This is a genomic window from Curtobacterium sp. ZW137, assembly GCF_003762905.1.
Classification (GTDB): Bacteria; Actinomycetota; Actinomycetes; order Actinomycetales; family Microbacteriaceae; genus Curtobacterium.
Genome location: NZ_RJKS01000001.1, coordinates 569487 through 624914, shown reverse-complemented (window position 1 = coordinate 624914; position 55428 = coordinate 569487). Strand labels below are relative to the sequence as shown.

Genomic DNA, 55428 nt, shown 5'->3' with positions numbered 1-55428 from the left:
ACCGTCCACGACCAGCGTCGCGATGCGGTCGTCGACCTCGCGCTGGATCAGGCGCCGGAGCGGGCGGGCGCCGTACTCCGGCTCGTACCCGTGCTCGGCGAGCCAGTCGACGGCCTCGTCGGACACCAACAGGACCATGTCCTGTGCGATGAGCCGCAACGAGGTCTCCGCCAGCAGCAGCGACACGATGGACCGGAGCTGCGACGGGTCGAGCTTGCGGAACAGCACGATGTCGTCGATCCGGTTGATGAACTCCGGCCGCATCGACTCGCGGAGCTTGCCCATCACCCGCTGGCGCAGGTCCTCGTCCGAGTACCCGCCGTCCGCGGACGCCGAGAACCCGAGGGCGCCGGAGCGCGACGCGAGGAACTCGGACCCGATGTTCGACGTCATGATCACGACCGTGTTCCGGAAGTCGACCGTCCGGCCCTGGCCGTCGGTGAGCCGCCCGTCGTCGAGCACCTGCAGCAGCAGGTTGAACACGTCCGGGTGCGCCTTCTCGACCTCGTCGAGCAGGATCACCGAGTACGGGTTCCGACGGACGCGCTCGGTGAGCTGCCCGGCCTCGTCGTAGCCGACGTACCCGGGAGGGGCACCGACCAGCCGCGACACGGTGTGCCGCTCGCCGAACTCGCTCATGTCGAAGCGGAGCATCGCCGACTCGTCACCGAACAGCGAGGATGCGAGCGCCTTCGCCAGCTCGGTCTTGCCGACACCGGTCGGTCCGAGGAACAGGAAGCTCCCCACCGGTCGGTCCGGGTCGCCCATGCCGGTCCGGCTGCGCCGGACAGCGGTCGCGATGGCGCGCACCGCGTCGTCCTGGCCGATCACACGCTCGTGCAGCTCGTCCTCAAGGACGGCGAGCCGCGTCCGGTCGCCCTGCGTGAGCCGGGTGGCCGGGATCCCGGTGGCCCGGGACACCACGGCTGCGATGTCGGCCTCCGTGATCGACGTGCCCAGCTGCTCCGGACGGGAGGCACGGGTCGCGTCCGCCGACGAGGCGGCGGTGATGCGAGCCTCCAGTTCGACCATCTGGTCGCGCAGACGGGACGCGTCCTCGTACAGCTCCTCGGCCACCGCGCGGTCCTTCTGGACCGTCAGGTCCGCGACCTCGGCACGCAGCGCGTCGACGTCCACGTCGCCCGAGCGGGCGAGTCGGCGGCGTGCGCCGGCCTGGTCGATGAGGTCGATCGCCTTGTCCGGCAGGTGCCGGTCGGTGACGTAGCGGTGGGAGAGCTCCACGGCGGCACGGAGGGCGTCGTCGGTGTAGGTCACACCGTGGTGGTCGGCGTAGCGCGGCGCGAGGCCGGTGAGGATCGCGACGGCGTCCTCGACGCTCGGCTCCCCCACCGTGACCGGCTGGAAGCGGCGCTCGAGTGCGGCGTCCTTCTCGATGCGGCGGTACTCCTTGAGGGTCGTCGCACCGACCATGTGCAGGTCGCCGCGCGCCAGGCGCGGCTTGAGGATGTTGCCGGCGTCCATCGATCCGCCCTCGCCGCCGCCACCCGCACCGACGACGGTGTGGAGCTCGTCGACGAAGACGATGAGCTCGTCCGCGTGCGCGGCGATCTCGTCCATCGCCTTGGTGAGGCGCTCCTCGAAGTCACCGCGGTAGCGGGTGCCCGAGAGCATGCCGGCGAGGTCGAGTGCGACCACGCGCTTGCCCTGGAGCAGGCTCGGGACGTCGCCGTCGGCGATGCGCTGGGCGAGGCCCTCGACGATCGCGGTCTTGCCGACGCCGGGCTCGCCGATCAGCACGGGGTTGTTCTTGGTGCGACGGAGCAGGATCTCGACGGTCTGCTCGATCTCGTCGGCGCGGCCGATCACCGGGTCGATGCGTCCGTCACGGGCGCGCTCGGTGAGGTCGGTGCCGAACTGGTCGAGCGTCGGGGTGTCGCTCTGCTGTTCGTCGGCTTCGGTGGTGCCGGGCATCGGGCGCCCCTCTCGTGCCGCGTCGGCGGCCTGCTGTGCGTAGGACTGCATGACCGCGGGGGTGACGCCGGCGCCCGCGAGGAGCTGACCGGTGACGGTCTCCTGGTCCATGACGAGCGCGAAGAAGACGTGCTCGGGGTCCGTGTACGTGCTGCCGAAGCCGCGCGCGGCCTGGGTGGCCTCGACGAGGATCCGCTGCGCGGACGGGGTCAGGGCCGGGCGGCCCTCGATGCGCTCGTCGGACGGGGCGGGCAGACGCTGCTCGACCTCGTCGGCGAGGCGCTCGGGGTCGACTCCGCCGGAGCGGATCACGGCGTCGAACGGCTGGGTGCGGATCAGGACGTGCAGGATGTGCAGTGCGTCGATCTCGCGCTGCCCCTGCTCCACCGCGTACTCGGCGGTGTGCTGGAGCATCTCGTGGGTGCGTCGGCTGAGGAGCCGGGTGATGTCGACCGGCCGTCCCAGCGGTACGGATCGCTGGGCGCCGGTGTTCTGGGCTGCGAGGAGGCGGGCGAGGAACTCGTCGAACGAGTCACTGCCGCCGGTCGGGCCGAACGTCTCTGGCAACGGGACCTCCTGGGAACTTGAGTGCCTTCGACTCAATGCAACGCAGGGGGCGCCGGGTCATTCCCGGTCGTCGGAGAAAGTTGCGGCGACCCGACTCAGGTCCGGGCGATCGCCGCGGTGGTCGCGTCGGTGACCGCCTGGAGGTCGCTCGGGGCGATCTCGATGTCGAACCCACGACGACCACCCGACACGAAGATCGTCGGGTACGTCTCCGCCGAGACGTCGAGGACCGTGCGGATCCGGGACCGCTGCCCGACCGGGCTGATGCCACCGACGACGTAGCCGGTGCGCTTCTCCGCCAGGGCCGGGTCGGCCAGGGTGGCCTTCTTCCCGCCGACGGCCGCGGCGATCGCCTTGAGGTCCAGGCGGTTCGCCACCGGGACGATCGCGACCGCGAGGGTGCCGTCCACCGACACCACGAGGGTCTTGAAGACCTGCTCCTCGCGGAGTCCCAGCGCGGCTGCGGCCTCTTCCCCGAAGTTGGTCGCCGTCTCGTGGTGTTCGTAGACGTGCGGGGTGAAGGGGACCCCGGCGCGCTCCAACGCGAGCGTGGCGGGGGTGCTCGGGGAACCTGCGCTCATGTCGTGATCATCCCCTGACCAGGGCGTTCCTCCCGAGCGGCACGCGGGGCTACGCTGAACGGACCATGGCCGTCATCGAGGTGTTCCTGCGCGCCGTCGCCGCGCTGCTCCTCGTCGACCCCGCCTCCGGCGCGCTGCCGATGCTCGCACTGGCGGGCCTCGGGGTCGCCGCGGTCGCCGCCGCCGTCCTCGTCGCACAGGTGCTCGCGCTCGTGCTGGGCGTCGCACCCGGTCGCGTCGGGATCCCCGGGCGCCGACCGCTCGACCTGGTGACGCGCATCGCGTGGAGCCACCCCGACGCCGAGGGGCACGCCCGTCCGCGGGCACCGGGAGTCGTCCCCGCGACCTGACACCGATCGGTGCCGGGTCGCTCGCCGACCCCCGTCACCCTCATCGATCGGAACGTCATGGACCTCTCGACCCTGCCCGTCGTCGGACCCCTGCTGCACCTCGGGGCCGACCTGCTCGCCACGCTCTCCGGGGCGCTCTCCCCCGTCGCAGGACCGCTCGGGGCCGCACTCGCCGTCGTGCTCCTCACCATCGCCGTCCGGGCCGTGCTCGTCCCGCTGTCCGTGCTGCAGGTCCGCGCCGAACGGGACCGCCGTCGACTCGCGCCACAGGTCGCCGCGCTGCGGAAGCGCCACGGGAAGGACGCCGAGCGACTGCAGCGCGCGATGCGCGAGCTCTACACCGCCGAGCAGGTGTCACCGCTCGCCGGGTGTCTGCCCGTGCTCGCGCAGGCGCCGGTCGTGTCGATGCTCTACGCCCTGTTCACCCACGCGAGCATCGCCGGCGCGACGAACACGCTGCTCGAGGCGACGTTCGCCGGCATCCCGCTCGGTCACTCCTTCGTCGCCGTCGTGACCTCGCCGCTGTGGGTGCACGCCTGGGTCGTGGTGCTGCTCCTCGCGGTGCTGGTGGTGCTCGTCGAGCTGACCCGGCGGGCGAACCTGCGGTGGAACCCCGCTGCCGTGCCCGGAGCAGACGGTGCGCCGGACGTGCCCGGGGCTGCGGCGACGGCGGCGATCGGGCGGTTCGCGCCGTTCGTCACGGTCGTGTTCGCGGCGATCGCACCGCTCGCGGCCGCGCTCTACGTCGTCACGAGCGCGGCGTGGACGTTGGCCGAGCGCGCGGTCCTGCGGCGGGCGCTGGCGTAGCGCCGGTCAGCCCTCGTGCTCGGGGCCCTCGTCGACCGGGTCGTACTCGGTGCCGCGGCCCTGCTCCTCTTCCGGGAGGGGGTTGTGCCGCTCGGTGCCGCTGCCGCCCGGGTTCGTCGCGACGTAGTCGGCCTCGCCGGAGGTCGCGTCGTGGCTGACCGGTTCGAGGACCTCGGGGTCGGGTTCGCGTGCATCGCTCATGGAGCCGTCGTACTCCCCTGGACTGGGTGCGTGCGACCGGCCGATCCGGTGCGCGCACCGGGGCGCCGAGTGCCACCATTGAACGCGAGAGAGAGCAGCGACCGGGAACCGGGAGTGCGCATGGCCGAGGACGACCGCGACACCGACCTGGAACGAGCGCGCCTGGAACGCGTCGCGTGGGGCTCGGGATCGAGCGAGGCAGAGGCCGCTCGCGCCCGGATCGCTCTCGCGGACCTGGACTCCGGACGGCGCTGGCCTGCACGCGCGGCGGCGGTGGACCCTCGCCCGTCGCGCTCGGGTCCCGCAGAGCCCCGCTCCGCACGCACGGCCTCGGATGCGCCGAGCGCGGACGCGAGCCGACCGGCGGAGGTGCGCGCCGCAGTGGAGGCCGACCCCACGCCGGAGCGGCAGCCGACGTCGGAAGGTGATCCGGGCCTCCCGTCCGAGGGCGGTGAACGGGAGCCGCTCCACGAGCCGGCGACCGGTCGGTGGTCGCGGGTCTGGCCACGGGTGCTGCGCGTGGTGCGGAGCGCGCGGGCGCGGCCGTGGCTCGCCGGGGGTGCCGCGGCGGCCGTCGTCGTCGCGTTCGGGACGGGTCTGGCGATCGGGACGGTGCACCCGGTGGCCCCGTCGTCACCGTCGGTCACGCCGACCGCCGGTACCATCACGCTCCAGCAGCTGCTCGACGCCCCGCAGACGTACGCGGATCAGCTGCCCGGGTCGCTCGAGGCACCGGTGAGCCTGCACACCACGCGGCTCGTGTTCACGAACCGGTCGCTGAGCGGGGACGACGCGGCGACGCCGTGGAACGTGTGGGCCGGGGTCGGGACGGACCGCTCGACGATCTGCCTGGTGGCGACGGCGGACCGGCTGCAGGCCACGAGCGCGTGCTACCCGCGGGAGGACGCGCTGCACGGTGCCGTGTCGCTCTCGGCGTCGTCGCTCAGCGGGACATTGACGGTGAACCTCTCGGGCGGCGGGGTCCGTGGGACGGTGACGAACTCGTTCTGAGCGTGCCGGGTGCGCGGTGGCGCGGTCTGAGCTTGCGGGTGCCGGGTGCCGGGTGCCCGGTGGCGCGTTCGGCGCGGTCGGTCCGTTCCACGGCGTCCGCACGGTCCGCGCTCAGCGAATTCGTTGGAGCGCTCCTGTGACAATCGCGGAGTCGCGTGCAACACTGGATTGATCGCACTCGCCGTGGAGTGACCACGTACCACCCACCCGCACACCCACAGCGAGCGCGCACAGCCCGACCGACCCGGTCGTGGTGTCGCCGACGTGACGTCCCCGTCGCGCGCTCCACCACGTCCTGAGGAGGTCAGCCCCGTGTCCACGAACACCGCGTCCATCACCACGACCACGTCGTCCGTCTCGACCACCGTCCTGACCTCGAAGTCGATCGTCGGCATCGCCGTCCTCGGCCTCGCCACGTTCTTCGCGATCACCACCGAGCTCATGCCCGTCGGGCTGCTCGGGACGATGAGCTCCGACCTCGGCGTCACCGAGTCGACCATGGGCATCGTCATCACCGTCTACGCCGCGGCCGTCGCGCTGCTCGCACTGCCCCTCACCTCGCTCACCGCGCGGCTCCCACGGAAGGCCGTGCTCGTCGCGACCCTCGTCGGGTACGCCGTCTCGAACCTGATGGTCGCGCTCGCGCCGTCGTTCGCCGTGGTCTGCGCCGGGCGGGTCGTCGGCGGTGTCGCCCACGCGCTCTTCTTCTCGGTCGCCTCCGCGTACGCCACCCGGATCGTGCCGCCGCGGCTCGCCGGGCGCGCCATCGCGTTCGTGTACTCCGGCAGCTCGCTCGGGTTCGTCGTCGGGGTGCCGCTCGCGACCGGGGTCGGGCAGTCCATCGGGTGGCGTCCCGCCGTCGGCGCCGTCGCGCTCTGCGCCGCAGCACTCGCCGTCGTCGCGTTCGTGTTCCTGCCGTCCGTCCGCGGGACGTCGTCCCCGCACATCGGCTCCCCGAAGGCCTGGGCGCGGACCGGGCTCCTCGCCGTGGTCGTCGCCGACCTGCTCCTGTTCGCCGGGCACTACATCGTGTACACGTACATCGGGCCGTACGTGATCGACGCCGGACTCGCGTCCGGGATGGTCAGCGGCGCGCTCCTCGTGCTCGGCGGCACCGGCGTGATCGGCCTGTGGCTCGCCGGCATGTTCGTCGACAAGGCGCCGCGGCAGACGCTCATCGCGGCCGTCGCCACGATGGCCGCTGCCTTCGCAGCACTGCCGTTCGTCCACGGGTCCCTCATCGGCACGATGGTGGTCGCCGGCGTCTGGATGGCAGCGAACGGCACGACGGGCACGCTCTTCATGGCTGCCGCGATCCGCACCGGGGGCGTCTCCCCCGACATCGCGGGCGCGCTGGTCAACGGTGCGTCGAACATCGGCATCGCGGGCGGTGCGGCGATCGGCGGGCAGGTGCTCGGGCTGTCCGGGATGCAGACGCTCCCCCTGGCCGGGGCCCTCGTGCTGCTCGGGTCGCTCGGCGTGGTCGTCGCGGCACGCCGGGGCTTCCCGGTGCACTCGGCGCACCAGTCGCACCTGTCGACGTCCTCGATCGAGGCGATCACGTCCTCGCTCGCCGTCGTCACCACGTCCATGCCGGTGATCACCCGGGCGATCCAGACGATGACGGGGTCCGTCGCCACGGTGACGGGCGCGCAGCGGACGCGGCGCGTGCGCTGACGCGGGCGCGCGGGCGCGGGCTCGGGCGCGGGGCAGGGCGGCGCGGGAGGCGCGGCGGGCTCGGGGACTGATGCGGAACGACATGGTCGCTGTCGTACGACAGCGGCCATGTCGTTCGTTGCGCACGCGGGTCGTTGCGCACGCGGGGCAGCGACGAGTGCGCTGTCGTACGACAGCGCACTCGTCGTTCCGCGTGCGCAACGACCCGCGCGGCGCCACGACCACCGCGGCCACCACGACCGCCACCGCCACCGCCACCATGACCACCACGACCACTACCGCCGCCGCGACGGCAGCGCGCCACGGAATCGACACGGCACCACGGGATCCCGTGGTGCCGTGTCGAACACCTCGTGCGGTGCGTGGGGCGGGACGCAGCGCAGCGCCCGCGTCAGTCCTGCAAGTGCTCCGTGCGGCGGCGGTTGCGCGCGGCCCGGAAGGTGAGCAGCCCGGCACCGAGGAGCACCAGCACGCCGGCCGCGATGGCCGCCGGGCCGATGTCGGCGCCCGTGTACGCCAGGGCACCGGTGGACCCGGAGCCACCGCCCGACGAGGACACCGGCACCGTGGTCGGTGACGACGTCGGCGTGGGCGTCGGCGTCGGGGTGGACGTCGGCGGCGGGGTCACCGCGGCGGCCGGGACCACGAGGGCGAGCGGCACGCCCGAACCGGTGGCGGGCGTCGTGATCGTCACGGGATCACCGGCGCGCGAGCCCGTGCCCGCGACGATCGTGTACTCCGTCTCCGCGGCGAGGCCGGTGAGCGTGAACCTCCCGTCGGCGCCCGTCGTGGTGGTGACGGGAGCGCCGGCCTCCGGGTCCGTCGGGGTGGCCGTGACGGGGATGCCCGCAGCGGGATCGCCGTTCGAGTCCGTCACGGTGCCCGGCTGGGACACGGTGACGGGGACGGGGGCGACCGGGGACGTGAACGGGAAGTCGACGGTCGCGGACCCCGAGGTCGCGTCGGCGGGACGCGAGACGAGTCCGGTGGCCCCGTCAGCGGGGGTGACGGTCCGGACCGTGTAGCCGCCGGGGACAGTTGTGAACGAGTACGAGCCGTCGGCCGCGGTGATGGTGCTCCCGACGACGGTTGTGCCGTCGAGCAGCTCGACGACAGTCCCCGCCGCCACCGGAGCCCCGTCGAGCGTGACGGTGCCGGAGATCGTCGCGACCGCGGCGGCCGGCGCGACGATCGGGTCGGGTTCGACCGGCGCTGCACCCGCTTCGCCGGTGGTGATCACGACGGGGTCGGCTCCACCGACGGAGACGCCGAGTTCGGTCTCGGCGGGCAGCCCGGAGGCGGTGTAGACCCCGTCGCTGTTCGTCGTGGTCTCGACGAGGGTCGACCCGTCGGACGGGTCGATGATGACGATCGGGACGTCGGCCACGGGGTGGCGGTTGTCCTCGTCGACGACGGTGCCGATCACCGACGTCGTGCCAGTCGGCGCGGTGAACGCGAAGCTCGCGGTCCCGTCCGTGCCGTCGAGCGTCACCGGGCCGGGCGCCGTCGCAAGAGTCGCCCCCTCCGGTGGCGTGACCACCACGGTGTACCCGGCGATCTGCGGGAGCGACGGGAACGAGTACGTGCCGTCGGCCGCGGTGGTCGTCGTGTACACGGTCCCGCGCGGCGCCGTGACGGTGACCGTCGCGCCGGGGATCGGGGTGCCGTCGAGCGTGGCGGTGCCGGTGAGCGCCGCCGTCCGGGAGGCGAACCAGGTCTGGTAGACGGGGAACCCGCTGCGCGCCTGGTACGTGACGGTCAGTGAGTCGAGCGGGACCGTCGGCGTGAACCAGGCGGTGGCGCCGGAGGTGTCGTTCGCCTGGACGTTGCCGACGAGCAGCCCGGCCGTCGAGGACACGTTGTACGACGGGACGTCCGACCCGGCGGGCACGTTGCCCGGGTCGGCGGGGCAGGACCATCCGCCGACCGAGACGGTGGAGCACGAGTTGTAGGAGCCCTGGTAGCCGAGCTGGGCTCCGGTCGCCACCCCGCCGCCCTGCACCGTGGCGGTGATCGTCGCCTGGTCGGCGTCGATGTCCCCGAGGACGAACGACCAGCTGCCGGCGGGCGTCGGCGTCGCGAACGTGTAGGTCGTCGTCGACGCCGCGGCCGCGGTGGGCGAGTCGCTGTTCGGGCGCTGGTTGATGTAGGTGTTCCCGCGGCTCGAGCCGTAGCGGCCACCGGGGCCGGTCGACGAGCCCTGCCACGTCGACGCACCGCTGATCACGGTCGTCTGGCGGGAGTTCGACGTGAACGTGGTGTCCGGGAACCCGGGCATCGTCATCGTCCCCGTGTACGCCTTGTTGGTGCCGCTGACGGTGAAGTCACCCCAGTGCCCCGTCGTTGCCGCGGATGCGCTGGTCGCTCCCCCCAGTGCGAGCCCTGCTCCGAGGACGATCCCGGTCAACCCGGCCACGAACACTCGACGACGACGCCACTGACGCATGCGTGCTCCCCTGCTCGCGCGTCGGTGTGCCCCGGCGCTCGCTCAGGCTAACCAGCATCCGCGGGATCGGGCCAGATCGAGACGTCGTCGTGACGAAGCAGGGCCAGCGCGTCGAGCGCCGGCACCTGCCCCGCGACCAGCATCGACCGTGCGGCGTCCACCGGCGCCCACCGGGCGTCGTCGACCTCCGGGACCTCGACGAACCGCCCGGATCCGCGTGGCAGCTCGAGCCGCACGGTGTTCGAGTGGACCGCGGACACCGAGAACTCCGGCGCAGCGCCCGCGAACACCGTGACCCGCTTGCCGGACGACTGCCGGAACTCCCCGAGGAGCTCGTAGGGCACGTCGGGTGGGGCGACGCCGATCTCCTCGGCGAACTCCCGCACGGCGGCGTCCAGTGGGGCCTCGTCCTCCGAGAACTCCCCCTTCGGGATGGACCATGCCCGCGGCCGTCGCTTCCAGAAGGGTCCGCCCATGTGCGCGACGAACACCTCGAGCCCGGACGCGCCGGTCCGGTACAGCAGCAGTCCCGCACTCCGCACCACGCCGGCAGACTACGCTCGCCGCCATGCACGCGATCCGGCTCAGCGACGAGCGCACGGTCCACGTCGACGACAGCGGCCAACCCGAAACCGGCCAACCCGAAACCAGCCCAGTCGAAACCGGCCCAGCCGCGCCCACACTCGTGTGGCACCACGAGACCCCGCACACCGGCAGGCACCTCGCTCCGGTCCTCGCCCACGCCACCGCCCGCGGCATCCGCCTGGTCGCCCTCACCCGCCCCGGCTTCGGCGGCGCCGACCCCCTCCCCGGCCGCACGGTCGCCGACGGCGCCCGCGACCTCGAGCAGGTCCTCGACGCGCTCGGCATCGACCGCGTCGCCACCATCGGCGGCTCCGGCGGCGGCCCGCACGCCCTCGCTGCGGCGGCCCTGCTGCCGGACCGCGTCTCCGCGGTCGCCACCTTCGCCTCCCCCGCCCCGTTCGTCGACACGCCGGCCTGGTGGGCGGGCATGGCCGACGACGGCGGCCTCCGTTCGGCACGATCCGGTCGGGAGGCGCGACTCACCTGGGCGGAGACGGCCGGCTTCGACCCGGCGCAGTTCACCGACGCGGACTGGGCCGCCCTCGACGGCGAGTGGGCGGCGCTGGGTCAGGACGCGCAGGCCGCGGGGCCGACGGGGAGCGAGGGCGCCGCGGACGACGACCTGGCGTTCGTGACGGACTGGGGCTTCGCGCTGTCGGACGTCCGGGTCCCGGTGCTCGTGGAGCAGGGTGTCGAGGACCGGGTGATACCACTCGCGCACGGCCGGATGCTCGCGTCCGGGCTGCCCGACGCGACCTTCCACGAGCGGGCGGACGCCGGGCACATCGCCGTCCTCGCAGGTGTTCCGCAGGCGATGGACTGGTTGCTCGGCACCCTGCGGGAGTAGCTTCGCGCCAGGAGCGCCACCTGACGCCCCGGCGGATCTCGACGAGGAGGTCGATCGGGATGGACGAGCACTGGAGAACGGTCACGTTGGCGGCGGACGCGGCGCGTCCCCACGAAGAGGCCATCGCCTGGGTCGCGGCCCGCGCCGGGACCGGGATCGAGCACGTCCGCGTGGTCGGGGTCGACCCGGCGCTCGAGGGGCGTGTCGGGTCGGACGGCAAACGCGTGGCGGAGCACGTCGCGGACGAGACCCGCGACGCCCTGCCCGGGGTCGACGTCGCGATCGTGCGGCACGCGGGTCCCCTGGATGCCGCACTGGTGCGGGAGTCGGACGCGGGCGACCTGCTCGTCGTCGGGACCTTCCGGAGCCGCCGCGGTTCGACGGCCGGCAACGGTCCTGCGCGGGTCGCCGAACGGTCAGCGGTGCCGACCGTGGTGGTGCCGGACGGTCCGCACCCGATCGACGGTGACGTGGTCCTCGCGGTGGAGGAACCGCTCGACGAGCGCGCGGTGGCCATCGCCGTCGACGAGGCCCGACGGCGGCACCGCCGGTTGACGGTCCTCCGGGCGTGGGAGATGCCGGTGCTGACCCGGACCGGGCTCACCGACTTCGCCGAGGACCCGCTCCGCTGGCGCCGGCAGAACGAGGCGCTCCTGCAGCGTGCGACCGCCGTGCTGGCGGCCCGCTACCCGGACGTCCGGGTCCGGCCGCTCCTGGTCGAGGGGCACCCCGGACGGGCCATCGCGGCGCACACCCGGCAGGCGTCCCTCGTGGTGCTCGGGCAGGGACACGTGCACGTGCTCTCCGGTTCGGTGCTGCACGACGTCCTCCGCGCAACGGTGTCACCGGTCTGCGTCGTCCCGCCGAGCGCGCACGAGGCGGCCGCGAGCAGTGCAGCAGCGGACAGTGCAACAGCCGGCGGTGCAGCAGCGACCGGTACGGCGGCGACCGACGCCACGCCGGACGACGAGGAGGTCCCCGCCTGACCCGGCCTCAGCCCGCCAGGCTCCGCACCGCGGACTCGACACGGCGGGTCAGGTAGGCGACGCCGCGGGTGTTCGGGTGCAGCGCCCCGGGTTCGAGGTCGATGCGGCGCAGGCCGTTCGCGGAGTCGAGCGTCACGCCCGAGACGTACGGGCGCTTCGTCGCGCACGCCGACCGGGCCTGCGTCGACGCGAACACGTCGACGTACCGGACGCCGGCGGCTGCGGCGGCGGACTTCGCGACGTCGTTCAGCTCCTGCTGCACGCCGTGCAGGTACCGCACGTCGGTGTTCGTGAACGGGTACGAGTTCGCCGGGAACGCGCCGGTGAGCGTGCCGATGTCGAGCGCGGACCGGAAGCACCCCTTCGCCGGGGTGTGCGCGGCGTCCGGGAAGATGGCCGGGTACCCGAGGAACACGATCCGGGCGTTCGGCGCGGCCTGCCGGATCGCGGCGAGGGTGCCCGCGATGCCGAGGGCGACGCGCGATTGGATCTTCGCACCGAGCTGGTCCTCGCCGTCCTGCACGAGCGTGCTCCGGCAGGACGGGGCGTCGCGCCCGGAGAACACCGGCCCCTTCGCGGAGAGCGCGAGGCAGGACGCCGCGGTGCCGAAGATGTCCGCGTCGTTGCCGCCGATCGTCAGCGTGACGAGCCGGGTGGTGTCGGAGAGCGCCTCGATCTGCGGCGGGACGCCCTTGAACTGGTGCCCGGTGGTGATGTCGGAGCTCGTCGCTCCGCCGCACGTGACGTCGTGCAGCGCGAGCCCGAACCGGGCCGCGATCCGGTGCGGGTAGTCCTGGGCCGACTGCCCGCACGCGGTGACCGGCAGGCCGGTCGGGTCGTCGAGTCCGTACCCCGCCGAGTACGAGTCGCCGAGGGCCACGTACTCGCTGCCCGCGGGGATCCCGTCGAGCTGCTCCACCGGTTCGCTCGTTGCCCGGTACGGCTGCGGGACCGGCCAGAGCGGCGCCGCCTCCGCCGCGGTCGGTTGCAGGGACCCGGCGGCGAGCACGCCGAGGACCGCCAGTGCGGCGAGCAGCGTCGAACGGACGGAGCGGAGCAGGGCGGTACCTCGGGAGTGCGGAGCGGTCGGACGGGAAGGGATCAGGCTAGTGCCGTCCCCCTCAACGTCGGCCGAGTCGACGCTCTCCCCCGCTGCCGGTCTGGTACTGGAGGCCGTAGTGGGCGTACAGGTCCGGCTCGGCGGCGGCGTCGAGCTCACCGTCGGTGGGGATCGACGGCGCGTCCTTGACGACCTTCTTGCCGAAGGTCACCCGCAGGTTCTTCGGGGTCACGGTGGCGCCGACGAGCGGGACGAAGACGAGCTTCTGGAACCCGACGAGCCCCGTCGTGAGCGCGCCGAACGCCGGCTCCGACGTCGCGGTGTCGTAGTAGATGCTCTCGAGGGTCCCGACCTTGTCGTCGCTCTCGTCGACGACCGGCAGGCCGATCCAGTCCCGGATGTTGGCCGCTTCGAACACGGTGCTCCCTCCACGGCGCCGGTCGTTCCGGCCCGTCCTCCCGACGCTACTGGTCGACGCTCGCCGCTGCCCGAGCGCCCGCGGCGTCCGGACTGGCACCCGCGCCGGAACCGGCCGGCACCACGCCGAGCCCGTCGACGGCCGCGAGCACGTCCACCGGGTGCACGGCGAGGATCGCGGGGTCCGGCTCCTCGGAGAAGACGTCGCCACGACGGACCGACGCGTCGGTGAGCACCACGTGCGGACCGGACGCCGGCGGTCCCCACGCCTCGGGCGGCGCCGGGCCGAACAGGACGACCGACGGGATCCCGTACGCGGAGGCGAGGTGGGCCGCACCGGTGTCCACCGTGACGACGACCCGGGCGGCGGCGACCACCGCGGCGAACGGCTGCAGGTCGAGGACCCCAGCCAGGACCGCCTCCGGCGGCAGCCCGGCCGCGTCGGCGACCGCGGCCGCCCGCGCCACGTCAGCCGCGCCTCCCGTCAGGACCACGTCGTGCCCGCGCTCACGGAGCCCGCGCACCACCTCGGCGAAGCGGTCCACCGGCCAGTGCCGCGCGCCGTGGAAGGCACCCACGTGCACGACCGCCGCGCCGTCGACCACCGGCGGCTCCGCCGGACGGTCGATCGCGACGTCGTCCGCGTCGGCCGGGATGTCGTACGCGCGGAGCAGCCGCACCCAGCGCTCGCGCTCGTTGACGGGGCCGTCCTCCCAGGACGGACCACCCTCGCCGTGGTGGATCGTCCGTCGTGCGCCGAGCGCCGCGACGAGGTCCTCGGACTCCGGACCGGCGCCGTGCAGGTTGACCGCGACGTCGGTGACCCCGGCCGGGACGCCGATCGGGTGGTCGAAGCCCTGCTGCGCGAGGTGTACGTCCACTGCCGGGACCAACGCGACGACCGGCGCGAGCCAGGCCGTCGTGGCGAGGCTGATCCGGTGGTCGGGGAAGGCACGGCGGAGCGCGCGGAGTGCGGGGACGGCGACGAGCAGGTCGCCGAGCTTGATGGCGCGGAGCACCACGAGCTCGGGGCGGCCGTCGGAGGGCGGGAGGGCATCGAGGGCGGTCACGCGGCCGACGGTAGCCGCCGCCGACCGGACGCGTCCGGCCCGTCGCGCTCCGGGGCCTTCGCGCTCCGGGGCCTTCCTGCTCCGCCGCCCGGCCGGTCCCGGGTAGAACCTGGGCCATGGCTCTCTCGGTGGACCGCGTCGTCGGCGGTCTCCTCTTCGACCGTGACGACACGCTGATCATCGACGTGCCGTACAACGCGGACCCGCACCGGGTGGTGCCGGTCCCCGGCGCCCGTCGCGCCGTCGAGCGTGCCCGGGCGGCGGGGCTGCCGGTCGGCGTCGTGACGAACCAGTCCGTGATCGCCCGCGGCGGAGCCACCCGCGCCGAGGTGGACGCGACGAACGCCCGCGTGGACGAGCTCGTCGGGCCGTTCGACGTCTGGTGCGTCTGCCCGCACGGCCCCGAGGACGACTGCCCCTGCCGGAAGCCCCGCCCGGGACTCGTGCTCGAGGCGTCCGAGCGGCTCGGCGTCCCGGTGGCGGAGCTCGTCGTGATCGGGGACATCGGCGCGGACGTCGGCGCCGCCGCCGCCGCTGGTGCCCAGGCGATCCTGGTGCCCACCCCGCGGACCCGCCGCGAGGAGATCGACGCTGCCGAGACGGTCGCCGACACGATCGAGGAGGCCGTGGCGCTGGCACTGCAGCGGGTCGCGACGACCAGGCCATGAGCGACGACCACGGCAGGAGCGGCGACCCCGTGCGCGGCGACCAGCCCCGGGTCCTCGTCGCCCGGCTCGACTCCTTCGGCGACGTCCTGGTCACCGGCCCCGCCGTCCGCGCCGTTGCCGCCGGAGCGTCCCACGTGACCATGCTCTGCGGCCCCCAGGGCGCGCCGGCCGCCGCACTGCTCCCCGGCATCGACCGCGTCCGGGTCTGGGCAGCGCCGTGGGTGACGGAGACCGCCCGCCCGCTCGACGACGCCGTCCTCGCCGAGTTCCGCGCGGTCGTCGCCGAGGAGCGCATCGACGAGGCCGTCGTCCTCACCTCCTTCCACCAGTCGCCGCTGCCGCTCGCGATGCTGCTCCGCCTCGCGGGGGTCCCCCGGGTCTCCGGCGCGTCCGTCGACCACCCCGGCTCGCTGCTCGACGTCCGGCTGCGTCCGGGTGAGGACCTCCCCGAGGACATCCCCGAACCGGAGCGCGCGCTGCGGATCGCGGAGGCGGCCGGGTTCCGGCTGCCGCCGGACGACGACGGGAGGCTCGGTGTGCGACACGACGCCGTCGCACCGGACGAGGTGGTCGCGCTGGGCCGGTACGTGGTCGTCCACCCCGGCGCGAGCGTCCCGGCGCGGTCCTGGCCGCCGGAGCACCACCGCGCGCTCGTCGCCGCGTACGCGGAACTCGGCATCCCGGTGGTCGTCACCGGGTCCCCCGGGGAGCGCGCGCTGACCGCCGAGGTCGCCGCCGGCGGTGCCGGTTCCGCGACGCCGGTGCTCGACCTCGGTGGGCGGACGTCCCCGGCGGAGCTCGCCGCGGTGCTGGCCGGTGCCGAGGTCGTCGTCGTGGGCAACACCGGTCCGGCACACCTCGCCGCGGCGGTCGGGGCCCGGATCGTCAGCCTCTTCTCCCCCGTGGTGCCGGCGGCGAAGTGGGCGCCGGACGCGGAGCACGTCGAACTGCTCGGTGACCAGGGCGCGGCGTGCCGGCTCAGCCGTGCCCGGGAGTGCCCCGTGCCGGGGCACCCGTGCCTGTCGTCGGTGACCCCGACTGACGTCCTCGCGGCGCACGAACGCCTGCTCGAACGCGCTCCGCGGATGAACGGGAGCAGTCTGCGAAGCGGCCCAGAGAGCGCTGCGTAGCGTCCGGCACTGCTCCTCCCCCTCCTCCTCGTCACACCGAAAGGGACTGCATGCGCATCCTCGTCTGGCACGTGCACGGCGGCTGGATGGACGCCTTCGTCCGAGGCCGGCACGAGTACCTCGTCCCGACCACCCCGGCGCGCGACGCATGGGGGCTCGGGACCGGGGGACGCGACTGGCCGAACGTGGTCGAGATCGCCCCGGAGGACCTGGCCGACGCCGACGTGGACCTCGTCGTGCTGCAGCGGACCGAGGAGGCCGAGGTCGCGAGGTCGCTCCTCGGCGGCCGCGACGTGCCGACCGTCTTCGTCGAGCACAACGCCCCACGGGTCGACGTGCCGAACAGCCTGCACCCGTTCCGCGACCGGGACGACCTGACGATCGCGCACGTGACGCACTGGAACGCCCTGATGTGGGACTGTGGGGCCGCCCGGACCACCATCGTCGAGCACGGTGTCGTCGACCCCGGCCCGCTGTACACCGGGCGGCTCGAGCGCTTCGGCGCGGTGATCAACGAACCCGTCCGCCGGAACCGCGTCGTCGGCACCGACCTGCTCCCCCGGTTCGCCGAGGTCGCCCCCGTCGACGTCTTCGGCATGGGGACCGAACACCTCGCCGACCTTGGACACGGGGACCGGCTCGTCGGGCTCGGCGACGTCAAGCCCGACCCGATGCACGCGGCGCTCGCCGACCGTCGCGCGTACCTGCACCCGAACCGCTGGACCTCGCTCGGGCTCTCCCTGATCGAGGCGATGCACATGGCGATGCCGGTCCTGGTCCTCGCGACGACCGATGCGGTGCGCACCGTGCCCGCCGGTGCCGGCGCGATCGGGACCGACGTGGCGGAGCTGACCCGGGCCTCCCGGCTGCTCGTCGACGACCCGGACGAGGCGCGCCGTCGCGGAGCCGTCGCCCGCGAAGCCGCGCTCGCACGCCACTCGCTCGGACGGTTCCTCGGGGACTGGGACGAGCTCCTCGACGACGTCGTGACGCGCCACCGGCGCGCGCGGCGGACCCCGAGTCCCGCTCTGGAAGGGAGCACCCGATGAAGATCGCGATGGTCTCCGAACACGCCAGCCCGCTCGCCGTGCTCGGCGGTGTCGACGCCGGCGGACAGAACGTGCACGTCGCCGCACTCTCCGGCACGCTCGCGGACCGCGGCCACCAGGTGACGGTGTACACGCGCCGCGACGACGCCTCCCTGCCCGCCCGCGTGATGCTGCGCCCCGGCGTCGAGGTCGTGCACGTCGACGCCGGGCCCGCGCGCTCGGTCCCGAAGGACGAGCTGTACCCGTACATGGCGACGTTCGCGCAGGTGCTCGCCGCCGAGTGGTTCGTCGACCGGCCCGACGTGGTGCACGGACACTTCTGGATGTCCGGCCACGCGGCGCTCGACGCCGTCACCCAGGTTCAGGCTCGCACCGGCGGGACGCGGATCCCGATCGTGCAGACCTTCCACGCCCTCGGCGTGGTGAAGCGCCGGCACCAGGGCGCCGCCGACACCAGCCCGGCCGAACGCGAGTGGATCGAGCCCGCCGTGGGCCGCGGCGTCGACCAGGTCGTCGCGACGTGCTCCGACGAGGCGTTCGAACTCAAGGCGCTCGGCGTCCCGCTGCACGCGATCTCGGTCGTGCCGTGCGGGGTCGACGTCGACCGGTTCCGACCGACCGGGCCCGTCGAGGAGCGCGGCCGGTCCGCGCGGATCCTCACCGCGTCGCGGCTCGTGCGCCGGAAGGGCGTCGGCACCACGATCGCCGCACTCGCCCGTCTGGTCGAAGCCGGTCGCGACGTCGAACTCGTCGTCGTCGGGGGTGCCGGCACCGCGGGCGCCGACCTCGCGGACGACCCGGAGTACCAGCGGCTCGACGCCCTCGCCCGCTCGCTCGGCGTCCGGGACCACGTGTCCTTCCGCGGCCAGCTCGGCCAGGACGCCATGCCAGCGGTGTACCGGAGCGCCGACGTCGTCGTCTGCGCGCCCTGGTACGAGCCGTTCGGCATCGTGCCGCTCGAGGCGATGGCGTGCGGGCGGCCGGTCGTGGCGTCACAGGTCGGTGGCCTCATCGACACCGTCGTGGAGGACGCGACCGGGATGCACGTGCCGCCGCGGGACGAGGCCGCGGTGGCGGCTGCCGTCGCGGGGCTCCTCGACGACCCCGCGCGGGCAGCGGCGTACGGCGCAGCAGGACGCGATCGGGTCGAGTCCCGCTACGCGTGGACCAGGGTCGCCGCGGACACCGAGCGGGTGTACGAGCGACTGATCGGCGGCGCGGCCCTCGCGCCCAGGACGTCGGGCCGGGGCGCACACGCCAGCCGGTCCGTCCGTGCGACGGAGAGGACAGCACGATGACGATCGACCAGCACGGAGCCGGGACCGGGACCGCCGGTGCGCTCGGCACGGCCGAGCGGATGAGCGACAGCGCCCGGGCGGTGCTCGACCACATCGCGGCGTCGGTGCCCGTCGTCGCGTCGCTCGTCGACCACCGCGACCACATCGCCGCGTGGGCCGACGACATCGCGTCGCGGCTCGTCGCCGGGCGGCGCCTGCTCGCCGCGGGCAACGGCGGATCGGCCGCAGAGGCGCAACACCTGACGTCCGAGCTCACCGGCCGCTTCGACGGGGACCGCCCCGCGTACTCCGCGATCTCCCTGCACGCCGAGACGTCCGCCGTCACCGCGATCGGGAACGACTACGGCTTCGAGGAGGTCTTCGCACGGCAGGTCCGGGCGCACGCCAGGGCGGGGGACGTCGTCGTGCTCCTCAGCACCAGCGGCAAGAGCCCGAACCTGCTGGCCGCGGCTGCGGCGGCACGGGCCGTCGGTGCCCGCTCGCTCGCGATGACCGGGATGCGGCCGAACCCGCTCGCCGACGCCGTCGACGACGCGATCTGCATCGAGGGGCCGTCCGCCAACGTGCAGGAGGCGCAGCTCGTCCTCGTGCACGCGCTCTGCACGGCGATGGAGCCGGCGCTCCGGCGCGGGGGCCGACGATGAGCGGCGCGCAGCGTGCCGGCGCCGGCGGTTCCGGCGCCGGCGGTTCCGGCGCCGGCGGCGCGCAGCGTGCCGCCGCCGGCGGTTCCGGCGCCGCCGCCCGTCTCCGCATCGCGGTCGTCGGGGACACGCTCCTCGACGTCGACGTCAGCGGCACCAGCGAACGACTCAGTCCCGACGCCCCCGTCCCCGTGGTCGACGTCCGCACCGACGACCGCCGCGCGGGTGGAGCCGGCCTCGTCGCGACGATGCTCGCGAAGGACGGCCACGACGTGACCCTCGTCACGGTCCTCGGTGACGACGACCATGCGACGTCGATCCGCGGCCTCCTGCCGGACGTCCGCATCGTCGCCGGACCCTCCGGTGTCGCCACCCCCGTGAAGACCCGGGTCCGGGTCGGCGACCACGCGCTCGTCCGGATCGACGAGGGGTGCGACACCCCGCCCGTGCCGTCGGTCACCGACGCCATGACCGCCGCGCTCGACGGTGTCGACGCCGTGATCGTCGCCGACTACGGCCGCGGTGTCGCCGCGGCGCCCGAGCTCCGCGACGCGATCGCCCGCGTCGCCGCACACGCCCCCGTCGTCTGGGACCCGCACCCCAGGGGCGCCGACCCCGTCGCCGGGATCGCCGTCGCCACCCCGAACGCCTCCGAGGCCCGCCGCTTCACGGCGATCGGCGGCGAGGGCGTCCCCTTCGCGACCGACGCCGCGGCGGCACTCGTCGCCACGTGGGACATCGGCGCCGTCGCCGTGACGCTCGGCGACCGCGGTGCCCTCGTCGGCCGCCGCACCGCCCGCGGCATGGACAGCCGGTTCCTGCCGGCACCGTCGGTCTCCGCCGGTGACCCGTGCGGCGCCGGCGACCGCCTCGCTGCCGGGGTCGCCGTCGCCCTCGCCGGTGGCGCCGACGTCCCGGACGCGGTCGCCGCCGGGGTCGCCGACGCGTCCGCCTACCTCGCCGCCGGCGGTGTCACGTCGCTGCTGGCCGACGCCGCACCGACCCCCGTCGCCGTGCCCGGAGCCGACCGGGACGCCCTGCGGGTCGTGTACGAGGTCCGGAGCGCCGGCGGGACCGTCGTCGCCACCGGCGGCTGCTTCGACCTGCTGCACGCCGGACACGCACGGACGCTCTCCGCGGCCCGTGCGCTCGGCGACTGCCTGGTCGTCTGCCTGAACTCCGACGACTCGGTCCGGCAGTTGAAGGGTCCGGAGCGGCCCATCATGACGCAGGACGACCGCGTCGAACTGCTCCTCGCGCTGGACTGCGTCGACGCCGTCGTGGTGTTCGACGAGACCACACCCGACGAGGCCCTCCGCCGCTTCCGCCCCGACGTGTGGGCGAAGGGCGGCGACTACACAGCGGACGAACTGCCCGAGGCCCGCACGCTCGCCGAGTGGGGCGGACGGGTCGTCACCGTGCCGTTCCACCCCGGCCGGTCCACGACCCGCCTCGCCTCCGCGCTGGCCGCGGTCGGCTGACCCTGGGCGCGGTCGGCTGACGCAGCCCGACCGCGTCGCCCCACTCCCCTCCACGAAAGGAACCACATGCCCGTCCCCACCACGCCCATCGGCCGCGTCCTCGTCACCGGCGGCGCCTCCGGACTCGGAGCGGCCGTCGTCGACGCCGTCATCGAGGCCGGCGGCACCCCGATCGTCCTCGACCTCCGGGTCGACGGCGTCGCCGACGGGATCGACGCGGTCGCGGTCGACGTGACGGACACCGCCGCCACCGAGCAGGCCGTCCGCGACGCCGCGGAGCGCCACGGCGGTCTCGACGCGGTCGTCACCGCCGCCGGCATCGACAAGCCCGCCCCGATCGGCGGGCTCTCCGCCACGGACTGGGAGCGCATCGTCGGCGTCAACCTGCTCGGGACCGCCGCCGTCGTCCGCGCGGCGCTCCCCACGCTCGAGGAGCACCACGGCCGCGTCGTGACGATCTCCTCCTCGCTGGCGCTCCGCGGCGTCGGCGACGGCACCGCCTACTCGGCGTCGAAGTTCGGCGTGCGCGGGTTCTCCCAGGCGCTCGCGGCCGAGACCGCCGGCAAGGTCGGCGTCACCAACGTCATCCCGGCCGGGATGCGCACGAACTTCTTCGCCGACCGGACCGAGCAGTACAAGCCGGGACCGGACGCGCAGCTGATCGAGCCGTCATACGTTGCGAACGCGATCCTCTTCGCGCTCGCGCAGCCGGCCGGCTGCGAGATCCGCGAGCTGTCGATCATGCCGGCCACGGAGCCCAGCTGGCCGTGACCCGGTGGTCGCCACCACGTCGCGGACGGGAGGCCCGGTGCCAGCTGGTACCGGGCCTCCCGTCCGTCCTGGTGCCCCGTCTCGGGCGGCGGCCGTCAGCGGGTGTGGAGGAGGTCCTCGACCTCGGCGAGGACGCGGTCGGGCGTGACCTCGTCGACGTAGGACGGGTCGTGCTCGCAGCGCTCCGCGGTCCAGCCCACCTGGGTGACGTCGACGCCGCAGACCGGGCAGCGCGTGACGAAGCTCATCAGCACCCGGTGCCGGCCGCGGTCGAGCGGACCGGCGTTGATCACGTTGCCGAACCAGAAGACGCCGACCGTCCTGGCACCCACCGCGAGGGCGATGTGCCGCGGGCCGGAGTCGTCGCCGACCATCACGTCGGCCGCGCCGAGCACCGCCGGCAGCTCGCCGAGCGGCAGCGTCCCGACGAGGTCGTGCAGCCGCGCCGCCCCCGCGGGGCCGACCGCCGCGACGATCGCGGACGCCGCCGGGCGATCCGAGTCGTCGCCGACCAGGACGACGTCGTCACCGGCCTCGATGCGGGCGAGTGCGACGGCGGCGAAGTGCTCGGGGCTCCAGCGACGACGGGGGTCCGTGGCGCCGGGGTGCATGGCGACGAGGTTCCGCGTGACGCCGAGCCGGGAGCGGACCGCGGCGCGTTCCTCGTCGGTGACCGCGACGCGGGGGTCGAGCGTGACGGGGTCGGCGCCCGCGAGCCCGACCACCTCGAGGCCGCGGAGGACCTCGTGCTGGTAGTAGACGTAGCGGACCCAGCGCTCGAGGACCTCGGCGTCCTCGGTCGCGGTGCCCACGGTGTGGCGGGCGCCGAGCCGCAGCAGGAACGGGTTCGAGTTCCGGCCACCGCCGTGCAGCTGCACCGCGAGGTCGAACCGGCCGTGCAGCCGGGCCGAGAACTCGTCGAGGTCGGGGGCGCCCTCGCCGGAGTCCCGGACGCCGGGGGCGACGGGGAGCTCCTCGAACGCGTGGACGGCGTCCGTCCGGCCCTGCAGCAGGGTCGCGGCGGCCGGGGTGCCGAGCAGCGTCAGGCGCGCCTCGGGGTACGCGGCGGCCAGCGCCTCGATCGCCGGCATCGCGAACATCAGGTCGCCGAGACCCCCGCCCCGGAGCACCGCGATCTCGCGGATCCCCTCGAACCGTTCGCCGCCGTTGCCGATCCGCACCACGTCCGCGTTCTCCTTCGTCTCGCCTGTCCGGTCCTCCCTGTCTACCGGGACCGAGCCGTGCGCGTCCCGCGGTCGGCCCGGCCTGGCCACCCACCGCGGACCCCGTGACCGTGCCCAGGAAGCGAGGAGCACGGTCTGACTTCCCGCTCCCGACAGCTGTTCCGGAAGGACGCGCATGACGCTCGAAGCCCCCACCACGACCGCGCAGACCACCGAGCTGGTCGTCCTCGACCCGGTGACCGGGGCGGTGGCGTCGACCACGCCCGTCGCGTCCCCCGAGCAGGTGCACGACGCCGTGACCCGGGCCCGGACCGCGTTCCCGACCTGGGCGCGCACCGCTCCGGCCGACCGGGGTGCGCTGCTCCGGACCGCGGCCGAACACCTCCGCGAGCACGCTGACGAACTCGCCGAGCTGAACACCCGCGAGACCGGCAAGGTCCCCGGCGACGCACTCGGCGGGGTCGAGGCCGGCATCGGCACGCTCCTGCAGTACGCGGAGCTCGGACCGCTGCACCGTGGCGAGTCGCTCCGCGGCCAGCACGGAGCCGCCGACTGGACCGTGCCGCACCCGCGTGGGGTCGTCCTCGCCCTCACCCCGTGGAACGACCCGGTGGCGGTTGCGCTCGGGATCATCGGCGCGGCCGTCGTGACCGGCAACACGGTCGTGCACAAGGGCAGCGAGCGGTGCCCGGCGACCATCGCACGGCTCAACGAGCTGCTCGCCGAGGTGCTGCCCGACGGCGTCCTGGTGGGTGTCGACGGCGACGCGTCCACCGGTGAGGCGCTCCTCGCCGAGGACGGCATCGCGGTCTACGCGCACGTCGGTTCGACCGCGACCGGCGACCGACTCGCGGCGGCGGCGACCGGCACCCGCGCGCACGTGATCCGTGAGAACGGCGGGAACGACGCCGTCGTCGTGGACGCCGACGTCGACCCGGTGTGGGCCGCCGCGCAGACCGCCCTCGGCGCCCTCGCCAACACCGGCCAGATCTGCACGAGCGTCGAGCGCGTCTACGTGCACCGCGACGTCGCCGACGCCTTCGTGGACGCACTCGTCGCCGAGGCCGAGCGCCGCACGGCGCTGCCCGCCGCCGAGTACGGCCCCCTGGTCGACGAGCGGCTCCGGGGCCTCGTGCAGCAGCACGTCGACGACGCGGTGTCCCGCGGCGCGAGGGTCCGGACCGGCGGCACCGTGCCCGAGGGTGACGGCACGTTCTACCCGGCGACCGTGCTCACCGACGTCCCGGACGACGCGCTCGCACTGACCGAGGAGACCTTCGGGCCGATCGCGCCCGTGCGGGTCGTCGACTCCTTCGACGAGGGGCTGCGCCTCGCGGCCGCGGACCGGTACGGCCTCGCCGCCACCGTCCTGACGAACGACACCGGGAACGCGCTCCGGGCCGCGGCGACCCTGCCGGTCGGCACCGTGAAGGTGAACGCCGTGTTCGGCGGCGCTCCCGGCGGCAGCGCGGAGCCCCGCGGGGCCTCCGGCGCCGGCTTCGGGTACGGGCCGCACCTGCTCGACGAGATGACGACGACCACGGTGGTGCACCTCGAACCGGCACCGCCAGCGGGGCCGGCAGCGACAGCAGCGCCGATCGCGCCCGAGGCCGCCGCCGACACGTCCACCGCCGACGCCGAGGGGTTCGACCGGTGACCGCCGACGTCCGTCTCGTCCGGGACCTCGTCGGACGCATCGACGACCGCGAACCGCTCGTCGTCGTCATCGGCGACTGCATCCTCGACCGCTGGACCATCGGCGAGGCCGAACGGGTGTCCCGCGAGGCCCCGGCCCCCGTCGTCCGCGTCACCGAGACCATCGCGGTCCCCGGTGGTGCCGCGAACACCGCGGTGAACGCCCGCACGCTCGGCGCCCGGGTCCGGATGGTCGGCATCGTGGGCGACGACGAGACCGGCACGGTCCTGCTCGAGCGGCTCGGCGCGGCCGGCGTCGACACGTCCTTCATGGTCCGGATCTCCGGCGCCACCACGACCTCGAAGTCCCGGATCGTCGGTGGCGACCGTGTGGTCGTCCGTGTCGACGAACTCGCGGGCACCCCGACCGACGGCCACACCGACCAGCTCGCCGCCGCGATCGCCCGAGCGGTCCACGGCGCCGACGCCGCGGTCGTGTGCGACTACGGCCTCGGCGTCACACCGGAGTCCGTGTTGCCGGTGCTCGAGGCGCACCGCCCCGACGTCGTCGTGGTGGACGCCCACGACCTCCGCGGGTGGCACGACCTCCGTCCGGACCTCGTCACGCCGAACGCCGGCGAGACCGCGGCGCTCCTCGGTCGCACGCTCGACCAGGGCACCGACCGCGCCGCGACCGTGGCCGAGGCGCGCGAGCAGGTGCTCCGGGCGACCGGCGCGGTGGCCGCCGTGGTCACGCTCGACCGCGACGGCACGGTGCTCCTCGAACGGGGCGAGGACCAGGGCTTCCGTACCCGCGCGACCCCAGCGTCCGAGCAGCAGGCGTCCGGCGCCGGTGACACGTTCTGCGCGGCCGCGTCCGTCGCCCTCGCCGTCGGTGCGTCGGCCCGCGACGCCGTCACCTTCGCCCAGGCCGCCGCCGACGTCGTCGTCCGCGAGGCCGGGACGTCCACCTGCGACGCCGACGCCCTCCTCCGCTCCGTGGAGGCCCCGGCGGAGACCGTCGTCGACCACGACGACCTCGCCGCCGCCGTCGAGCAGGCGCACCGCGACGGCCGTCGGGTCGTCTTCACGAACGGCTGCTTCGACGTCGTGCACCGTGGCCACACGTCGTACCTGCGCCAGGCGAGCGAACTCGGCGACCTGCTCGTGGTCGCGTTGAACGACGACGACTCGGTCCGCCGTCTGAAGGGCCCGGAGCGGCCGATCAACACCGCGGAGGACCGCGCCGGGGTCCTCGCGGCACTCGCCTGCGTGGACCTCGTCACCGTCTTCGCGACGGACACCCCGATCCCCCTGATCGAGCGGGTCCGCCCGGACGTCTACGTCAAGGGCGGGGACTACTCCCCCGAGATGCTCCGCGAGACCGAGGTGGTGCGGGGCTACGGCGGCGAGGTCGTCATGGTCGACTACGTGCCGGAGCACTCCACGAGTGCGGTCGTGCGCCGCATCCGCGAGACGTCAGGAGGCACCTCGGAGGGCGGTGCCTCGTGAACACCGCCCGGTCCTGAGCGACCAGTCTGCCGCGCGTGTGCGCCACGGGCGGAGCTTTCTTCCCATCCCGGTCGCGATGGAAAGCGGAATCGCGCGTAGGAAGTCCGAAGTTCGGACCTCCTACGCGCGATTCGACCTCTTACGCGCGATTCGACCTCCTCCGAGCGATTCGACCTCCTCCGAGCGATTCGACCTGCCCGTCAGCGGAGTGGTCGCAACTCAGGCGGCGAGGTGCGCCTGCAGGAACCAGCGGTCCTTGGTGAGCCCGCGCTCGATCTCGATGACGACGTCCTGGCTGTTGAGGTCGACCTCGTCGAGGCCCTCCACCGCACGACGGACCTGCGCGAGCGCGGCGTCGATGTCGGCGATGACCTCGGTGATGGTGACGTCGGAGTTCTGGAAGCCCTCCGACAGCGCCGGGATGGTGGTGTTCGCGGCGACGGTCGCGATGCGCGAGTCGACCGGCAGGCCGAGGGCGACGATGCGCTCCGCGGCGAGGTCGGCGTACTCCTGCGCGTGCTCGACGATCTGGTCGAGGAGCTCGTGCACGCCGATGAAGTTGCGGCCGCGGACGTGCCAGTGCGCCTGCTTGCCGTTGACGACCAGGGCTTCGAGGTCGATGACGACGGGCGCGAGGAACTGGGCGACTCCGGCGGCGAGCTCCGGCGTGGTGGAAAACGGCGACGTGGTGTTCGTCGTGGTGGTGGTCGTGGTGGTGCTCGTGCTCATGGTTGCCTCCTGCTACCTCGAGGTTGCACCGGGTTCCTGCACCCGGTCTGACCGATGGACCCACCATGCTCCGTTTTCTTGAACGGCGCAAGGAAGCACAGGCTGACCTTACCCGCCGTACTCCACGACGACCTGCTGGCCGGCGTCGGCGAGCTCCAGCTGCACGGCGGCGCGGGCCTGCTCGGCCCACGGGCTGTCGGAGCACCCGATCCACACGGAGGTGCGCGGCTCGCAGTCGGTCACGCACCACTCGGACGCCCAGCCGATGACGGCGGCCGCCAGGGCTTCCCCGTGGTCGGCGAAGCAGAGCGACGGGACGATCGACGGGCGGGTGGTGCGGACGAGCCACGTCACGGTGACGCGCGGCGGTGCCGGCAGGATGCGGACCTGCTCGTCGAGGGCGACCTCGACGAAGACCTGGCCGTAGGCGTTCTCGGGCAGGTCGACCAGCATCCGGTGGATCTCCGGGAGGTCCTCGACGGCTCCTGCGATGAGGATGCGCTCACTGGGCTGTCGTCGGGTCCGGGCCATGGCTCAACGGTAAGGGAAGCCTTACCTCAGAACAACCCCGAGTTGCTGTGAAAGGAACTCCCACATCCAGGTGAGCGCGACGGCGTTCGTCAGCCCGGGGGCGTTCTGCGCGAGCTGGGTCGCCACGCCGTCGCTGTACGCGGCGAGCTTCAGCGCCACGACGGAGGCGTCGATGCCGTCCGAGGCCGTGTCGAACGTGCCGTCCTCGACCCCGCGCCGGATCACCCGGACCAGGCACGCCTCCCACACGCGGATCCGCTCGGCGTACTCGTCGGCGACCTCCGGACGGCGTGCGACCGCCGTCCAGTAGTCGGACCAGATCCGCCAGTGCTGCCGGACCTCGTCGCTGTCGTCGAAGAGCGGCTCGACGAGCATCCGGAGTGCTCGGACGGTGTCGGGCTCGGCGTCGACGGCCGTGACGATCGCGCCGTAGAACCGCTCGGTCTCGAGCACGACGACCTCGTTGAGGATCTCGGCGACGCTCGCGAAGTGGTAGGTCACCGTGCCGACGGACACCCCGGCCTCGGCCGCGATGTCCCGGAGCCCGGTGGCGCCGAGGCCGTTCCGGACGATCACCGACCGCGCGGCGCGGACGATCATCGCGCGCCGGACCTCCGGCCGCTGCCGCACGCGCCCGGCGGCGGACGGAGCCGTGCTCACGCGGACTCCCGGGGCACCTCGTCGCGGAAGGTGTGCTCGGCGACGAGCTCCTCGGCGGCGTCCACCCCGTCCCGGGCCCAGGCCCGCACGGTGTTCACGACCGAGAACGCCTCGGCGGACGCGGTGACGGACGAGGTGGTCTCGAGCCGTGCCGCCCAGGTGTCCTGTGACAGCCCGATCGCCCACCGGGACGCCGCACTGGCGGACGTCGGGTCCCCGGAGCGGATCCGGTAGGTCTCGCGGGCGTCCTCGCTGAACACCAGCCCGTCCGGGTACACGCGTCCGCCGCCGTAGCCGGGGTCGACGTCGAGCGTCCACTCCCCCGTCTCGACGTCGTGCGTGACCGTGCGCTGCGGCAGCGGTTCCGTCGGCTCGATCCGGGTGATCGCCAGCGGCGTCGAACGGACCGGGTCCTCGAAGCGGATGCCGGCGTCCGCCGCGGGGTCGCCGTGCCACACCGGCAGCGTGACCGAACTCGCCGCGGGGTCGACCACGAGTGCCGCGGCGACCCCGTGCGGCCAGACCCACGGCCAGTACGACGTCGACACCGCGAGGCGCAGGCGGTGCCCGGCGAGGAACCGGTGCCCGGTCGAGACGAGTCGCACGGGCAGCACGGTCGACGTGCCGGGTTCGAGCGGGTCGTCGCGGTCCATCCCGTTCCGACGCGCAGCGTTCAGCACCCCACGGGTGACGAGCGTGGAGCTGCCGTCCGGCGCGACGTCGCAGAGCCGCACGGTCACGGTCGCGCGCGGCTGGTCACTGGTCACCGACAGGTCGACCAGGACGTTGCCCAGCAGGTCGAACGACTCCTCGACGGGCAGGTCGAAGCAGACGGACCGGCCGTCCTCGGCGCGCTGGTCCGGCGGCAGGTCGGTGGCGTTGCCGAACGGGAAGAAGCGGCCCGCGTCGGCGCCGGTCTCCTCGGGCGAAGCCACGACGAGGGCGCCGTCCCGGCCGCCGCGGAGTGCGTCCAGGGCGAGCACGCGCGGCTCGGTGGACGTCGACGGCCAGGCGGTCGCGCCGACCCAGCGACCGGTCCGCTCGGCGTAGTACGACGCGGGCGGCTCGGGGTCGTTGATCCACGCCCGGAGCGCGGGCTCCTGCTCGACGCCGGTGTCGACCCCGCGGAGCCACCGGTCCCACCATCGGAGGGACTCCTGCAGGAAGCCGATCGACGGCCCCGGCGCGAGTCCGCGGTCCGGGTACTGGTGCGACCACGGCCCGACGATCCCCTTGACCGGGGCGTCGACGTGCTCCACGAGCCGGAGCACCGCGTCCCGGTAGGGGTCCGCCCACCCGCCGACCGCGAGCACCGCCGCGCTGATGTCGGCGTAGTCCTCGGACGCGCTGCCGTGCCGCCAGTAGTCGTCGCGCGTCTGGTGCGACAGCCACACCGGCGTCATCGGCCGGTTCGCGTCGAGGCGTTCACGCCACCGGGACACCCACGACGGCCCGACGACCTCGGGCCGGGGCGGCCGGGAGTTGAACGCGAACATCGTCGCGCCCCACGCCGCCATGTCGATGCCGAGCACCGCACCGCCGACGTAGTGCACGTCGTTGTCGTACCGGTCGTCGGTGGAGCACACCGTGACGATGGCCTTGAGTGCGGCGGGAGCGCGGGCGGCGAGCTGCAGCGCGTTGAACCCGCCCCAGGAGATGCCGAACATCCCGACGGCACCGCTCGACCAGGGCTGCTCAGCGAGCCAGGCGATCACGGCCTCGCCGTCGCGGAGCTCCTGCTCGCTGTACTCGTCGTCGAAGAACCCGTCCGAGGACCCGGTCCCGCGGATGTCCACCCGGACCGAGGCGTACCCGTGCGCGGCGTACCAGGGGTGCCGCTCGGAGTCGCGCGGCGCGGTCCAGTCGTCGAGCCGGTACGGCAGGTACTCCAGCAGCACGGGCACGGGGTCGTCGGTCACGGGCGACCAGATCCGGGTGTGCAGCCGGACACCGTCCGGCATCGGGATCCACTCGTCCCGGACCGCGACGCCCGGCGGCAGGCCGTCCGGCACCCCGATCGCCGTCAGCGACGCGGTCATGCGTCCTCCCAGTTCCTGATCCGGTGGCCGTCGCCGTGGTCGGTCCAGCCGTCGGCGTTCCGCCAGTGCTGCACGCCGTCGTCGACGTCCGGCAGCTCGGTGACGCCCGGCTCGAGCGTCGCCGCGAGGAGCGTCCGCGTGTACGGGTGGTTCGGGCCGCCGAAGACCCGCTCGGTCGGGCCGATCTCGACGATCCGGCCGCCGGTCATCACGGCGACCCGGTCGGCCACGCCCCGGACGACGGCGAGGTCGTGGCTGATGAACAGGCAGCTCAGCCCCTGCTCACGCTGCAGGTCCGCCAGCAGCCCGAGGATCCCGGCCTGCACCTGCACGTCGAGTGCGGTGGTGATCTCGTCCGCGATCACGAGCTCCGGTCCGGCCGCCAGCGCACGGGCGATCCCGACACGCTGACGCTGACCGCCGGAGAGCTGGGCGGGCAGGCGGTTCGCGAACTCCGGCCCGAGCCCCACCTGCGTCAGCAGTTCGTCGACCCGCGCACGCGACGACGATCCGGTGAACAGTTGCAGCGGCCGCGCCACCGCGGCGCCGACGGTCCGCCGGGGGTTGAGCGAGGTGTCCGCGTTCTGGAACACGAGCTGGACGGCCCGGCGGAGCGCGGTGCTCCGTCCGGCGACCGGGTCCCGGAGGTCCCCCGAGGTCGCCCCGCCCTCGTAGGTGAACGTCCCCGACTCGGCCGGTACCAGCCCGGCGAGTGCCGTCGCGAGCGTGGACTTGCCGCTGCCGGACTCGCCGACGACGGCGAGCGTCTCGCGCGGTGCGATGTCGAAGGACACGCCGTCGACGGCGGCCGGCAGGCCGCGTCCGTAGCGCACCACCAGGTCCCGTGCGGTCACCAGGGGGCGGACGGGAGGCTCGGTGCCGGTGGCCCTGGCGGCGACCGTCCCGGGGACGGACGCGGTCGACGGCGCGTGCCCACCGCCTCCAGGACGGGTCCCGTCCGGCACCGCGGCCAACAGGGCGCGCGTGTACTCGTGCTGCGGGTCGGCGAAGAGCGCCGCCGTCGGGCGGTGCTCGACGATCTCGCCCTGCCGCATCACGGCGATCTCGTCGGCCATCGCCGACACGACGCCGAGGTCGTGGCTGACGAGGAGGACGGCCATGCCGAGCTCCCGGCCGAGGTCCGCGACCAGGTCGAGGACCGCCGCCTGCGTGACGACGTCGAGCGCCGTGGTCGGCTCGTCGAGGACGAGCACCCGGGGTCGGGCGGCGACGGCCATCGCGATCGCGACGCGCTGCTGCTGGCCGCCGGAGAGCTGGTGCGGGTACCGGCGGCTGATCGTGTCCGGGGACGGCAGGCGCACGAGCCGGACGAGCTCCGTGACCCGCTCCGGGCCGTCGGGCTCGCCGTGGGCGCGGAGGGCCTCGCGGATCTGCTCGCCGACGCGCATCGAGGGCGTGAGCGCCTGTCCGGCGTTCTGGGCGACCACGGAAGCCGTGCCGCCGCGGAGCGCCCGGGTGGCCGACGGCGACAGGGCGAAGACGTCCTGGTCGGCGACCGTGACCGATCCGCCGACGATCCGGGAGCCGGTGCGGAGGTGCGCGAGGAGGGTCCGGGCGACGGTGGACTTGCCGCTGCCGGACTCCCCGACCAGGCCGAGCGTCTGGCCGGCGGCGATGGTGAACGAGACGCCGCGGACGACGGGGACCTGGGTCCGGCCGGCGGCGTAGGAGATCGCGAGGTCCTCGACGCGGACGGTGGCCGTGTCCGCGGCGGTCGTGGTCGTCGACGCGGTCGCGTCGGTGCTGGGGTCGGTCATGCGCTCGTTGCTCCCTGCGTGGCACGGTCGACGCCGAGCGACTTGGCCAGCCCGTCCGCGGCGAGGTTGAGGCCGATCACGAGCGTCGCCAGCGCCACGATCGGCGCCAGCGTGCCGAGCGGCACGACGGTCAGTGCGGTGCGGTTCTCCTGCACCATGAGGCCCCAGTCCGGCGTCGGCGGGTTCGCACCGAAGCCGAGGAAGGACAGCGAGGCGACGAGGAGGACGATCCAGGACGCCCGCATCGCGTACTCGACGAGCACGACGTCGAGGACGTTCGGCAGGATCTCGCGGAACACGATCGACAGCGGCTTCTCCCCGCGGGCGCGTGCCGCGGTGACGTAGTCCTGCGTGATCACCGTCCGGGCGGCGCCACGGACCACGCGGGTCACGGCGGGCGCGTAGACGATCGTCACGGCGAGCACGATCACCCAGAGCCCGGCGTCGAACACCGTCACGACGACGAGCAGGGCGAGGATCGACGGCACGCTGAGCAGCGCGTCGACGACCCGCATCACGACCTCGTCGAACCAGTTGTCGGCGTACGCGGTGATTGCACCGAGGACCGTGCCGACGGCGACCGCGATGGTCGTCGCGAGGAAGGTCACCAGGAGCGCGTACCGGCCGCCGTTCAGGGTGCGGGACAGGATGTCGCGGCCGTACTGGTCGGTGCCGAGCCAGTGGCTCCACTCCGGGCCGGCGAGGACGTTCGTCGAGTCCGTCGCCACCGGGTCGTGCACGGCGATGACGGGGGCCAGGATCGCGAGCACCAGGTGCAGCGCGATGAGGCCGAGGCCGATGCTCAGGGCGGTCGAGGAGCGCAACGGTGCGACGGCGGCACCGATCACGTTCCGCGAGCGGGGGGCGATGGCGGTCATGCTGCGGTCCCTTCGTTCGCGCGGGCGCGGGCGACGCGTGCGGCCCGTGCGGCCCGTCGTGCGGGCGGACGGACGCGGGTCCGTCGCTGCCGGGTGCGGAGCCGCGGGTCGAGCGCCAGTGCGACGAGGTCCGCCGCGAGGTTGCAGATGACGTAGATGAGGGCGCTGAGGAGCGCGATCGCCTCGATCGTCGGCAGGTCCCGGTTGAAGACGGACTCGAGCATCAGCTTGCCCATGCCCGGGTAGTTGAAGACGTTCTCCACGACGACCACGCCGCCGAGGAGCCAGGCGACGTTCAGCGCGACGACGTTGAGCGTCGGCAGCAGCGCACTCGGCACCGCGTGCTTCCAGACCACTCGGCGCATCGTCAGGCCCTTGAGCTCGGCGGTGGTGACGAACTCGGACGCCATCACGTCGATCGTCGAGGACCGGGCGGTCCGGACGATGTACGCGGCCATCGCCAGGGTCAGCACGATGATCGGCAGCCAGATCGTCGGCAGGAGCTCCCCGACGGTGGCGTCGCTCCCGCGCAGCACCACGGCGGGGAACAACGGGATGCCGATCGCGAAGAGCAGCACGAGCACGGTGGCGACCATGAACTCCGGGACGCTCATCACGACGAGGCTGACGATCGAGATCACCCGGTCGCTCGGACGGCCGCGACGGACCCCGGCGACGACGCCGAGCGTCAGGGAGAGCGTCACGCCGACGAGCATCGCGGGCACGGCGATCAGCATGCTGTTCCGGAACGCGGTGAAGAGCGTCGGTGCGACCGGCTCCCCGCTGACGAGCGAGGTCCCGAAGTCGCCGTGCGCCGCGCCGACGAGCCACTGCCCGTAGCGGAGCCACACGTTCTGGTCGAGGCCGAGGGACTCGCGCAGCTGCTTGACCGCTGCCGGCGTGGCGTTCTGCCCGAGGAGCTGCTGCGCGACGTCGCCGGGCAGGGCCTGCACCGCGAGGAACACGAACAGGGAGGCGAGCACCACCGTCAGCACGGCGATGCCGACGCGGCGGAGGACGGGGAGGAGGACGTTCATCGGCGCAGTCCGATCCGGAGGTAGTCGAACTCGAAGCCGAACTCCGAGTAGTTGACGACGTCGCGGGAGAGCCCCACGAGGCGGTCGCCGAACATCGGGGTCATGTCGGCGCCGTCCGCGACGACGAGTCGCTGGGCGTCCTGGTAGAGCGTCTTCCGCTTGGCGTCGTCCATCTCCGCGCGGGCCTCGTCCAGGAGCAGGTCGAAGGACCCGTTCGACCACGCGCTCTCGTTGTAGGAGGACCCGGACCGGAAGATCTGGTTGAGCAGCTGGTCGATCGGCCGGCCGGTGAACCAGTAGCTCACCATCAGCGGCTTCTGCATCCAGATCTGCGTGTAGTACGAGTCGGAGGACGCGCTCCGGACCGTCAGGTCGATCCCGGCGTCCGCCACCTGGTCGCGGTACGCGACCGCGAGCAGGGTGAAGACCGACTCGTAACTGGACGTGTAGATCGAGGTGCGCAGTCCCTCCCGTCCGGCCTGCTTGAGCAGGCTCTTGGCCTTGTCCGGGTCGTACTCGCGGGGTTCGTCGAGGAACGCGGCGAGCTGCGGCGGCACCGGGTTGTCCCAACCGGGCGAACCGGTCCCCTGCAGTGCCGTCTCCACGATCCGCTTCGGGTCGTAGGCGAGCTTCATCGCCTGCCGCACCTTCGGGTCCTTGAACTCGGCACTCGTCGCGAGCATCGGGATCGTGTACCACTGCGCGTTCACCGAGCGGGCGACCGTCGCACGGTCCGAGGCGGCCACCACCCGGGCCGTGGCGAAGTCGAGGTTCGTCTGCGAGATCAGGTCGATCTGGCCGGCGAGCAGCGCGTTCACCCGGGCCGTCGTGTCCTGGATGGAGAAGAAGTCGATGCCGTCGAGGGCCGGACGTCCGGCGAAGTGGTCGTCGAACGCCTCGACGCTGCCGGCACCGGCCGGCGTGAACGAGGACAGCTTGAACGGTCCGGTGCCGATGCCCGTGCGGCCGATCGTCGCCACCGCGGCGGCCGGCACGATGTAGCACTGGTACGCCGTCAGGAGCGACGGGAACTCGGCGTTCGGCTTCGTCAGGTCGAAGCGGAGCGTGTACGGGTCGACCACGTGCATGGACTTCGCCGTCATCACCTCACCGAGGACGCCGGCCTGCGGGGAGCCCGTCGCCTCGTCGAGGATGTGCGCGATGCTCGCGACGGCGTCGTCGGCGCTGAACCGGGATCCGTCGTGGAACCGGACACCACGGCGCAGATGGAACGTCCACACGGTGCCGTCGGCGTTCGCGGACCACTCGCGAGCGAGGTCGGGGACGGTCTCCCCCGACTCGTCGAGCTTCACGAGGCGGTTGTAGAGCGCGCCGAGGTACTCGTACGCGGACAGCGAGCTGGCGGAGTCGAGGGTCTCGGCGGCCGATGCCGCCGGCCGGGCGATGCGGAGCCGACCACCGCGACGTGCGGCGCCGGTGGCCGCCTGCTCGGGGATGCTGACGGTGCCCGCGCTCGCGCCGGTGCTGCACCCGGTGAGGGTGAGCAGGCCGAGACCGGCGAGTCCTGCCGCCCCCGTGAGGAGCGTGCGGCGGCTGGGACGGCGGTCGGGTTCTGGGGGCTGGACGATGGGCTGCATTCGGGGTGACCCCTCCTGGTAATCGTTCCGGTGAACGATAGAGGGCCGTGGGGTCGCTGGCGAATCCTGTGACGCGCATCCGCGGAACGTTTACGAACCCGTTACACGCCGGTGGCCCGGAGGGGCCAGGATCAGACCGACGGATGCGCGTGCGTGTCCAGGGAGGACGGGCTGCGATGGCGAGCTTCACACGCGGGTTCGGCGGACGACGGCGGGGCGACGATGCCGGGTCGGTCGACGCGTCCCGGATCCCACCCGGCCAGACCCTGGTCCGCGACTGGCCCGTGCTCTCCGCCGGAGCCACACCGGACATCGAGCCCACCGACTGGAGCTTCTCGATCCGCACCGAGTCGGGCCTGCACGAGTGGACGTGGGACGAGGTCCGGGCGCTCGGCGTCGAGGACGTCACCGTCGACATCCACTGCGTGACGCACTGGACCAAGCTCGACATGCCCTGGCGCGGGGTGCCGCTCGACAAGCTGTTCGCGGACGTGGAGACGTCACTGGACTACTGCATGGTGCACAGCTTCGGCGGGTACACCACGAACGTGCCGCTCGACGAGCTGCTCGACGGGCAGGCCTGGATCGCGTTCGAGGCCGACGGGGAACCGCTCGAGCCGGAGCACGGCGGGCCGGCGCGGCTCCTCGTGCCGCACCTGTACTTCTGGAAGAGCGCGAAGTGGGTGCGCGGGATCGTGATGCAGTCCTCGGACGAGCCCGGGTTCTGGGAGAACGCGGGCTACAACCTCCACGGTGACCCGTGGAAGGAGGAGCGGTACTGGTGACGGTGCCCTCGTCCGTCGTGCCGCCTGGCACCGCCGGTCTGGAGGCGGGGGTCGGCTCCGCACCGTCCGCGCCGCCCCGCAGACGGCCGGCCTGGCACGCCGCGACCGTCGCCGCCGTCTCCCCCGAGACCCCGACCGCCCGGCGGATCGTCCTCGACGTGCCGACCTGGCCCGGCAACGACCCCGGTCAGCACCTGGACCTGCGACTCACCGCCGAGGACGGCTACCAGGCCACGCGCTCGTACTCGATCGCGTCCGCCGGCGACTCCACCATGGTCACCCTGGCCGTGGACCGCGTCGACGACGGCGAGGTCTCCCCGTTCCTGGTCGACGCGGTCGAGGTCGGGGACGCCCTCGACGTGCACGGCCCGCTCGGGGGCTGGTTCGTCTGGCGACCGGACACCACCGCACCGACCCGTCCCGTCCAGCTGATCGCGGGCGGGTCGGGCATCGTGCCGCTCGCCGCGATGGTCTCCGCGCACACCGAGGCCGAGGACCCGACCCCGTTCCGGCTCCTCTACGCCGTGCGGACGCCGGACGACGTCTTCTTCCGGTCCACACTCGACGCCGCACGCGCCGGCACCGCGCCGTTCACCGACGCGATCGTGTACAGCCGCCGGGCGCCGGACCCGACGCTGCCGGTCGGGCGGCTCACCCGGGACGCCCTCGCCGCGGCGGTGTTCCCGCCGGACGCCGGTGCCCTGGTGTACGTCTGCGGCTCGACGCCGTTCGTCGAGCAGGTCCTGCGGTGGCTCGGGGAGCGCGGGCACGACACGACGGACGTCCGCGCGGAACGGTTCGGAGGCAACGGATGACCCTGTTCGACGGCAACGCGCTCGCCGGGGACCTCGCCGACGTCCTCGGTCCGGACGCGACCTCGGCCCGGCTGCGCTGTGCGGGGTGCGGTTCGCTCGGCGTGCTCGGGCGGGCGCGGACGTACCGGACGGCGATGGGCTCGGTCGCGCGGTGCGTGGACTGCGACAGCGTGCTCGTGACGGTGGTGACCGACGGCGCGCGGCGGTGGGTCGCGATGCCGGGCGTCCGGGCGGCGCTGCTCTGAGCGTCTCGAACCACGATCGCCCCGAGAATCCGACCCCTGAAACCACGGGCCCCTGAAACCACGGGCCCCTGAAACCACGGGCCCCTGAAACCACGAGAGCCCCGACCGAGGTCAGGGCTTCGTAGGGGGCCGGGTGGAGCCGGCGGTTCCCGAGCGGATGACGAGATTCGAACTCGCGACCCTCACCTTGGCAAGGTGATGCGCTACCACTGCGCCACATCCGCATCGCGTGACCTGTCGGTCGCGCTCGGATGACTATACCCGTGTTCGCTCCGAGGGCCGACTCGGAGCCGGTACCGGGCGTGTCCGTGTTGACTCGGGTGCATGAACGACTTCGTGAAGGAGACCGGCGGCGGCAACCCGGACGAGCCCGACTCGCACGGCGTGGACCTCGTCGACGGTGACGGTCCAGCGGTCCGGATCCTGGTCCGCGGCGACCTGCCGCCGACCATCGAGCACGACGGCCGCACCTGGGCGGCGACCCGGCAGACCCACGACGCCGGCGACGGCCCCGCGATCGCCGTCTACCACCCGGCCTGACCCGGGGATCAGCGCTTCGTGCGGTCGAGGTTCAGGGTCTCGCCGGCCTGCAGCTCGTACGCCAGGCCGAGGGCCTGTCGCGCGCTGAGGTAGTGCAGGTCGCTCACCGTCACGCCGAACCGCGTCGCGACGTCGGCCAGCCGGTCGTCCGCCGCCACGTGGTACCAGCGCGGCACACCTCCTGCTGACTCGACCGTGCCGGTGGCACCGCTCCGGGGGCCGGTGTCGACGACGTGCAGGTCCGGGTGCCGGTCCGGCGTCGACCAGTGCAGTTCGCTGACGCCGAGCACCTGCCACGGTGACGTTTCGGGTCGGTTCACCAGGACCGCGGTCCGCAGGAAGCTCGGGTCGTCCCCGGCCTCCTGCAGCCGGAACCGTGCGTCCGGCACCTGGGCGGTCTCCCCCGGCGCACCCCAGGCGTCGTAGCCGAAGCTCACGCCCTCGCTGATCGTGTCGCCCACCTGCTCGTCGAACTGCCGGAAGAAGACCGCGAGCGGTTCGCCGAGCGTGGAGCGGTAGGCGGAGGTCTGCACGACGTAGTCGTCCTGGCCGGTGGCGACGACGCGGAGGTGGATCGATGCCCGGCCGTCGGCGGACGCCAGGTCGGTGTCGAGGACGACGGTGCCGGCGGCGGGCGCCGGGGTCGACGGGCTGGTCGGCGTGGTGCTCGTCGGGCTGGTCGGCGTGGTGCTCGTCGGGCTGCTCGTCGGGCTGCTCGTCGGGCTGTTCGGCGTGGCGCTCGGTGCCGGGTTCGTGGCCGTGGCGACCGCCGGCATCGCGGTGCTGGTCGTGGCACACCCGCCGAGCGTGAGCGCCACGATCGTCAGTGCTGCGGCGCCGAGGAGCCGCCCCCTCGTGGATGTCGTCGACACGACCGTCATCAGTTCCCCGTTCCCGCCCACCCGGTGCTGCTCCACATCCTGCCCGATGACGCCCCACCCCGCCACCGAGTGCCAGCCGGTGTTCTCACCCGCTCCGGGGGAACCGGCGCACCCGGGCGAGCCGTATCCTGCCGTCCCACGGACCCGGGAGGCGCGATGCAGGATCTCGTGAGCGGGCTGCTCAAGGACTCGTCCTTCGGTGTCTGGGACGTGATCCTGGCCGCCGTGGTGCTCGTCGCGGGGTGGTTCGCGTCCGGGTGGGCGCGGCGGGGCGTCGCGGCGGCGCTGTCGAAGTGGAGTGGCCTCGGCCCGAGCTCCACGAACCTCGCCGCGCGGTTGGCGCGGTACGGGATCATGCTGCTGACGATCGGCATCGTGCTCACCGTCCTCGGTGCGCCCCTGCAACCGGTGCTCGCCGCCGTGATCATCATCTCCGCCGTCGCGTTCCTGGCGCTCCGGGGCATCGCCGCGAACTTCGGTGCCGGACTCGTCATCCAGGCCCGCCGCCCCGTGCACATCGGGGACTCGATCGAGCTCGAGGGGGTCGAGGGCCGCATCATCGAGCTGACCGGGCGTGCCGTGCTGCTGCGCACGTCCGACGGCAAGACGATCCGGATCCCGAACACGATGCTGCTCGAGCACCCGCTCTGGAACGCCAGCGAGACGGGCGCCGTCCGGAGCGAGGTCCGCGCGCGCATCCACGGCAGCCCGGACCTCGACGCGGTCTGCCCCGCGGTCCTCGCCGCCGTCGCCTCCGTCGAGCACCGGGGCGCGACGGACCCGGAGATCTTCCTGCACACGCTCACCCCGGCGTGGGCGGACATCAGCATCCGCTTCTGGTCCTCGTACGAGGACCGGGAGGTCTCGCGGTCCTCGGTGGTCCGGGCGGTCGCTGCGTCGCTCGGCGCCGCCGGGTTCACCTGCTCCGTCTCCTCGGACCCGCCGCGGTTCCTGACCGCCCTCGTCGACGCGATCGACTGAAGCCCGGCCCCGACGGCGGACGATCTCACCCGTTTCGGGGGTGCTCGACGGTGGCGACGGCGGCGAGCCTCATCGTGCAGACCGACCACGAGGAGCACCCCATGGCGAAGCAGTCCGCGACGACGCGGTGACGACGCGGACAGCGGTCCGCAGCGCGTGGTTCGCTCCCACCCTGCGTGGCTACGACCGCGCCTGGCTCGGCCGAGACGTCGTCGCCGGCCTGAGCGCGGGTGCGGTCGTCGTCCCGCAGGCGATGGCGTACGCGACCATCGCCGACCTGCCGGTGCAGGTCGGGCTCTACACGTGCATGGCGCCGATGGTCGTCTACGCGCTCCTCGGTGGATCGCGCGCGATGAGCGTGTCGACCACGTCGACCATCGCGACGCTGACCGCCACCACGTTCGTCGCCGCCGACGTCGCGGCGAACGCCGACGATGCACCCCGCGCACTCGCGACACTGACACTCATCGTGGGTGTCGTGCTGGTCCTCGCCCGGTTGCTCTCGCTCGGCTCCCTCGTCGAGAACATCAACAAGGCGACCCTCGCCGGCGTGCAGATCGGTGTCGGCGCCACGGTGGCCGTCGGTCAGCTGCCGAAGCTCCTCGGACTCACGGACGACCCGACCGGCCGGGGGTTCATCCGCTCGCTGGTCGCGGTCGTCGAGGCGGTCCCGCGTGCGAACGGCCCGACCGTCGTGCTCTCCGTCCTGTCGATCGCGGTCCTGTTGCTCCTCCGGCGGTTCGCTCCGCACTTTCCCGCTCCGCTCGTCGTCGTCGCAGGGGGCATCATCGCGTCAGCAGCCCTGCACCTGACCGACGTCGGTGTGGAGGTGATCCCGGCGGTCCCGAACGGGCTCCCGATGCCGGCGGTGCCGGACCTGACACTCGTTCCCGGCCTCCTCCCCGGTGCGCTCGGGATCGCGACGATGGCCTTCCTCGAGTCGGCCGCCGTCGCGCGGGGCATCCGGGCTCGGAGCGAGCCGCAGATCGACAGCGACCGGGAGCTGCTCGCGACCGCGGTCGCGAACCTCGCCGGCTCCGTGACCCAGTCGCTGCCCGCTGCCGGCGGGTTCTCCCAGAGCGCCGTCAACCAGCGTGCCGGTGCGCGCTCACAGCTGTCGACCCTGGTCACGGCGGCGCTCGCGGTCCTCGTCGCGCTCGTCCTCGGGCCGGTCCTCGCGCTGATGCCGACCGCGACGCTCGCAGCCCTGGTCGTCACCGCGGTCGTCGGGCTCATCGACATCGCCGAGCTGCGCCGGATGGCGCGGATCAGTCGCCGGGACTTCTGGCTCGCGGTGCTCACTGCGGTTGTTGGTCTCACCGCGGGACTCCTCGGGGCGGTGCTCGTCGGGGTCCTCGGGACGTACGTCCTGATCCTGCGTGAGCTCCAGCGCGTCCGCTTCGTCCCGGGAGCGGTCGTCGGTCGCTCAGTGAGTGCGCGAGTCGACGGAGACGTCTACACCGCGAACGTGCTCGGGTACGAGAACGCTGCCATCGAGGTCGCCGAGTCCTCCGCCGGCGTCGACGCGCTCGTGCTCGACCTCAGCCGCATGCGCGCAGCGACCGTGACGATCCTCGATGCGCTCAGGGACCTGGACCAGGAGCTCGAGCAGCGGGGCGTCACACTGATCCTCGTCGGACTCGACGGACCTGCGGCGGACACGGCGTCGCGGAGCAACTGGTTCCGTGGGCTCGTCGGACAGCACCGCGTCTTCCCGAGCGTGGAAGCAGCGCAGGGTGCACGCCGCGATGTGTCCTGACGGCGGTCAGGCGTCCCAGGCCACCCGGAACCCGATGTGCGTCGCCGCGGAGTCGTCGCTCTGGGGTGAACGTGCAGCAGGACGGTAGCGCAGGCAGTACTCGGGGGCGCACAGGTGCGAGCCGCCCTTGAGCACCCGCATCGCGGGTTCCGCAGCCGAGCCGTCGGCAGTCATGCCGTGGTGCGCGTCGGCCGGACCGCATCCGCAGTGCTCCCCGCCGGTCGCGGTGCCCGGCTCGTGCCGGGCGGTGTACGGGGTGTCGGTCCACTCCCAGACGTTGCCGATCATGTCGACGATCCCGAGCGGGTTGGGCGGGAACGAGCCGACCGGCGAGGTCCCCACCCACCCGGCAGCGCCGGTGTTCCGGTACGGGAACGCACCCTGCCAGGTGTTCGCCATGGTCGCGCCCCCGGGGTGGGCGTCGGTCCCCCAGGCGAAGGGCCAGTCCGGTTCACCACCGGCCTTGGCGGCGTACTCCCACTCCGCCTCGGTCGGCAGCCGACCGCCGACCCAGGCGGCGTACGCCGCGGCGTCGGCGTGGGACACCTGGACGACCGGGTGGTCGTCGAGGCCGCCGACGGAGGACTCCGGGCCGCGCGGGTGCCGCCAGTCGGCGCCGGCCTGCCACCTCCACCAGGCCCGCCAGTCGCGGAGATCGACCGGTCCGGCCGTCGGTGTGAAGACCAGGGACCCCGCCAGTCGTTCATCCGCCGCGAGGTCGGGGAACGCCTCCGGCGACAGCGGGCGTTCCGCTTCCGTGATCCACCCCGTCGCGCCGACGAACGCCGCGAACTCCGCGTTCGTGACCGGCTGGGAACCGAGGCGGAAGTCCGGGACCGTCCGCTCGTGGACCGGGCCCTCGTCCGGGTAGAAACGGTCCGATCCCATCAGGAATGCTCCGCCCGCGACGTCGACGACCTCGACACGAGTCTCCATGGTCAGACTCTCCGACGACCGGGCGGCGGCGGGGTCACCCGGATGGGGTGATTGTTCCCGCCTGACACCAAGTTTTCCTCGCAGAACCTCCATCCTGCCCCTATCGTGAGCAGCACATCACGCCTTTTCAGGGAAAGGCTCGACATGTACGCCTTCAACGAGACCAGGAGCACCGCCCGGGCGAACGACACACCGAACGGTGGCTCATCGGCGCAGCACGCCGGAGGTCGCCCGCTCGAACGCCCGCGGCTGCTCGACCAACTCGACCGTTTCCGGCGATCGGACCGCAGACTGCTCACGATGTGGGCTCCGGCCGGTGCCGGCAAGACGACCGCGCTCACGAACTGGGCCGACCGGGTGCGCTCCGACGGCGACACCGTGCGCTGGCTCGGCGCGACGGACCTCCTCGCCGACGAACCGATCGCCGAGGACTGGTTGTTCGTCGACGACGTCGACCGGCTGCTCGGCGGCCTCGGCGTGCCGCCGCTGATCCGGCTGATCACCCGGAGCGGCCCAGGGGTCCGCTTCGTCATCGCCGGCCGGTACGAGCCGAGCGGGTTCGCGGCCGTGACCGACGCCGCGGGCGGACGGTCCGTCGTTCCGACCAGGGACCTCGCGTTCGACGTCGAGGACACACTCGCGCTCGCCCTCCGGTTCGGCCTGGTGCTGCCGATCCAGGACGCCGAGACCCTCACGGCACGGACCGCCGGATGGGCGGCCGGCCTGGCGCTCGCGATGCCGTACCTCCTCGAGCAGCGCGATCCGGCCGCCGCGGTCGCCCGGTTCGGTGGCGACCAGCACCAGGTCGCCGACTACCTGGTCGTGCGGGTGCTGGACGCCCTCGACGAGGACGACCGTGAGGTCCTGATGCGGGCGGCGGTCGGCACGGACGTCCCCCTCGCCCTCGCCGTCACGCTGACCGGCCGCGCGGACGTCGGTGCGGTCCTGCACCGACTGAGCGCCCGGAACGTGCTCGTCAGCGCGAGTCCCGACCACGACGGGTTCCGGTTCCACCCGATCCTCGCCGGGTACATGCGCGCCGAGTTCCGTCGGCGGGAGGAGTGCGGCGCGGTCCGGAACCACGTCGCCGCCGCCGGGTGGTACGAAGCGCACGGCGACCACGTCACGGCCCTGGAACAGGCGCTCCTCGCCCGCGACCAGGACGCACTCCGCACGCAGATCGAACACTCCGGCGGAACCCTCCTCATGCAGGGCAGGACCGCGATCGTGAGCACCGCGCTCCGGGCACTCCCGCCGAGTCAGGACACGCTGGCGACGCTCACGCTCCGCGTGGGCATGGACGTGCCCACCTTCCCGGACCGCATCGGCGCCGAGGAACGCCTCGCGCAGGCGGCGGCCCTCCTCGCGTCCGCGGAGCCGGAGGTCGCCGACCACTGGCGGCCCGTGGTCATCGCGCTGGGCTCCTTCCTGATCGAGGATCCCGACGCGGCGACGGTCCGCCTGCGCGAGCTGGGCGACTTCATGCGCAGCACCCCGGTGGAGTCGCTCGACGTCGCACTGCTCCTCCGGTCGGCGGTCGCGTGGTGCCTCGTCGTCATGAGGCGCCGCGCGGACGCCGAGCAGCTCCTGCGCTCGATCCAGGGTGCAGCCTCCCGAGCGGGGTACTCGTGGGTGTTCCTGGTGGCGGCCGACACCGCCGCGACCCTCGCCGTCCGGTCCGGTGACTGGCGCACCGCGAGTGCGTACGAAGCGCAGGTGGACCAGGTCCCGTTCGACACGACGCCGCCCTACAACCGTGCGACCGCGCGAGCGCTGCTCGTCTCCACGTCCCGCGCCTACGCACGCTGTGAACCGGTGTCCTTCACGGCGCTCCACCGCATCGACGCGGCCGATCCCGTCGGCAGTGAGCTCGGCCTCCTCTTCCACATCCGGGCGCTGCTGCTCGTGGCGACGCTCGACGCGTCGCCGGCACCACGTGACGCGCTCGCCCGACTGGTGCAGCTCGTGCGGTTCGACGGGCGGAACCACCCGCGGATCGTCGCCGCTGTCGCCGTGCGCATGCAGAGCTGGTCCGCCGCGCTGCACGGTGCGCCGGCCGCGACGGAGATCCGCCGCGTGCTCGCCGACGTCCTCGGCCCCGACTCCCTCGAGCTGAACACCCTCCGACTCCTCGCCGGCACCCGGAACGACCACGTCGTCGAGCACGCTGTGGTGGATACGCTCGACGGCGACGACGCGGCGTGGTCCGGGAGCAGCATCGTCAACGCACACCTGGCGCTCGCATCGCACGCGTGCGTCCACGGCCGCGTCGCGGAGTCCGCCGAGCGGGTGCGGCGTGCGCTCGACGTCAGCGAGGAGTTCGGCTACGCGCGTGAGTTCCTCGCCTGTCGCGGCGCCGGCGCACAGCTCGTGTTCCGCCACCGTGGTTCCTACGGCGCACTCGAGCCGTACGCGGACCACGTCCTCGCACTCGCCGAGCACGAACGCATCGGCGTCGGCCAGGAGCACCCGGACGCGACGGTCCCGCTCACACCGAAGGAGCAGGAGCTCCTGCTCGAGCTCCCCGCCCACCAGACGGTCGCCGAGATCGCCGCGAAGCACCACCTCAGCGTGAACACCATCAAGACGCACCTCCGGAGCATCTACGGGAAGCTCTCGGCCACCGGCCGCACCGAGGCGGTGAGCGCCGCGCGTCGACGCGGGCTGCTCTGATCCGCCGGACCTCACCCGGTTCAGGGGAACCGGGCAGTCCCGCTCCGGCGGGATGATCGTGGCCTCACGACGAGCTGGAGGGTGACGATGAGCCGCTACGAGGTCCGCCTGCCGTACACGCTGTCGGAGACCCTGACGGCGGCGTTCCCGGAGTTCGAGCTGTTGCCGATCGGTCCGGCCGAGACACTGCTGGTCGGCGACCTCGACGACCAGACCCAGTTGCACGGGCTCCTGGCGCGGCTCGCCGACCTCGGGCTCGACATCGCCGAGCTCCGGCAACTCCGCTGAGGGACGTCAGCGACCGAGGGCGGCGACCGCTGCGCGGTTGCTCGTGAAGAACCGGCTCTCCCCCACCAGGTCGAAGTGTTCGAGCTCCGCCTTGGTCGACGCTCGCGCGCGACTGAACGCCACCTCGACGCCGTTCTCGCGCGCCCACGCGAAGGCCTCGGCGGCGACGTCGGCCGCCGTGGTGTCGATCGCCGTCACGGCACCACAGTCGAGCACGATCGCGTGCGCTCCCGCCGCCGTCCCCGCCGTCACGCTCGACCGCACGGCGCTCGCGAACAGCTGCGCGTTGCCGAAGAACAACGGTCCGGCGAAGCGGAGGACGATGACCCCCGGTGCCGACGTGACGCTCCCGTCCCGTGCCGCGCGGAAGACGTCGACCGGTTCCCCGTCCGGCACGAGGACGTCCACCGGTGGGTTGGCGGCGGACCGGATCACGTTGATCAACGAGAGCACGAACGCGATCACGACGCCGATGATCGGCCCGAGGAGCAGCGCGCCGAGGAAGCAGACCGCGGCGATCGCGAACTCGAACCGGCGGAGGCGCCAGAGGCGCGCGAAGTCCCGGATGCCGAGCAGCGGGACGACGGCCACCGCCACGATCGCGCCGATGGCCGGCGACGGGATGTCCTGCAGCAGCGCGGTCCCGAAGCAGACCACGAGGAGGGTGAGCACCGCCGCCACGAGGGCCGGGAGCTGTGTGCGTGAGCCGGTCTGGTCCATCGCCGCCGTCCGGGACGCCGACGACCCGACCGTGAACCCGCCGGTCAGCCCGGAACCGAGGTTGGCGGCCGCGAACGCGAAGAGGTCGCGGTTCGCGTCGTCCGGGAGGTCGTGCTTCTCCGCGTAGCGGCGGGCCACGAGCAGCCCCTCGGCCATCGCGACCAGTGTCAGTGCGACGGCGCTGGGGAGCACCTGGACCCACTGGTGCCAGGAGATCTGTGGCCACGTGAACGTCGGCGGTCCGGCCGGGACGTTCCCGAGCACCGACACGCCGGCGTCGTCGAGGCGGAACACGACCAGGACGAGGGTCGTCACGACGAGCACGACGAGCGCCCAGGGCACCGCGCGGAAACGTCGGCCCACGATGAGGATCACCACGGACCCGGCGGCGAGGCACACGGACCACACGTTCACGGTCCCGAGCCCGGCGAACAGCTCACCGAGCCGTGGGATGAACTCGTCGCCGCTGTCGACCTTGACGCCGAGCATCTTCGCCACCTGGCTCAGCAGGATGTCGAGCGCCAGGCCGCCGACGAACCCCACCAGGATCGGCGCGGACAGGAAGTTCGCGAGGAACCCGAGCTTCAGCACCGCGCAGAGGGCGAACACGACCGCCCCGACGAGCGCCTGCGCCAGCGCGAGCTGCACGTAGGACGCGCTGCCGGCGGTCGCGAGTCCCGCGAGCGAGGACCCGACGAGCGCCGCGGCGGCCGCGTCCGGCGAGGCGACGAGCTGCCGACTCGATGCCAGCAACGCGAAGAGCACCCCCGGCACGATGAGGGAGTAGAGCCCGGCGGTGGGCGGCAGGCCCGCGATCTGCGCGTACCCGATGTTGAGCGGGATGGCGATCGCCGCGAGCGTGATGCCGGCGAGGGCCTCGGTGCGCCACGAGTGCCGGTCGAGTCCCGGGAGGATGCGCATCAGAAGGCCCCGATCCCCTTGCCGATGGTCGTCACGCCGATCACCAGGAGCAGGACGGCCATGATCGTCGCGTTGTTCGCGGTGAGCCAGTCCCGGAGGGTGCCGAGGGCACCGGCGACCCGGTCACCGGCGACCAGGAACACGACGACCGGCACCGCGATGCTCAGCGACGCGATCACGATGAAGACGACGAGCGCCCAGACGGTCGGGGCCGCGTCGGCGCCGCTGGTCCCGACCGAGACGCCGGCGGCGACCGCCATCATCAGGTTCTTCGGGTTCACCGCGGCGAGCAGGAACGCGAGCCCCGCGGCCCGGCCCGGGGTCATCGAGTCGATCGCCGCCATCCACTTCGGCGGCGACGCGGTGGTTCCCGGCGCCGGTCGGCCCCGCCACTGGTGGACCGCGAGGAGCACCAGCAGGACGCCCAGCACCAGCTCCACGATCCCCGCCACCGGCTTCGACGCGTCCGGGTCCGCGGCGGGGATCGACGAGGACAGCAGCGTGACGACGATGACCGCGATCGCGATGCCGGCCACCCAGCCGACCATGAACGCCGTGGCCACCGTCCTCGCGCGGGGCGAGAGGAGCATCAGGATCGCGGCGATGATCGGGAGCGGACTGATGGCGATCGTGACCGCCTGGGGCAGGAGTCCGCCGATGAGGGATGCGGTGTTCACGGTGTGCCCTTCGTCGTCGTGCGGGCGTTGCCCGTCGCTCGTCTGGCCGCACGCCGCGAGGGCGGGCCGAGTCCCGTGACGTCCCCGAGCGCGGGGCGGATCCACCGCGCGTCCGGGTTGGCGTCGACGAGGACCGCACGGACCAGCAGGGTCAGCGGGATCGCGAGGATCGCACCCATCGGCCCGAGGACTGCCGACCAGAACACGACCGAGAGGAACGCGATCGTCTGGTTGAGGGAGACGGCTGACCCCACGATGTGCGGCTGCAGCCCGGACTGGATCACGCCGTTGATCACCGCGTAGACGACGATCACCACGATCGCGTTCTGCCACCCGTTGGCGAGCAACGCGAGGATCACCGGGGGGATGATCCCGATCCAGTACCCGATGTTCGGGATGAACCCCGTGATGAAGGCGAGGAGTCCCCACAGCGCTGCTCCCGGGACCCCGAGGAGCACCAGGGCCAGCGCGTCGAGGGCGGCGACCGCCGCGCCGAGCACGGCTGTCACGACCATGTACCGCCGCACGCTCACCGTGAAGCCGGCCAGCGCCTCGACGAGACGGGGACGGGCGGGGCGCAGCCGATCGGCGATGAGTCGTCCCCACCCGGCGTCGAGCGTCATGAAGACGATGAGCGCGAGGACGACGACCAGGCTGACCCCCAGCCCGAAGACGCTGCCGACCAGGCCCGACACCGCACCGACGACCTTGCCTGGGTCGAACCCGGCCAGGAGCGTCTGCACCTGCTGCTGTCCGACGCCGAGCGAGGTCAGCCAGTGCCCGAGCTGCTCCTCGAAGGCGTGGATCTGGTCCGCGTACTTCGGGAACAGCGTCGCGAACTGGGCGACGGAGACCACGAGTGCCAGGGAGAACCCGACGAGCAGGACCAGGATCACGACGATGACGACCGCCGACGCGAGGCTCCGCGCGAGCCCGAGTCGTTCGAGGAAGACGCGGGCTGGCTGGACGCAGATCGTCACGACGAGGGCCAGCACGGTCGGGCTGATGATCCCCGCGAACCGGGCGGTGCCGACGGCGATGACGACCGCCGCCGCGAGGCCGACCATGATGCGGAGACCCCGACCCGCCCCCGGCGCGCGCTCCGTGGTGTCGTCGCTCGTGCTCGCCGGGGGTCCCTCGGTACGGGATCGGTGCTTCCAGAACGGCACGGCGCTCAGCTCCCTTCGGTTCCGACGGTGGACACGGTGCCGGCCCCGACCTCCGGCGGTCGGGCGACCAGCTCGAGGACGGCGACCACCACGAGGGCACCGACCAGGGTCCACACGATGAGGGCCGGCTGGAGCGGCCGGTGGAGCAGGATGATCGCCGCCGCCCCGAGCGCGACGAGCGTGCGGAGGAGCACCCGCGCGCGGTACAGCTCCACGCCGACCCGCCCGGTGCTGACCCCGTGGGACTCGGCCCAGGCGCGGAGCGTCGTCGCCCCGCTCCCGAACCCGCGTCGCAGCCACTGCGCGGAGACCGTCGACCCGCCGAACCACGCGACCACCGCGACCGCCAGGGCGAGGACCGTGCCCGCGACCGCAGCACTCAGTGCGAACGCGGAAACGCTGTCGTAGATCGCCCTGGCCGCGTTCCGCGGCATCAGGTCCGGTGCCAACGCCCGGACGGCCAGGACCCGTCCCACGCCGAGGGCCGCGAGCGTGGCGAGCATCGCGAGGGCGACGCCGACCGCCCCGAGCGTCAGGGCCCTGGCGCGTCGCCTGGCCATCACCACGCCGATCCCGATGCACGCGACGACGAGCCACGGGAGCCACGCCGCGGTGACCTGGACGAGGGTGTAGGCCGTCTGGGCGCGAACCGCGGCGTCGGACGTCGCGATGACGATCGTGCGGTCGACGGCCGGGATCCGGGCGGCGAACGTCAGCCCGCGGTCGACGAGGCGCTGTTTCACCTCGGCGACCACCGGGCCGAGCTGGACGCCGATCGATCCGTCCTCGCCGATCGCGACCGCCGCCTTGCGATCGCCGCTGAGCGACGCGACCAACTGGGTGTGCCCGGTCCGGAGGAGCCCGTTCCACATCGTCGCGAACTGGTCGGAGGCGACGAACCGGTCGACGGTGCTGCTGATGAGGTCCTGGATGCCGGCGGTCGCCGGTCCCTCGAGCGCCGTCAACGCGCTCTTGGCGCGCGGGGGGAGGTCGAGCTGCGCGATCCCGTCGAAGACCGTCCCGGTGAGGCCGGCGACGTCGAGCCGCTCGTCGATGACGTCGACGGTCCTGCTCGCGATGAAGGTCTGCACCGCACGGTCCCGCGCGAGCGGGCCGAACGTGGCGACGAACGCGTCCGTCGAGGTCACCTCCCGCTGTGCCCACGTCGTGATCACCGCGACCGGGGCGAGCACCGCACCGATGATGATCAGGGCGGCGGACGGGATCGCCCATCCCCATCCGCGTCGACGAGGGGTCTCCTGCTGCCCGAGCCGGTCGCGGAGCGTCGCGTTCTCGGCTCGGAGTGCGGCGAGTTCGTCCTCGATGGTGGTCATGCTGCGTTCCTCTCGGGGCACTGTCAGGAGATCAGGGCAGAGACGGCCTTCTGCAGCTGCAGGGCACCGATGACGAGGATGAGCGCGGCGTTCAGCACGTTCGTGTGCCCCGCGATCCAGGTCCGCAGTCCTTCGAGCAGTGGTGCAGCCGCGTCGCCGCGGGCGAGGACGAAGCAGACCGGGACGACGATCGGGACGACCGCGACGACGACGAACCCGACGGCCACCGCGGCGCCAGCGCCGAAGGTGACCGGAGCGCCGGCGACGTCGATGCCGGCGATGATCGCGCACGACGCATCGACGGGGTTCACCGCGAAGATCCCGAAGCCGAGCGCCAGGGAACGTCCCGGCGAGAACTCGCTGACCTTCTGCAGCCACCCGGGCAACTGCGGGGTCGCGGCCGCCACCTGTTCGGGCGTGGACGCCTCCGACATCTTCTGCAGGTCCTTCCCGCCGCGACGGAAGACCCAGACGGCGGTGAGGATCAGGACGACCGCGATGACCAGGCGGACCACGCCCGCCCAGAGCGGAGCGTCGGTGCGGGGGTGGAAGTCGATCGCGGTGAAGACCGCCACGGCGACCCCGGTGACGACGACCGTCGCGAGCAGCCAGCCGGTGGCGAAGGCGATCCCGTTCGCCCGGTACCGCCGTGACAGCAGCTCGGCGACGAGCGCCATGATCGCGAGCGGGCTGAGCAGGATCCCGAGGGCCGGTGCGATGAGTCCGAGGATGAGCGCACCCATGGTCCGGCCCTCCCTGGCTCAGCGAGCGCCGGTCATGTCGTGCGCGAGCTCGTGCTCGTCCGTGGCGGAGAGCGAGGTCTGCACGATGGTCCCGTTGAAGCGCGACAGCGCCTCGCCGAACTTGTCCTCGGTGATCTTCGTCGCGTAGATCACGACTGCCGATCGTCCGTCTGCGACGGCGGACTTCACACGGTCGCGGAACTCCGCGTTCAGGCCGGTCTTGTCGAGGCCGGCGAACAGCGCGCCGAGCGCGCCGCCGATGACCAGTCCGAAGAACGGCACGAAGAATAGGAGCCCGAGGAGGGTGCCGAACAGGGCACCGCCGGCGGCTCCGGCGCCGACGTTGCCCGCCGGTCCCGGGGTCTCCACGTGCGTCTTGCCCTTGTCGTCGACGTGGACGAGCGCGAGGCCCGCGAGTTCGACGACGAGGTCGCTCTGCAGCTGTTGCACTTCCTCGTACGCGGCGACGGCGTTCTTGTCGTCGTCGAACGAGATCACGATGAGGTCTGCCATGGTCGTTTCCTTCGGTTGTTGGCGGTCATCACTTGGTGTATCGGTTGACGCGCACCGGACCGGCGGCGTCGATGATGCGGTGTGCTTCGTCCACGGTCGCGGCGTCGCCGTGGACGACCACGAGGTAGCGGTCGGCCTTGAGGTCGTCCTCGTACTGCGGGATCTCCTCCTCGGGGACTGCCAGGCCGATGAGCGCGCCGAGTCCTGCGCCGATGCCGGCGCCGACGAGCGTGCTCGCGAGCCACCCGGCGGCGGCGACCCAGCCGATGCCGGGCAACCAGACGAACCCGAGGAGGAGCCACCCGGTCAACGCTCCCCAGAGGGCGCCCCAGCCGCCGAAGGTCCCTGCTTCGTTCCCGACCGGGATCCAACCGTGCACCTTCTTGTCGTCCTTCACGCCCTTCCCGACGATCGAGACGACGTCGTCGCCGTACCCGGCGTCCTTGAGGGCCTTCGCGGCGCCGAGCGCTTCGTCGCTCGACGCGAAGACGCCGACTGTCGAGTCGCTTGCGGTGGTCGTCGTTGCCATGGGATGTCCTCCTGTGGTGTCTGGTGTCTGGTCTCGAGGGGTCGTCAGCCGCTGATCAGTCGCTGCTTCGCGGCGGCGAACTCGTCGTCGCTGAGCAGCCCCTGCTGCTTGAGCTGGCCGAGTCGTTCCAGTTCGGTCATCAGGTCCGGCTCGGCGGGCGCCGGCGCGACCGGTGGGGCCTGCGCGGGAGCCGGTGGCGCCATCGGCACGGTCTGCTCGGCGTCCCACGCGTCGGCCGAGGCGCGTTCGTCCGCGGCCCGCTGCTGGCGGTTCCGCATCGCGCCGCCGACCGCTGACGCGGTCCCCGCGACGACCGCGGTCCGGGCGGCGAGCCCGAGGAGTCCTGGTCTGCCGAATCGTCGGTACAACATGGGGTCTCCTAGCCGATGTGCGCCGCTGCGGCGAGCTCGTTGAGTGCTGGTGCCGGAACGCGTGTGCTCCACAGCAGGTGGCTCCCGCTGTCGGTGAACCGCTCGGCGAGGGCCTTCGCCCAGAGCTGTTCGATGACGACGATGGCCGCCGACGTCCCGGGCTCCAGGGAGTCCGCGACCTCGTCGATGTCGTCGTTCGCGGTCAGCCCGCGAGCCTCGAGCTCGACCGGCCCCGAGGAGCCCGGGATCGCGACCGGTGTGACGTCGTCGATCTCGCGGACCCGGACGGACCCGTCCTCCGCCTTCGTGATGAGGAGGAGGTCGAGCAGCCGTACGGTGTCGGATGCGATGAGGTCGGTGAGTGCGCCGAGCAACGCGGTGTCCGGCAGTTCTCCGCGGTAGGCGGCGACGAAGACCTCGGCCGGTCCGTACGCGAACGTGGTGGTCACGGTGTCACGCCGTCGCCGCGTGCGCCGACGGACGGGCGCCACCGAGTGCGTGCGCCTTGATCGCGTCGAACTCGGCCGGGGTGATCGTGCCGGCGTCGAGCAGTGCCTGCGCCTTCGCGATCTCGTCCGACGGCGAACTGCCGGCGACACGACGGATGTAGCCCTCAGCGGCCTCCTGGTTGCGCTGCGATGCCGCAGCGCTCCGTTCCGCCATGCCCCGGCCACGTGCGATCAGGTAGACGAACACCGTGAGGAACGGCACGAAGACGAGGAAGAGGACCCAGACGGCCTTCCACCACCCGTTGAGCTCGCGGTCCCTGAAGAGGTCGGCGATGACCGAGAACAGCGCCATCAGCGCGGCGACGAACGTGAACGCGAGGAACGCGTACCAGACGATCGCCCAGAATGTGGTCCAGAAGTCCATGGCGGATCCCTCCCTGAGTTGATGGCCCAGGTCTATCCGCCGGGTGCGACGCACAGCACCACCCCAAGCGGGTGATTCCAGGCGGCCCCGGCACTCACCCGGCACGGGTGATGCGGACCCGTACCGGCAGCGCGACAGTGGCGCCATGAGCGATCACGAGACGACGGTCAGCGCACCGGACCTGCCGCCGATGGCAGCGATCCCCGGCCTCTTCGACGACCTCGACCACCAGCTTGCGTGCCTCACCTACCTCTGGGCGTTGCCGATCGTGTCGTACGCGCACTGGAGTGTGGTGCACCGAGACGTCTTCGGGGCATCGGACCACGATCTGGTGCACTACGTCTCGTACCGCGACCGGCTCGGGATCATCACCGCGAACGCGACCACCCCGTACATCCTGAACTTCTTCGACCTGTCGGCGACCGGTCCGCTCGTGATCGAACTGCCACCCGGGCCGACCGCCGGCGGGATCTCCGACTTCTGGCAACGCGAGGTGGCTGTCCTCGGCGAGATGGGCCCGGACGCCGGTCACGGTGGCACGACCCTCGTCGTCGGACCCGGCCAGGACGTCCCGCCACACGACGACTCCTGGAACGTCGTGCACTCGACCGGGGTCAACATCATGTTCGGGTTCCGCACCCTCGATCCCGACCCAGCCCGAGGCGCCGCGTTGGCCGGTGCGGTGCGCGTCCACCCGCTGTCCCAGCACGACGACCCGCCGGTCACGAGACTCGTCTCGCCCGCAGGACGTCCGTGGTCCGGAGACCAACCGCGCGGACTGGGGTACTGGGAGTCGCTGCACGCCGTCTACCAGTCCGAGGTGGTCGACGAACGCGACCGGTTCTTCCTCGCGATGATGCGGCAGCTGGGGATCTCACCTGGCGAGCCCTTCGCGCCCGACGACCGGCTCCGCGCCGTCCTCGAGCGCGCGACCTCCGACGGCGAACGGATGGCGCAGGCCAACACCTTCGCCAAGCGCTTCCCCGGTACGCGGTACTGGCCGGACCGCCGATGGGACACCGCCGTCGTCCTGTCGCGCTCCGACCAGCGCGGTCCCTGGTACGACGAACTGCTCGAGCGGGCGTCGTGGTTCTACGAGGCCGTCAGCTTCTCCTCGGCGATGAAGAGCACCACCCCGGGGAAGGGCCAGGCGTACCTGGGCGCCTACGTCGACGCCGAGGGAGCGTGGCTCGACGGCGGCGCCGCGTACACCCTGACCGTTCCGCCCGACGTCCCCGCCGCGCTCTTCTGGTCCGTCACCGTCTACGACGTGGCGAGCCGGTGCCTCATCGACAACGCCCAGCAGCGCGGGGACCGCGGCAGTCGTGACGAGGACCTCGTGGTCGAGTCCGACGGCTCGGTCGTCCTGCACTTCGGCCCCGAGGCGCCGGCCGGCCGGGAGTCCAACTGGGTGCAGACGATCCCCGGTCAGCACTGGTTCTCGTACCTGCGTCTGTACGGGCCCCTCGAGCCGTACTTCGAGCGCAGCTGGACCCCTGGCGACTTCACCAGGGTCTGACGTCGGCCCATGCTCGCCGCGATCGGTCAGGTGCTGCCACTCGCGATCGCGGGTGCGTTGAGCTCCGTCCCGATCGCCGGCGTCCTGACGCTCCTGCTCGGAGCGCGACGACTCGGCCCCGCGATCCTCTTCGCCCTCGGGTACGTGGCGACGGTCTTCGTGGCCACACTCGTCGCGACCGCGCTGTTCTCGACGGTCCTCGTCCCCGACCTCCACCTCGGCAAGGACCCGACCCTCGGCGTGTTCGAGCTGGTGCTCGGCGGCGGGGCCGTCCTGGCCGGCGCCGTGCTGTGCTCCCGCCCCGCGCGGACCGAGCCGAGCCGGATGAGCACCGTCCTGTCCGCGGCGCTCGGCACCGTGCGACCGGGCATCGCGTTCGCCGTCGGCGCGGTGCTCGCGGTCCGGCCGAAGGCCCTGCTGCTCGCCGCCGGTGTGGGGATCGTCCTCGCGCCGGCGGACGTCGCGCCGGGACCCGCCGTGGCGCTCCTCGCCGTGAGCGCGGTGCTCACCGCGGGAACGGTCATCGGGCCGATCGTCTTCGCCGTGGTGGGCGGCGACTCCGCCCGCGGACGGCTCGAGGAGATCCGAGCCTGGTCGGGCCGGAACTCGAGGGCGGTGACGCTCGTCGTCCTGTTCCTCGTCGGCGCGGTGCTCGTCGGCGACGGACTCGGGCGCTTCTGACGCCGGGGACCGCCGTACCGGGATCCGCACCGGCGAACTCCGCTCAGGACGGCACTCAGGCCGGCACTCAGGCCGGGAACACGGTGTCCCAGTCGTCGCGGACGCTCACGACGGTCACGTCGCGGTCGGCGGCCTCGGCGAGCATCGCCTCCGCGCCGCGGTCGTACGGCTCGTCACCCCGGCCCGTCGTGTCGTCGTGGTGGACCAGCAGACGCAGTCCGGCGGCACCGGGCAGCGTGTACTCGAGCATCTCCCGGTCGCCGTCCGAGTTCCCGACCGCGACGGCCGGACGCCGACCGATGCGGCTCCAGATCCGGAC

Annotated in this window: 55 protein-coding genes and 1 tRNA gene (2 of these 56 running past the window's edge); 25 read left to right on the top strand and 31 right to left on the bottom strand. The window is 73.0% G+C overall.

Going from position 1 to position 55428, the window contains the following annotated elements:
• Together EDF55_RS02945 and ybaK are read right to left on the bottom strand one after the other, a co-directional pair.
• Nucleotides 1-2499, bottom strand: the 5' portion of a protein-coding gene (locus EDF55_RS02945) for an ATP-dependent Clp protease ATP-binding subunit (protein ID WP_123653422.1). The gene continues 84 nt to the left of window position 1, outside the view; 2499 of the gene's 2583 nt are visible here — the first part of the coding sequence; its start codon is at nucleotides 2497-2499; its stop codon lies off the left edge, out of view.
• A gap of 95 nt (nucleotides 2500-2594) precedes the next feature.
• The gene (gene ybaK / locus EDF55_RS02940) at nucleotides 2595-3080 is read right to left on the bottom strand and encodes a Cys-tRNA(Pro) deacylase (RefSeq protein WP_123653421.1); all 486 of its coding nucleotides are present in this window, start codon (nucleotides 3078-3080) and stop codon (nucleotides 2595-2597) included.
• A 65-nt stretch (nucleotides 3081-3145) separates the two neighbouring features.
• Between ybaK and EDF55_RS02935 the strand changes: the two genes are divergently transcribed.
• Together EDF55_RS02935 and EDF55_RS02930 are read left to right on the top strand one after the other, a co-directional pair.
• Nucleotides 3146-3430 carry a DUF6412 domain-containing protein gene (locus EDF55_RS02935; RefSeq protein ID WP_123653420.1) on the top strand — a complete coding sequence of 95 codons (285 nt, stop codon included), beginning with the start codon at nucleotides 3146-3148 and terminating at the stop codon, nucleotides 3428-3430.
• A 57-nt stretch (nucleotides 3431-3487) separates the two neighbouring features.
• Nucleotides 3488-4237, top strand: a complete 750-nt coding sequence (locus EDF55_RS02930) for a YidC/Oxa1 family membrane protein insertase (RefSeq protein ID WP_123653419.1) — start codon at nucleotides 3488-3490, stop codon at nucleotides 4235-4237.
• Nucleotides 4238-4243: 6 nt separating this feature from the next.
• Here EDF55_RS02930 and EDF55_RS02925 read toward each other — a convergent pair whose 3' ends face one another.
• Nucleotides 4244-4438 carry a hypothetical protein gene (locus EDF55_RS02925; RefSeq protein ID WP_123653418.1) on the bottom strand — a complete coding sequence of 65 codons (195 nt, stop codon included), beginning with the start codon at nucleotides 4436-4438 and terminating at the stop codon, nucleotides 4244-4246.
• 519 nt (nucleotides 4439-4957) lie between these two features.
• Here EDF55_RS02925 and EDF55_RS18580 point away from each other — a divergent pair.
• Both EDF55_RS18580 and EDF55_RS02915 read left to right on the top strand, forming a co-directional pair.
• Nucleotides 4958-5449, top strand: a complete 492-nt coding sequence (locus EDF55_RS18580; RefSeq protein WP_132050046.1) for a hypothetical protein — start codon at nucleotides 4958-4960, stop codon at nucleotides 5447-5449.
• A gap of 312 nt (nucleotides 5450-5761) precedes the next feature.
• Entirely contained in the window at nucleotides 5762-7126 is a 1365-nt protein-coding gene (locus EDF55_RS02915) for an MFS transporter (protein ID WP_123653416.1), read from the top strand.
• 391 nt (nucleotides 7127-7517) lie between these two features.
• Here the strand turns inward: EDF55_RS02915 and EDF55_RS02905 are convergent, their stop codons facing one another.
• Both EDF55_RS02905 and EDF55_RS02900 read right to left on the bottom strand, forming a co-directional pair.
• Nucleotides 7518-9572, bottom strand: coding sequence for a carboxypeptidase regulatory-like domain-containing protein (locus EDF55_RS02905; protein ID WP_123653415.1), 2055 nt, complete (start codon nucleotides 9570-9572; stop codon nucleotides 7518-7520).
• Nucleotides 9573-9619: 47 nt separating this feature from the next.
• On the bottom strand, nucleotides 9620-10117 hold the full coding sequence (locus EDF55_RS02900; protein ID WP_123653414.1) for an NUDIX domain-containing protein: 498 nt from the start codon (nucleotides 10115-10117) through the stop codon (nucleotides 9620-9622).
• Nucleotides 10118-10140: 23 nt separating this feature from the next.
• Between EDF55_RS02900 and EDF55_RS02895 the strand changes: the two genes are divergently transcribed.
• Together EDF55_RS02895 and EDF55_RS02890 are read left to right on the top strand one after the other, a co-directional pair.
• On the top strand, nucleotides 10141-11004 hold the full coding sequence (locus tag EDF55_RS02895) for an alpha/beta fold hydrolase (protein WP_123653413.1): 864 nt from the start codon (nucleotides 10141-10143) through the stop codon (nucleotides 11002-11004).
• Nucleotides 11005-11063: 59 nt separating this feature from the next.
• A complete protein-coding gene (locus EDF55_RS02890; RefSeq protein ID WP_123653412.1) occupies nucleotides 11064-11990 on the top strand; it encodes a universal stress protein in 927 nt (308 codons plus the stop codon).
• 7 nt (nucleotides 11991-11997) lie between these two features.
• On the opposite strand, the gene EDF55_RS02885 is transcribed toward EDF55_RS02890, so the two are convergent.
• The 3 genes from EDF55_RS02885 to EDF55_RS02875 form a co-directional block, all read right to left on the bottom strand.
• Entirely contained in the window at nucleotides 11998-12909 is a 912-nt protein-coding gene (locus EDF55_RS02885) for an SGNH/GDSL hydrolase family protein (protein ID WP_185017070.1), read from the bottom strand.
• Between the two features lie 202 nt (nucleotides 12910-13111).
• On the bottom strand, nucleotides 13112-13468 hold the full coding sequence (locus EDF55_RS02880) for a PRC-barrel domain-containing protein (RefSeq protein WP_123653410.1): 357 nt from the start codon (nucleotides 13466-13468) through the stop codon (nucleotides 13112-13114).
• A 46-nt stretch (nucleotides 13469-13514) separates the two neighbouring features.
• Nucleotides 13515-14537, bottom strand: coding sequence for a glycosyltransferase family 9 protein (locus tag EDF55_RS02875; RefSeq protein ID WP_123653409.1), 1023 nt, complete (start codon nucleotides 14535-14537; stop codon nucleotides 13515-13517).
• 116 nt (nucleotides 14538-14653) lie between these two features.
• Here EDF55_RS02875 and EDF55_RS02870 point away from each other — a divergent pair, with 116 nt between their 5' ends.
• From EDF55_RS02870 to EDF55_RS02840, 7 genes are all read left to right on the top strand, one after another.
• Nucleotides 14654-15205, top strand: coding sequence for an HAD-IIIA family hydrolase (locus EDF55_RS02870; RefSeq protein ID WP_123653408.1), 552 nt, complete (start codon nucleotides 14654-14656; stop codon nucleotides 15203-15205).
• The gene (locus EDF55_RS02865) at nucleotides 15202-16335 is read left to right on the top strand and encodes a glycosyltransferase family 9 protein (RefSeq protein ID WP_123653407.1); all 1134 of its coding nucleotides are present in this window, start codon (nucleotides 15202-15204) and stop codon (nucleotides 16333-16335) included. The genes EDF55_RS02870 and EDF55_RS02865 overlap by 4 nt, the downstream gene beginning before the upstream one ends.
• Before the next feature lie 50 nt (nucleotides 16336-16385).
• Nucleotides 16386-17384, top strand: coding sequence for a glycosyltransferase (locus tag EDF55_RS02860; RefSeq protein ID WP_123653406.1), 999 nt, complete (start codon nucleotides 16386-16388; stop codon nucleotides 17382-17384).
• The gene (locus EDF55_RS02855) at nucleotides 17381-18682 is read left to right on the top strand and encodes a glycosyltransferase (RefSeq protein WP_123653405.1); all 1302 of its coding nucleotides are present in this window, start codon (nucleotides 17381-17383) and stop codon (nucleotides 18680-18682) included. Before EDF55_RS02860 ends, EDF55_RS02855 begins: the two co-directional genes overlap by 4 nt.
• Entirely contained in the window at nucleotides 18679-19326 is a 648-nt protein-coding gene (locus EDF55_RS02850) for an SIS domain-containing protein (protein ID WP_207909653.1), read from the top strand. Before EDF55_RS02855 ends, EDF55_RS02850 begins: the two co-directional genes overlap by 4 nt.
• Nucleotides 19323-20804: a PfkB family carbohydrate kinase gene (locus tag EDF55_RS02845; RefSeq protein WP_123653404.1), complete on the top strand. Its 1482-nt coding sequence runs from the start codon at nucleotides 19323-19325 to the stop codon at nucleotides 20802-20804. Before EDF55_RS02850 ends, EDF55_RS02845 begins: the two co-directional genes overlap by 4 nt.
• 66 nt (nucleotides 20805-20870) lie before the next feature.
• Nucleotides 20871-21575: an SDR family oxidoreductase gene (locus tag EDF55_RS02840; RefSeq protein ID WP_123653403.1), complete on the top strand. Its 705-nt coding sequence runs from the start codon at nucleotides 20871-20873 to the stop codon at nucleotides 21573-21575.
• Between the two features lie 95 nt (nucleotides 21576-21670).
• Here the strand turns inward: EDF55_RS02840 and EDF55_RS02835 are convergent, their stop codons facing one another.
• Nucleotides 21671-22759 carry a glycosyltransferase family 9 protein gene (locus EDF55_RS02835; protein ID WP_123653402.1) on the bottom strand — a complete coding sequence of 363 codons (1089 nt, stop codon included), beginning with the start codon at nucleotides 22757-22759 and terminating at the stop codon, nucleotides 21671-21673.
• A 175-nt stretch (nucleotides 22760-22934) separates the two neighbouring features.
• On the opposite strand from EDF55_RS02835, the gene EDF55_RS02830 reads away from it, so the two are divergent.
• Entirely contained in the window at nucleotides 22935-24416 is a 1482-nt protein-coding gene (locus EDF55_RS02830) for an aldehyde dehydrogenase (protein WP_123653401.1), read from the top strand.
• Entirely contained in the window at nucleotides 24413-25906 is a 1494-nt protein-coding gene (gene rfaE2, locus EDF55_RS02825; RefSeq protein ID WP_123653400.1) for a D-glycero-beta-D-manno-heptose 1-phosphate adenylyltransferase, read from the top strand. The genes EDF55_RS02830 and rfaE2 overlap by 4 nt, the downstream gene beginning before the upstream one ends.
• 219 nt (nucleotides 25907-26125) lie before the next feature.
• Here rfaE2 and EDF55_RS02820 read toward each other — a convergent pair whose 3' ends face one another.
• The 8 genes from EDF55_RS02820 to EDF55_RS02785 form a co-directional block, all read right to left on the bottom strand.
• Nucleotides 26126-26635, bottom strand: coding sequence for a Dps family protein (locus EDF55_RS02820; RefSeq protein WP_123653399.1), 510 nt, complete (start codon nucleotides 26633-26635; stop codon nucleotides 26126-26128).
• A gap of 108 nt (nucleotides 26636-26743) precedes the next feature.
• Nucleotides 26744-27166, bottom strand: coding sequence for an SIP domain-containing protein (locus tag EDF55_RS02815; protein WP_123653398.1), 423 nt, complete (start codon nucleotides 27164-27166; stop codon nucleotides 26744-26746).
• 21 nt (nucleotides 27167-27187) lie between these two features.
• Nucleotides 27188-27826 (bottom strand): TetR/AcrR family transcriptional regulator, encoded by a 639-nt coding sequence (locus tag EDF55_RS02810; RefSeq protein ID WP_260235749.1) that lies wholly within the window; start codon nucleotides 27824-27826, stop codon nucleotides 27188-27190.
• A complete protein-coding gene (locus tag EDF55_RS02805) occupies nucleotides 27823-29865 on the bottom strand; it encodes a CocE/NonD family hydrolase (RefSeq protein WP_123653397.1) in 2043 nt (680 codons plus the stop codon). The genes EDF55_RS02810 and EDF55_RS02805 overlap by 4 nt, the downstream gene beginning before the upstream one ends.
• The gene (locus tag EDF55_RS02800) at nucleotides 29862-31643 is read right to left on the bottom strand and encodes an ABC transporter ATP-binding protein (RefSeq protein WP_123653396.1); all 1782 of its coding nucleotides are present in this window, start codon (nucleotides 31641-31643) and stop codon (nucleotides 29862-29864) included. Before EDF55_RS02800 ends, EDF55_RS02805 begins: the two co-directional genes overlap by 4 nt.
• Nucleotides 31640-32521 (bottom strand): ABC transporter permease, encoded by an 882-nt coding sequence (locus tag EDF55_RS02795; protein WP_123653395.1) that lies wholly within the window; start codon nucleotides 32519-32521, stop codon nucleotides 31640-31642. Before EDF55_RS02795 ends, EDF55_RS02800 begins: the two co-directional genes overlap by 4 nt.
• The gene (locus EDF55_RS02790; RefSeq protein ID WP_123653394.1) at nucleotides 32518-33558 is read right to left on the bottom strand and encodes an ABC transporter permease; all 1041 of its coding nucleotides are present in this window, start codon (nucleotides 33556-33558) and stop codon (nucleotides 32518-32520) included. The genes EDF55_RS02795 and EDF55_RS02790 overlap by 4 nt, the downstream gene beginning before the upstream one ends.
• Nucleotides 33555-35156: an ABC transporter substrate-binding protein gene (locus EDF55_RS02785; protein ID WP_123653393.1), complete on the bottom strand. Its 1602-nt coding sequence runs from the start codon at nucleotides 35154-35156 to the stop codon at nucleotides 33555-33557. The genes EDF55_RS02790 and EDF55_RS02785 overlap by 4 nt, the downstream gene beginning before the upstream one ends.
• 176 nt (nucleotides 35157-35332) lie before the next feature.
• Here EDF55_RS02785 and EDF55_RS02780 point away from each other — a divergent pair, with 176 nt between their 5' ends.
• The 3 genes from EDF55_RS02780 to EDF55_RS02770 are packed head-to-tail and all read left to right on the top strand — an operon-like array spanning nucleotide 35333 to nucleotide 37001.
• On the top strand, nucleotides 35333-35941 hold the full coding sequence (locus tag EDF55_RS02780; protein WP_123653392.1) for a molybdopterin-dependent oxidoreductase: 609 nt from the start codon (nucleotides 35333-35335) through the stop codon (nucleotides 35939-35941).
• Nucleotides 35938-36756: an FAD-binding oxidoreductase gene (locus EDF55_RS02775; RefSeq protein WP_260235747.1), complete on the top strand. Its 819-nt coding sequence runs from the start codon at nucleotides 35938-35940 to the stop codon at nucleotides 36754-36756. The genes EDF55_RS02780 and EDF55_RS02775 overlap by 4 nt, the downstream gene beginning before the upstream one ends.
• Nucleotides 36753-37001: a DUF6510 family protein gene (locus EDF55_RS02770; RefSeq protein WP_123653391.1), complete on the top strand. Its 249-nt coding sequence runs from the start codon at nucleotides 36753-36755 to the stop codon at nucleotides 36999-37001. Before EDF55_RS02775 ends, EDF55_RS02770 begins: the two co-directional genes overlap by 4 nt.
• 152 nt (nucleotides 37002-37153) lie before the next feature.
• On the opposite strand, the gene EDF55_RS02765 is transcribed toward EDF55_RS02770, so the two are convergent.
• Nucleotides 37154-37225, bottom strand: a tRNA-Gly gene (locus tag EDF55_RS02765).
• Nucleotides 37226-37325: 100 nt separating this feature from the next.
• On the opposite strand from EDF55_RS02765, the gene EDF55_RS02760 reads away from it, so the two are divergent.
• Nucleotides 37326-37541 (top strand): hypothetical protein, encoded by a 216-nt coding sequence (locus EDF55_RS02760; protein ID WP_123653390.1) that lies wholly within the window; start codon nucleotides 37326-37328, stop codon nucleotides 37539-37541.
• Between the two features lie 8 nt (nucleotides 37542-37549).
• On the opposite strand, the gene EDF55_RS02755 is transcribed toward EDF55_RS02760, so the two are convergent.
• Nucleotides 37550-38422: a hypothetical protein gene (locus EDF55_RS02755; RefSeq protein ID WP_148079024.1), complete on the bottom strand. Its 873-nt coding sequence runs from the start codon at nucleotides 38420-38422 to the stop codon at nucleotides 37550-37552.
• A gap of 156 nt (nucleotides 38423-38578) precedes the next feature.
• On the opposite strand from EDF55_RS02755, the gene EDF55_RS02750 reads away from it, so the two are divergent.
• Nucleotides 38579-39403: a mechanosensitive ion channel family protein gene (locus EDF55_RS02750; protein ID WP_123653388.1), complete on the top strand. Its 825-nt coding sequence runs from the start codon at nucleotides 38579-38581 to the stop codon at nucleotides 39401-39403.
• A gap of 127 nt (nucleotides 39404-39530) precedes the next feature.
• A complete protein-coding gene (locus EDF55_RS02745) occupies nucleotides 39531-41162 on the top strand; it encodes a SulP family inorganic anion transporter (RefSeq protein ID WP_123653387.1) in 1632 nt (543 codons plus the stop codon).
• A gap of 6 nt (nucleotides 41163-41168) precedes the next feature.
• Here the strand turns inward: EDF55_RS02745 and EDF55_RS02740 are convergent, their stop codons facing one another.
• Nucleotides 41169-42098 (bottom strand): SUMF1/EgtB/PvdO family nonheme iron enzyme, encoded by a 930-nt coding sequence (locus EDF55_RS02740; protein WP_123653386.1) that lies wholly within the window; start codon nucleotides 42096-42098, stop codon nucleotides 41169-41171.
• 144 nt (nucleotides 42099-42242) lie between these two features.
• Here EDF55_RS02740 and EDF55_RS02735 point away from each other — a divergent pair, with 144 nt between their 5' ends.
• Both EDF55_RS02735 and EDF55_RS02730 read left to right on the top strand, forming a co-directional pair.
• Nucleotides 42243-44771 carry a LuxR C-terminal-related transcriptional regulator gene (locus tag EDF55_RS02735; RefSeq protein WP_123653385.1) on the top strand — a complete coding sequence of 843 codons (2529 nt, stop codon included), beginning with the start codon at nucleotides 42243-42245 and terminating at the stop codon, nucleotides 44769-44771.
• 87 nt (nucleotides 44772-44858) lie between these two features.
• Nucleotides 44859-45059, top strand: a complete 201-nt coding sequence (locus tag EDF55_RS02730) for a hypothetical protein (protein ID WP_123653384.1) — start codon at nucleotides 44859-44861, stop codon at nucleotides 45057-45059.
• Nucleotides 45060-45065: 6 nt separating this feature from the next.
• On the opposite strand, the gene EDF55_RS02725 is transcribed toward EDF55_RS02730, so the two are convergent.
• From EDF55_RS02725 to EDF55_RS02685, 10 genes are read right to left on the bottom strand one after another with little or no spacing between them, the layout of a single operon-like run.
• Nucleotides 45066-46700, bottom strand: a complete 1635-nt coding sequence (locus EDF55_RS02725) for a SulP family inorganic anion transporter (RefSeq protein ID WP_123653383.1) — start codon at nucleotides 46698-46700, stop codon at nucleotides 45066-45068.
• The gene (locus EDF55_RS02720; protein ID WP_123653382.1) at nucleotides 46700-47377 is read right to left on the bottom strand and encodes a GAP family protein; all 678 of its coding nucleotides are present in this window, start codon (nucleotides 47375-47377) and stop codon (nucleotides 46700-46702) included. Before EDF55_RS02720 ends, EDF55_RS02725 begins: the two co-directional genes overlap by 1 nt.
• The gene (locus EDF55_RS18665) at nucleotides 47374-48546 is read right to left on the bottom strand and encodes an AI-2E family transporter (protein ID WP_185017068.1); all 1173 of its coding nucleotides are present in this window, start codon (nucleotides 48544-48546) and stop codon (nucleotides 47374-47376) included. The genes EDF55_RS02720 and EDF55_RS18665 overlap by 4 nt, the downstream gene beginning before the upstream one ends.
• 5 nt (nucleotides 48547-48551) lie before the next feature.
• Entirely contained in the window at nucleotides 48552-49880 is a 1329-nt protein-coding gene (locus EDF55_RS18660) for a hypothetical protein (RefSeq protein ID WP_165931541.1), read from the bottom strand.
• 23 nt (nucleotides 49881-49903) lie between these two features.
• The gene (locus tag EDF55_RS02710) at nucleotides 49904-50623 is read right to left on the bottom strand and encodes a GAP family protein (RefSeq protein WP_123653381.1); all 720 of its coding nucleotides are present in this window, start codon (nucleotides 50621-50623) and stop codon (nucleotides 49904-49906) included.
• An 18-nt stretch (nucleotides 50624-50641) separates the two neighbouring features.
• Complete coding sequence (locus EDF55_RS02705; protein WP_123653380.1) at nucleotides 50642-51136, bottom strand: DUF1269 domain-containing protein; 495 nt, start codon at nucleotides 51134-51136, stop codon at nucleotides 50642-50644.
• A gap of 28 nt (nucleotides 51137-51164) precedes the next feature.
• Complete coding sequence (locus EDF55_RS02700; RefSeq protein ID WP_123653379.1) at nucleotides 51165-51665, bottom strand: DUF1269 domain-containing protein; 501 nt, start codon at nucleotides 51663-51665, stop codon at nucleotides 51165-51167.
• Nucleotides 51666-51709: 44 nt separating this feature from the next.
• On the bottom strand, nucleotides 51710-52036 hold the full coding sequence (locus EDF55_RS02695) for an SHOCT domain-containing protein (RefSeq protein ID WP_123653378.1): 327 nt from the start codon (nucleotides 52034-52036) through the stop codon (nucleotides 51710-51712).
• Nucleotides 52037-52044: 8 nt separating this feature from the next.
• Complete coding sequence (locus EDF55_RS02690; protein WP_123653377.1) at nucleotides 52045-52485, bottom strand: DUF6325 family protein; 441 nt, start codon at nucleotides 52483-52485, stop codon at nucleotides 52045-52047.
• A 4-nt stretch (nucleotides 52486-52489) separates the two neighbouring features.
• Nucleotides 52490-52909, bottom strand: a complete 420-nt coding sequence (locus EDF55_RS02685; RefSeq protein WP_123653376.1) for an SHOCT domain-containing protein — start codon at nucleotides 52907-52909, stop codon at nucleotides 52490-52492.
• A gap of 145 nt (nucleotides 52910-53054) precedes the next feature.
• On the opposite strand from EDF55_RS02685, the gene EDF55_RS02680 reads away from it, so the two are divergent.
• Entirely contained in the window at nucleotides 53055-54428 is a 1374-nt protein-coding gene (locus EDF55_RS02680; protein ID WP_123653375.1) for a DUF1254 domain-containing protein, read from the top strand.
• A 9-nt stretch (nucleotides 54429-54437) separates the two neighbouring features.
• The gene (locus EDF55_RS02675) at nucleotides 54438-55109 is read left to right on the top strand and encodes a GAP family protein (RefSeq protein WP_123653374.1); all 672 of its coding nucleotides are present in this window, start codon (nucleotides 54438-54440) and stop codon (nucleotides 55107-55109) included.
• Between the two features lie 67 nt (nucleotides 55110-55176).
• Here the strand turns inward: EDF55_RS02675 and EDF55_RS02670 are convergent, their stop codons facing one another.
• A protein-coding gene (locus tag EDF55_RS02670; RefSeq protein ID WP_123653373.1) for an HAD family phosphatase crosses the window boundary here: on the bottom strand, nucleotides 55177-55428 show its 3' portion. The gene runs 663 nt beyond the window's last position; 252 of the gene's 915 nt are visible here — the last part of the coding sequence; its start codon lies beyond the right edge, outside the window — the gene reads right to left on this strand; its stop codon occupies nucleotides 55177-55179.

Excerpts from the sequence above, each read along its gene's own strand:
- ybaK (WP_123653421.1), bottom strand. The coding sequence starts at position 3,080 with ATGAGCGCAGGTTCCCCGAGCACCCCCGCCACGCTCGCGTTGGAGCGC.
- EDF55_RS02935 (WP_123653420.1), top strand. The coding sequence starts at position 3,146 with ATGGCCGTCATCGAGGTGTTCCTGCGCGCCGTCGCCGCGCTGCTCCTC.
- EDF55_RS02930 (WP_123653419.1), top strand. The coding sequence starts at position 3,488 with ATGGACCTCTCGACCCTGCCCGTCGTCGGACCCCTGCTGCACCTCGGG.
- EDF55_RS02925 (WP_123653418.1), bottom strand. The coding sequence starts at position 4,438 with ATGAGCGATGCACGCGAACCCGACCCCGAGGTCCTCGAACCGGTCAGC.
- EDF55_RS02905 (WP_123653415.1), bottom strand. The coding sequence starts at position 9,572 with ATGCGTCAGTGGCGTCGTCGTCGAGTGTTCGTGGCCGGGTTGACCGGG.
- EDF55_RS02895 (WP_123653413.1), top strand. The coding sequence starts at position 10,141 with ATGCACGCGATCCGGCTCAGCGACGAGCGCACGGTCCACGTCGACGAC.
- EDF55_RS02890 (WP_123653412.1), top strand. The coding sequence starts at position 11,064 with ATGGACGAGCACTGGAGAACGGTCACGTTGGCGGCGGACGCGGCGCGT.
- EDF55_RS02870 (WP_123653408.1), top strand. The coding sequence starts at position 14,654 with ATGGCTCTCTCGGTGGACCGCGTCGTCGGCGGTCTCCTCTTCGACCGT.
- EDF55_RS02865 (WP_123653407.1), top strand. The coding sequence starts at position 15,202 with ATGAGCGACGACCACGGCAGGAGCGGCGACCCCGTGCGCGGCGACCAG.
- EDF55_RS02860 (WP_123653406.1), top strand. The coding sequence starts at position 16,386 with ATGCGCATCCTCGTCTGGCACGTGCACGGCGGCTGGATGGACGCCTTC.
- EDF55_RS02855 (WP_123653405.1), top strand. The coding sequence starts at position 17,381 with ATGAAGATCGCGATGGTCTCCGAACACGCCAGCCCGCTCGCCGTGCTC.
- EDF55_RS02850 (WP_207909653.1), top strand. The coding sequence starts at position 18,679 with ATGACGATCGACCAGCACGGAGCCGGGACCGGGACCGCCGGTGCGCTC.
- EDF55_RS02845 (WP_123653404.1), top strand. The coding sequence starts at position 19,323 with ATGAGCGGCGCGCAGCGTGCCGGCGCCGGCGGTTCCGGCGCCGGCGGT.
- EDF55_RS02840 (WP_123653403.1), top strand. The coding sequence starts at position 20,871 with ATGCCCGTCCCCACCACGCCCATCGGCCGCGTCCTCGTCACCGGCGGC.
- EDF55_RS02830 (WP_123653401.1), top strand. The coding sequence starts at position 22,935 with ATGACGCTCGAAGCCCCCACCACGACCGCGCAGACCACCGAGCTGGTC.
- EDF55_RS02820 (WP_123653399.1), bottom strand. The coding sequence starts at position 26,635 with ATGAGCACGAGCACCACCACGACCACCACCACGACGAACACCACGTCG.
- EDF55_RS02815 (WP_123653398.1), bottom strand. The coding sequence starts at position 27,166 with ATGGCCCGGACCCGACGACAGCCCAGTGAGCGCATCCTCATCGCAGGA.
- EDF55_RS02805 (WP_123653397.1), bottom strand. The coding sequence starts at position 29,865 with ATGACCGCGTCGCTGACGGCGATCGGGGTGCCGGACGGCCTGCCGCCG.
- EDF55_RS02800 (WP_123653396.1), bottom strand. The coding sequence starts at position 31,643 with ATGACCGACCCCAGCACCGACGCGACCGCGTCGACGACCACGACCGCC.
- EDF55_RS02795 (WP_123653395.1), bottom strand. The coding sequence starts at position 32,521 with ATGACCGCCATCGCCCCCCGCTCGCGGAACGTGATCGGTGCCGCCGTC.
- EDF55_RS02790 (WP_123653394.1), bottom strand. The coding sequence starts at position 33,558 with ATGAACGTCCTCCTCCCCGTCCTCCGCCGCGTCGGCATCGCCGTGCTG.
- EDF55_RS02785 (WP_123653393.1), bottom strand. The coding sequence starts at position 35,156 with ATGCAGCCCATCGTCCAGCCCCCAGAACCCGACCGCCGTCCCAGCCGC.
- EDF55_RS02780 (WP_123653392.1), top strand. The coding sequence starts at position 35,333 with ATGGCGAGCTTCACACGCGGGTTCGGCGGACGACGGCGGGGCGACGAT.
- EDF55_RS02770 (WP_123653391.1), top strand. The coding sequence starts at position 36,753 with ATGACCCTGTTCGACGGCAACGCGCTCGCCGGGGACCTCGCCGACGTC.
- EDF55_RS02760 (WP_123653390.1), top strand. The coding sequence starts at position 37,326 with ATGAACGACTTCGTGAAGGAGACCGGCGGCGGCAACCCGGACGAGCCC.
- EDF55_RS02755 (WP_148079024.1), bottom strand. The coding sequence starts at position 38,422 with ATGACGGTCGTGTCGACGACATCCACGAGGGGGCGGCTCCTCGGCGCC.
- EDF55_RS02750 (WP_123653388.1), top strand. The coding sequence starts at position 38,579 with ATGCAGGATCTCGTGAGCGGGCTGCTCAAGGACTCGTCCTTCGGTGTC.
- EDF55_RS02740 (WP_123653386.1), bottom strand. The coding sequence starts at position 42,098 with ATGGAGACTCGTGTCGAGGTCGTCGACGTCGCGGGCGGAGCATTCCTG.
- EDF55_RS02735 (WP_123653385.1), top strand. The coding sequence starts at position 42,243 with ATGTACGCCTTCAACGAGACCAGGAGCACCGCCCGGGCGAACGACACA.
- EDF55_RS02730 (WP_123653384.1), top strand. The coding sequence starts at position 44,859 with ATGAGCCGCTACGAGGTCCGCCTGCCGTACACGCTGTCGGAGACCCTG.
- EDF55_RS02725 (WP_123653383.1), bottom strand. The coding sequence starts at position 46,700 with ATGCGCATCCTCCCGGGACTCGACCGGCACTCGTGGCGCACCGAGGCC.
- EDF55_RS18660 (WP_165931541.1), bottom strand. The coding sequence starts at position 49,880 with ATGACCACCATCGAGGACGAACTCGCCGCACTCCGAGCCGAGAACGCG.
- EDF55_RS02710 (WP_123653381.1), bottom strand. The coding sequence starts at position 50,623 with ATGGGTGCGCTCATCCTCGGACTCATCGCACCGGCCCTCGGGATCCTG.
- EDF55_RS02705 (WP_123653380.1), bottom strand. The coding sequence starts at position 51,136 with ATGGCAGACCTCATCGTGATCTCGTTCGACGACGACAAGAACGCCGTC.
- EDF55_RS02700 (WP_123653379.1), bottom strand. The coding sequence starts at position 51,665 with ATGGCAACGACGACCACCGCAAGCGACTCGACAGTCGGCGTCTTCGCG.
- EDF55_RS02695 (WP_123653378.1), bottom strand. The coding sequence starts at position 52,036 with ATGTTGTACCGACGATTCGGCAGACCAGGACTCCTCGGGCTCGCCGCC.
- EDF55_RS02685 (WP_123653376.1), bottom strand. The coding sequence starts at position 52,909 with ATGGACTTCTGGACCACATTCTGGGCGATCGTCTGGTACGCGTTCCTC.
- EDF55_RS02680 (WP_123653375.1), top strand. The coding sequence starts at position 53,055 with ATGAGCGATCACGAGACGACGGTCAGCGCACCGGACCTGCCGCCGATG.
- EDF55_RS02675 (WP_123653374.1), top strand. The coding sequence starts at position 54,438 with ATGCTCGCCGCGATCGGTCAGGTGCTGCCACTCGCGATCGCGGGTGCG.